Annotated in this window: 55 protein-coding genes and 2 pseudogenes (1 of these 57 running past the window's edge); 35 read left to right on the top strand and 22 right to left on the bottom strand. The window is 48.0% G+C overall.

The annotated features are described in order from the left end of the window. Nucleotides 1-2,722 carry the 3' portion of a HEAT repeat domain-containing protein gene (locus NC997_RS18860; RefSeq protein ID WP_190526122.1) on the top strand. The gene continues 251 nt to the left of window position 1, outside the view, so the window shows 2,722 of its 2,973 coding nt (coding positions 252-2,973); its start codon lies off the left edge, out of view; it ends in the stop codon at nt 2,720-2,722. A 128-nt stretch (nt 2,723-2,850) separates the two neighbouring features. Next, nucleotides 2,851-3,330 carry a Crp/Fnr family transcriptional regulator gene (locus tag NC997_RS18855; RefSeq protein WP_190429295.1) on the top strand — a complete coding sequence of 160 codons (480 nt, stop codon included), beginning with the start codon at nt 2,851-2,853 and terminating at the stop codon, nt 3,328-3,330. A gap of 68 nt (nt 3,331-3,398) precedes the next feature. Here the strand turns inward: NC997_RS18855 and NC997_RS18850 are convergent, their stop codons facing one another. The 6 genes from NC997_RS18850 to fbp form a co-directional block, all read right to left on the bottom strand. After that, on the bottom strand, nt 3,399-4,814 hold the full coding sequence (locus tag NC997_RS18850) for a dynamin family protein (protein ID WP_190526120.1): 1,416 nt from the start codon (nt 4,812-4,814) through the stop codon (nt 3,399-3,401). Between the two features lie 213 nt (nt 4,815-5,027). Continuing rightward, the gene (locus NC997_RS18845) at nt 5,028-6,473 is read right to left on the bottom strand and encodes a cobyrinate a,c-diamide synthase (protein WP_190526118.1); all 1,446 of its coding nucleotides are present in this window, start codon (nt 6,471-6,473) and stop codon (nt 5,028-5,030) included. A 76-nt stretch (nt 6,474-6,549) separates the two neighbouring features. Then, entirely contained in the window at nt 6,550-7,926 is a 1,377-nt protein-coding gene (gene opcA / locus NC997_RS18840) for a glucose-6-phosphate dehydrogenase assembly protein OpcA (RefSeq protein ID WP_190410350.1), read from the bottom strand. 189 nt (nt 7,927-8,115) lie between these two features. After that, complete coding sequence (gene zwf, locus NC997_RS18835) at nt 8,116-9,645, bottom strand: glucose-6-phosphate dehydrogenase (RefSeq protein WP_190526116.1); 1,530 nt, start codon at nt 9,643-9,645, stop codon at nt 8,116-8,118. 145 nt (nt 9,646-9,790) lie between these two features. Continuing rightward, complete coding sequence (gene tal / locus NC997_RS18830) at nt 9,791-10,936, bottom strand: transaldolase (protein WP_190526177.1); 1,146 nt, start codon at nt 10,934-10,936, stop codon at nt 9,791-9,793. Nucleotides 10,937-11,045: 109 nt separating this feature from the next. Further along, nucleotides 11,046-12,125 (bottom strand): class 1 fructose-bisphosphatase, encoded by a 1,080-nt coding sequence (gene fbp, locus NC997_RS18825; protein WP_190410352.1) that lies wholly within the window; start codon nt 12,123-12,125, stop codon nt 11,046-11,048. A gap of 233 nt (nt 12,126-12,358) precedes the next feature. Here fbp and NC997_RS18820 point away from each other — a divergent pair, with 233 nt between their 5' ends. Further along, entirely contained in the window at nt 12,359-13,441 is a 1,083-nt protein-coding gene (locus NC997_RS18820; RefSeq protein WP_190429299.1) for an ATP-dependent 6-phosphofructokinase, read from the top strand. A gap of 281 nt (nt 13,442-13,722) precedes the next feature. On the opposite strand, the gene NC997_RS18815 is transcribed toward NC997_RS18820, so the two are convergent. The 5 genes and pseudogenes from NC997_RS18815 to nrdJ (NC997_RS18795) all read right to left on the bottom strand — a co-directional run. Next, nucleotides 13,723-14,001 (bottom strand): RNA-binding protein, encoded by a 279-nt coding sequence (locus NC997_RS18815; RefSeq protein ID WP_190410354.1) that lies wholly within the window; start codon nt 13,999-14,001, stop codon nt 13,723-13,725. Nucleotides 14,002-14,248: 247 nt separating this feature from the next. Continuing rightward, nucleotides 14,249-14,386, bottom strand: coding sequence for a hypothetical protein (locus tag NC997_RS18810; protein WP_348257816.1), 138 nt, complete (start codon nt 14,384-14,386; stop codon nt 14,249-14,251). 18 nt (nt 14,387-14,404) lie between these two features. Further along, a complete protein-coding gene (locus NC997_RS18805) occupies nt 14,405-14,626 on the bottom strand; it encodes a hypothetical protein (protein WP_190410355.1) in 222 nt (73 codons plus the stop codon). A gap of 122 nt (nt 14,627-14,748) precedes the next feature. Then, nucleotides 14,749-15,819, bottom strand: a pseudogene (gene nrdJ, locus NC997_RS18800) (ribonucleoside-triphosphate reductase, adenosylcobalamin-dependent); the annotation flags it as partial. Between the two features lie 244 nt (nt 15,820-16,063). Then, nucleotides 16,064-17,293: pseudogene (nrdJ, locus tag NC997_RS18795) on the bottom strand (ribonucleoside-triphosphate reductase, adenosylcobalamin-dependent); the annotation flags it as partial. Nucleotides 17,294-17,822: 529 nt separating this feature from the next. On the opposite strand from nrdJ (NC997_RS18795), the gene NC997_RS18790 reads away from it, so the two are divergent. After that, nucleotides 17,823-18,404: an Npun_F5749 family FMN-dependent PPOX-type flavoprotein gene (locus NC997_RS18790; RefSeq protein ID WP_190526112.1), complete on the top strand. Its 582-nt coding sequence runs from the start codon at nt 17,823-17,825 to the stop codon at nt 18,402-18,404. Nucleotides 18,405-18,466: 62 nt separating this feature from the next. Here NC997_RS18790 and cysE read toward each other — a convergent pair whose 3' ends face one another. Next, nucleotides 18,467-19,228 (bottom strand): serine O-acetyltransferase, encoded by a 762-nt coding sequence (gene cysE, locus NC997_RS18785; RefSeq protein WP_190410358.1) that lies wholly within the window; start codon nt 19,226-19,228, stop codon nt 18,467-18,469. A 163-nt stretch (nt 19,229-19,391) separates the two neighbouring features. Then, nucleotides 19,392-19,853 carry a hypothetical protein gene (locus NC997_RS18780; RefSeq protein ID WP_190410359.1) on the bottom strand — a complete coding sequence of 154 codons (462 nt, stop codon included), beginning with the start codon at nt 19,851-19,853 and terminating at the stop codon, nt 19,392-19,394. Nucleotides 19,854-20,045: 192 nt separating this feature from the next. On the opposite strand from NC997_RS18780, the gene NC997_RS18775 reads away from it, so the two are divergent. After that, a complete protein-coding gene (locus tag NC997_RS18775; protein WP_190429304.1) occupies nt 20,046-20,207 on the top strand; it encodes a hypothetical protein in 162 nt (53 codons plus the stop codon). Between the two features lie 174 nt (nt 20,208-20,381). On the opposite strand, the gene NC997_RS18770 is transcribed toward NC997_RS18775, so the two are convergent. The 4 genes from NC997_RS18770 to NC997_RS18755 form a co-directional block, all read right to left on the bottom strand. After that, nucleotides 20,382-21,104: an alternative oxidase gene (locus tag NC997_RS18770; protein ID WP_190526110.1), complete on the bottom strand. Its 723-nt coding sequence runs from the start codon at nt 21,102-21,104 to the stop codon at nt 20,382-20,384. Nucleotides 21,105-21,383: 279 nt separating this feature from the next. Then, a complete protein-coding gene (gene sbcC, locus NC997_RS18765; protein ID WP_190526108.1) occupies nt 21,384-24,410 on the bottom strand; it encodes an exonuclease subunit SbcC in 3,027 nt (1,008 codons plus the stop codon). A 202-nt stretch (nt 24,411-24,612) separates the two neighbouring features. Next, entirely contained in the window at nt 24,613-24,792 is a 180-nt protein-coding gene (locus NC997_RS18760; protein ID WP_190526106.1) for a hypothetical protein, read from the bottom strand. A gap of 73 nt (nt 24,793-24,865) precedes the next feature. Further along, complete coding sequence (locus NC997_RS18755) at nt 24,866-25,018, bottom strand: hypothetical protein (RefSeq protein WP_190526104.1); 153 nt, start codon at nt 25,016-25,018, stop codon at nt 24,866-24,868. Nucleotides 25,019-25,181: 163 nt separating this feature from the next. On the opposite strand from NC997_RS18755, the gene NC997_RS18750 reads away from it, so the two are divergent. From NC997_RS18750 to NC997_RS18740, 3 genes are all read left to right on the top strand, one after another. Beyond that, the gene (locus NC997_RS18750; RefSeq protein ID WP_190526102.1) at nt 25,182-27,560 is read left to right on the top strand and encodes an NACHT domain-containing NTPase; all 2,379 of its coding nucleotides are present in this window, start codon (nt 25,182-25,184) and stop codon (nt 27,558-27,560) included. Nucleotides 27,561-27,828: 268 nt separating this feature from the next. Beyond that, nucleotides 27,829-28,497, top strand: coding sequence for a hypothetical protein (locus NC997_RS18745; protein ID WP_190526100.1), 669 nt, complete (start codon nt 27,829-27,831; stop codon nt 28,495-28,497). 245 nt (nt 28,498-28,742) lie between these two features. Then, a complete protein-coding gene (locus NC997_RS18740; protein WP_190526098.1) occupies nt 28,743-29,402 on the top strand; it encodes a hypothetical protein in 660 nt (219 codons plus the stop codon). Between the two features lie 158 nt (nt 29,403-29,560). Here NC997_RS18740 and NC997_RS18735 read toward each other — a convergent pair whose 3' ends face one another. Both NC997_RS18735 and NC997_RS18730 read right to left on the bottom strand, forming a co-directional pair. Beyond that, nucleotides 29,561-29,776 (bottom strand): hypothetical protein, encoded by a 216-nt coding sequence (locus NC997_RS18735; RefSeq protein WP_190410367.1) that lies wholly within the window; start codon nt 29,774-29,776, stop codon nt 29,561-29,563. A 133-nt stretch (nt 29,777-29,909) separates the two neighbouring features. After that, nucleotides 29,910-32,522: a PBP1A family penicillin-binding protein gene (locus NC997_RS18730; protein ID WP_190526096.1), complete on the bottom strand. Its 2,613-nt coding sequence runs from the start codon at nt 32,520-32,522 to the stop codon at nt 29,910-29,912. Between the two features lie 636 nt (nt 32,523-33,158). On the opposite strand from NC997_RS18730, the gene NC997_RS18725 reads away from it, so the two are divergent. The 8 genes from NC997_RS18725 (at nt 33,159) to NC997_RS18690 (ending at nt 38,730) form a co-directional block, all read left to right on the top strand. Then, entirely contained in the window at nt 33,159-33,848 is a 690-nt protein-coding gene (locus NC997_RS18725; RefSeq protein ID WP_199302536.1) for a site-2 protease family protein, read from the top strand. 355 nt (nt 33,849-34,203) lie between these two features. Then, nucleotides 34,204-34,458, top strand: a complete 255-nt coding sequence (locus tag NC997_RS18720) for a SemiSWEET transporter (RefSeq protein WP_190410369.1) — start codon at nt 34,204-34,206, stop codon at nt 34,456-34,458. 27 nt (nt 34,459-34,485) lie between these two features. Then, complete coding sequence (locus NC997_RS18715; protein WP_190526093.1) at nt 34,486-36,120, top strand: radical SAM protein; 1,635 nt, start codon at nt 34,486-34,488, stop codon at nt 36,118-36,120. 140 nt (nt 36,121-36,260) lie between these two features. Further along, nucleotides 36,261-36,728: a hypothetical protein gene (locus NC997_RS18710; RefSeq protein ID WP_190526087.1), complete on the top strand. Its 468-nt coding sequence runs from the start codon at nt 36,261-36,263 to the stop codon at nt 36,726-36,728. A gap of 94 nt (nt 36,729-36,822) precedes the next feature. Next, nucleotides 36,823-37,278 carry a hypothetical protein gene (locus NC997_RS18705; RefSeq protein WP_190526086.1) on the top strand — a complete coding sequence of 152 codons (456 nt, stop codon included), beginning with the start codon at nt 36,823-36,825 and terminating at the stop codon, nt 37,276-37,278. A gap of 23 nt (nt 37,279-37,301) precedes the next feature. Then, a complete protein-coding gene (locus NC997_RS18700; RefSeq protein ID WP_190410373.1) occupies nt 37,302-37,490 on the top strand; it encodes a CPXCG motif-containing cysteine-rich protein in 189 nt (62 codons plus the stop codon). Nucleotides 37,491-37,556: 66 nt separating this feature from the next. Further along, nucleotides 37,557-38,132, top strand: a complete 576-nt coding sequence (locus tag NC997_RS18695) for a hypothetical protein (protein ID WP_190526084.1) — start codon at nt 37,557-37,559, stop codon at nt 38,130-38,132. Nucleotides 38,133-38,292: 160 nt separating this feature from the next. Further along, complete coding sequence (locus NC997_RS18690) at nt 38,293-38,730, top strand: hypothetical protein (protein ID WP_190526082.1); 438 nt, start codon at nt 38,293-38,295, stop codon at nt 38,728-38,730. Between the two features lie 83 nt (nt 38,731-38,813). On the opposite strand, the gene NC997_RS18685 is transcribed toward NC997_RS18690, so the two are convergent. Next, nucleotides 38,814-39,488, bottom strand: a complete 675-nt coding sequence (locus tag NC997_RS18685) for a GIY-YIG nuclease family protein (RefSeq protein WP_190526079.1) — start codon at nt 39,486-39,488, stop codon at nt 38,814-38,816. On the opposite strand from NC997_RS18685, the gene xisF reads away from it, so the two are divergent. After that, on the top strand, nt 39,478-40,884 hold the full coding sequence (gene xisF / locus NC997_RS18680) for a fdxN element excision recombinase XisF (RefSeq protein ID WP_348257815.1): 1,407 nt from the start codon (nt 39,478-39,480) through the stop codon (nt 40,882-40,884). The two genes, NC997_RS18685 and xisF, sit on opposite strands and share 11 nt — an antisense overlap. Before the next feature lie 34 nt (nt 40,885-40,918). Here the strand turns inward: xisF and NC997_RS18675 are convergent, their stop codons facing one another. Together NC997_RS18675 and NC997_RS18670 are read right to left on the bottom strand one after the other, a co-directional pair. Further along, nucleotides 40,919-41,167, bottom strand: coding sequence for a hypothetical protein (locus NC997_RS18675; RefSeq protein ID WP_190526075.1), 249 nt, complete (start codon nt 41,165-41,167; stop codon nt 40,919-40,921). A gap of 40 nt (nt 41,168-41,207) precedes the next feature. Next, nucleotides 41,208-41,552, bottom strand: coding sequence for a hypothetical protein (locus tag NC997_RS18670; protein WP_190526072.1), 345 nt, complete (start codon nt 41,550-41,552; stop codon nt 41,208-41,210). A 103-nt stretch (nt 41,553-41,655) separates the two neighbouring features. On the opposite strand from NC997_RS18670, the gene NC997_RS18665 reads away from it, so the two are divergent. The 18 genes from NC997_RS18665 to NC997_RS18580 form a co-directional block, all read left to right on the top strand. After that, nucleotides 41,656-41,931, top strand: a complete 276-nt coding sequence (locus NC997_RS18665) for a hypothetical protein (RefSeq protein WP_190526070.1) — start codon at nt 41,656-41,658, stop codon at nt 41,929-41,931. A gap of 130 nt (nt 41,932-42,061) precedes the next feature. After that, nucleotides 42,062-43,135 carry a hypothetical protein gene (locus NC997_RS18660; protein ID WP_190526068.1) on the top strand — a complete coding sequence of 358 codons (1,074 nt, stop codon included), beginning with the start codon at nt 42,062-42,064 and terminating at the stop codon, nt 43,133-43,135. Further along, entirely contained in the window at nt 43,128-43,436 is a 309-nt protein-coding gene (locus NC997_RS18655; RefSeq protein WP_190526066.1) for a hypothetical protein, read from the top strand. Before NC997_RS18660 ends, NC997_RS18655 begins: the two co-directional genes overlap by 8 nt. Beyond that, complete coding sequence (locus NC997_RS18650; RefSeq protein ID WP_190526064.1) at nt 43,433-43,621, top strand: hypothetical protein; 189 nt, start codon at nt 43,433-43,435, stop codon at nt 43,619-43,621. Before NC997_RS18655 ends, NC997_RS18650 begins: the two co-directional genes overlap by 4 nt. Nucleotides 43,622-43,657: 36 nt before the next feature. Continuing rightward, nucleotides 43,658-43,963 carry a hypothetical protein gene (locus NC997_RS18645; protein WP_190526062.1) on the top strand — a complete coding sequence of 102 codons (306 nt, stop codon included), beginning with the start codon at nt 43,658-43,660 and terminating at the stop codon, nt 43,961-43,963. Beyond that, nucleotides 43,963-44,220, top strand: a complete 258-nt coding sequence (locus NC997_RS18640) for a hypothetical protein (protein WP_190526060.1) — start codon at nt 43,963-43,965, stop codon at nt 44,218-44,220. Before NC997_RS18645 ends, NC997_RS18640 begins: the two co-directional genes overlap by 1 nt. Beyond that, on the top strand, nt 44,220-44,513 hold the full coding sequence (locus tag NC997_RS18635; RefSeq protein WP_190526058.1) for a hypothetical protein: 294 nt from the start codon (nt 44,220-44,222) through the stop codon (nt 44,511-44,513). The genes NC997_RS18640 and NC997_RS18635 overlap by 1 nt, the downstream gene beginning before the upstream one ends. After that, nucleotides 44,510-46,375: a DNA translocase FtsK gene (locus NC997_RS18630; protein WP_190526056.1), complete on the top strand. Its 1,866-nt coding sequence runs from the start codon at nt 44,510-44,512 to the stop codon at nt 46,373-46,375. Before NC997_RS18635 ends, NC997_RS18630 begins: the two co-directional genes overlap by 4 nt. Before the next feature lie 107 nt (nt 46,376-46,482). Then, nucleotides 46,483-47,295: a hypothetical protein gene (locus NC997_RS18625; protein ID WP_190526055.1), complete on the top strand. Its 813-nt coding sequence runs from the start codon at nt 46,483-46,485 to the stop codon at nt 47,293-47,295. Nucleotides 47,296-47,631: 336 nt separating this feature from the next. Continuing rightward, nucleotides 47,632-47,973, top strand: a complete 342-nt coding sequence (locus NC997_RS18620) for a hypothetical protein (RefSeq protein ID WP_190526053.1) — start codon at nt 47,632-47,634, stop codon at nt 47,971-47,973. Between the two features lie 63 nt (nt 47,974-48,036). Continuing rightward, nucleotides 48,037-48,180 carry a hypothetical protein gene (locus NC997_RS18615; protein ID WP_190526052.1) on the top strand — a complete coding sequence of 48 codons (144 nt, stop codon included), beginning with the start codon at nt 48,037-48,039 and terminating at the stop codon, nt 48,178-48,180. A 484-nt stretch (nt 48,181-48,664) separates the two neighbouring features. Further along, entirely contained in the window at nt 48,665-48,889 is a 225-nt protein-coding gene (locus tag NC997_RS18610; RefSeq protein ID WP_190526051.1) for a hypothetical protein, read from the top strand. A 107-nt stretch (nt 48,890-48,996) separates the two neighbouring features. Beyond that, complete coding sequence (locus NC997_RS18605; RefSeq protein WP_190526050.1) at nt 48,997-49,278, top strand: hypothetical protein; 282 nt, start codon at nt 48,997-48,999, stop codon at nt 49,276-49,278. 114 nt (nt 49,279-49,392) lie between these two features. After that, on the top strand, nt 49,393-49,794 hold the full coding sequence (locus NC997_RS18600; RefSeq protein WP_190526049.1) for a hypothetical protein: 402 nt from the start codon (nt 49,393-49,395) through the stop codon (nt 49,792-49,794). A 4-nt stretch (nt 49,795-49,798) separates the two neighbouring features. Beyond that, nucleotides 49,799-50,299 (top strand): hypothetical protein, encoded by a 501-nt coding sequence (locus tag NC997_RS18595; RefSeq protein ID WP_190526048.1) that lies wholly within the window; start codon nt 49,799-49,801, stop codon nt 50,297-50,299. Beyond that, complete coding sequence (locus NC997_RS18590; RefSeq protein WP_190526047.1) at nt 50,296-56,835, top strand: tape measure protein; 6,540 nt, start codon at nt 50,296-50,298, stop codon at nt 56,833-56,835. The genes NC997_RS18595 and NC997_RS18590 overlap by 4 nt, the downstream gene beginning before the upstream one ends. Before the next feature lie 224 nt (nt 56,836-57,059). Next, nucleotides 57,060-57,275, top strand: coding sequence for a hypothetical protein (locus NC997_RS18585; protein WP_190526045.1), 216 nt, complete (start codon nt 57,060-57,062; stop codon nt 57,273-57,275). An 18-nt stretch (nt 57,276-57,293) separates the two neighbouring features. Then, the coding region (locus NC997_RS18580) for an HD domain-containing protein (RefSeq protein WP_190526043.1) at nt 57,294-57,671 on the top strand (378 nt) is incomplete at its 3' end.

The following is a 57,671-nucleotide window of genomic DNA, read 5'->3' as shown; positions in this document are numbered from 1 at the left end:
TTGGATGCAAAAGATTTTGCCTTTGCGCTGGGTAGTTGTCCTAGTAGCCTCCCTTGCAGTCATCCCCCTTGTCCTATTCCGCCTGGGATTAGATATTGTCTATTTGGCTGGCGTCACAGTCTTTCTGATGCGGCTGTGGGTGGAAGCGATTAACGTCCTCAATGACCTCAACACTTCCATTACGGCTAATCAACTCTTCAATATCCGGGAAATTAAGCGCACCTACCCCCTCATTAGTAGTGGCATCCTCGTTGCAGATGTTGTCAGTGGTTTTTCCCTCCCCCTAATCCTCGCCACCGTTGGGCTGAATAACGTTTCCCTAGTTGCTGTCGTGATGATGGGGTTGGGAGCTTGTAGCCTTTTTTATCTCACCCAGCAGTATAAGCAAGCCTTTCCGGATTCTCCCGTCAGAGCCAGCTTAAATCAAGAAAGCGACTTCACATCCAGGCGTCTGAGAGGCCCCTTGCAGCGCTACGTCATCCCCTTATTTGGCTTCTTCATCGTCGGGCAGATTCTGTTTTTGTTAATTGATTTTCAGTATCTGAGTCAATTAGAGCTGAACTTTGATAGCAAGGAAATTGCCAGCTTCCTCGGTTTGTTTAGCGGCATCGTGGGTTTATGCGAACTAGCAACCCAGTGGTTTATCTCCAGTCGAGCCATCGAACGGCTGGGAGTATTTGTTGCCGCTATGTTGTTGCCTGTGGCAATTATTATTCTTAGCTTGGTTGCTCTCACCGGGATTACAGGCTTTTTTCTAGGTCTGATCTTCCTCAAATTTATAGACGAACTGCTGCGCTATACCCTCATGGCTGCCCTTGGGCCGGTTCTATTCCAACCGCTCCCCGACAACATTCGCAGCTCAATCATGGCCCAGGTGCGGGGCATTGCCGAATCCCTCTCCACAGGATTTACTGGAGCGGGGATTTTAGGCATCATCAGCTTGTTAGCCTTTGCCTTTCACAACCTGTCGGAGAACTCGCTGCGATCGCTCCAAAGTTGGGTGTTTGTCGCCGTTATTATTATTTTTGCCCTCCTCTGGCTGTTAATTGTTTTCCTGCTCCGATCGAGCTATGTCGGCTTGCTGGTTCAGAGCGCTCAAGGAGAACGGCTGAGCGTTTCAGATGTCGATTTGCGAGTCCTCAAGCGTGCTGTCGTCGAAACACTGGAGAAACCAGGTACGGAAGCAGATAAACGCTCTTGCATCGAACTCCTGTGCCAAATCGACTTGGAGGATGTGGGTGAAATCCTTGCTCCGCTGCTCACTCACCTCACTCCAGCCTTGCAGCGCCAGAGCCTAGAAGCAATGCTGCTGACGCCGAATCCCACTTATTTAGACCAAGTTCAGGGGCTGATTGCTCAAAAACTCAATCCAGAAGTTCTTGCTGTCGCTCTACGCTATATCTGGCTAACTCAGGAAACCCCTGATATTAGCCAGTTACAGCCCTACCTCCGCCCAAACGTAGACCCGGTGGTACGGGGAACCGCCGCCGCCTTAATATTGCGCCGGGGCACCCCGACGGAGAAAGCCGAAGCGACCAATACCTTGCGCCGGATGCTGACTCATCAACGGGAACGGGAACGAGTCATGGGTTGTCGAGCGCTGGGAGAGGCAGATTATTTGCAGGCACTGCGACTTTATATTCCTAGTTTGTTACAAGATGAGTCTTTGCGCGTGCGCTGCGCCTTGCTAGAGGTAATTTCCTCAACCCGTTTACACGAATACTATCCGGCTCTGGTGCGAGGGCTTTACTACAAATCTACCCGCGAAGCCGCTCTAGGTGCGATTGTGCGTTTAGGAGATGAAGCGATTCCGATGCTGGTCGAGTTAGCACAAGATATCCACAAACCAGATTTGGTAAGGCTACAGGCTTGGAGTGCGATGGGTCAAATTGGCACGCCGGAAGCCCTCAATCAGTTGGTGGCTCATCTAAAAACCGGCTGGGGGACTACGCGACGCAACATCCTGCGGATTCTGCTCAAAATGCCCCACGAAACCGGAATCGAGGGGGTTCTCGACCGCTTAGGTCGCAGCGGTGTTGAAATGTTAATTGAGCAGGAAATGCTGTTTGTCGGACACTTGTATGCTGCTTTAGTAGATTTGTCAGCGGATGAACCAATTGAATCTTTTTTCGCCTCAACACGAGAAGCAAACCAGTCAGCGCTCTCATTGCTACAACGGGCACTTCTGGAAGAGCAGTCGGATGTGATTGAGCGGTGTTTTTTGCTGATGAAGTTTCTTTATCCGGCTAGCTCGATTCAAGCAGCAGCGTTTAATCTCCAATCTGATTCGCCGTCGAATATCGCGCTGGGGTTGGAAATTTTGGATAATACTCTAGATATTGCTAAGAAGCGATCGCTCGTGGGAATTCTCGACCGGCGACCGGAGAAAGAAAAACTGCAAAACTTGGCAGAGATGTTTCCTTATCAACCGATGATTCAGAGCGATCGCCTGCGTCGGTTGCTGGATTTACGTCATTTTCTGTCAGACTGGCCTTTAGCATGTTGTTTTCATGCAGCACGTCAGGCGAAATGGAGTTTGACGCCGGAACAGACGCTGGTGTGTCTGCGCCATCCCACCGGCTTTGTGCGGGAAGCGGTTTTGGCTTATTTGAGAGCCGCTGCACCCCGCGCTTTGCAGGAAATGTTGCCCGTCCTGAAAAATGACCGCGATCGCCTTGTCGCCGCCCAAGTTCAGCAGATGATGGCAGAACTGGGACAATAGAGGGACTAGAGACTCTGGACTCTGGATGATTACCCTAATGACGATGGGCTGTTCTCAAGTCTAAAGTCTAAAGTCCAAGGTCTAAAAGTCTAAAGTCTAAAAGTCCAAAGTCTAGAGTCTAGATTCCGATGTTAACCAGCGTTGAGCGCCTATTATTTGTCAGAGGCGTCCCGATTTTCCAGGAACTGCGGGATGATTTTCTGGTGCGGCTGGCTTCTGTGATGGATGAGCTATCCTTTCCAGCGCATCATACGATTTTTACCGAAGGACAAGAGGGGCGATCGCTCTACATTGTCGTTTCCGGCAGGGTACGGGTTCATTTTGGCGGTCGAGATTTGGCGCACTTAGAGCAGGGAGCCACCTTTGGGGAGATGTCGTTGTTTGATGCTGAGCCGCGTTCGGCTTCGATTACGACTTTGGAATCTTGCGAGTGTCTGATGCTGACGCAGTTGCAACTGTATGATGCGATTGATGAGACGCCAGGAATTGCGGTGAACATCATTCGTTTGCTGTCCCGCCGCATCCGCGAACTGAACAACAAAATCAACGTTTATAAGGCGGAAAGTCAGGAAGCAGATTTAAGTAAGGCGGGGAATTTGGGAGGATGAACTGCGAAGCAAGGAGAAAAAGCCAGGAAGAGACGCGATCGCATCCATTAGCCAAATTCTTTATTAGCTTAGTTAATTATCTGTACTGGCTTCCAACTATCCAACGACTTCCGAATCAAAGTTAATTCATCCATATATTCATTCAGTTGAGCTTTCCGTTCCTTTAAACTTGTCACAATTCGAGGGGGTATTACTTCCTTTTTTCGGGGTTCGGTTGCCAAATGCTCCAGCTCATTCCCTAATGATTGAATTAGCTTATTAGTTAGCGTCTCTGTATTTTGCGAAGCTGCCTTTTCTTGAATATTTTCAGTTTCTACTTCCCCGCTTACAAGACGGGTATTCAGGGAATCTTCTATTGCTTTAGCAGCTTTATTGAGTTCTGCCAAAACTCCACTCAGAAGATTCCAACCTAAATTTTCAATAATTGTTTGAAGCACTATTTCTTGAATAACAGGAATTCCGCTATCTCTTAGAACTTTTGGCGCAATTTCCATAGGCTGGGGAACTCTAAATTCACCTTCCTCAGTTTCTTCTATATAGTTCCCTAAAAATACTTGGACGAACTCTTTTGTATGACTGCTAGTTGCTGTGCTGTTTTGAATCAGTTTTGCTAAAAGTCCTTTTCTAGAATTTGCCGAATAGATAATCGGACTTAAAAAACCTAAGCCGATTAACGTTTGTTTGCAGATTTCAATAACTTCAGAAACGTCTATATGTGTGTTTTTCGGCTCAACCTCATTAATAATAAAGAAAACCTTACCTTGATTAATTGCTAAAGTTTGGCGATATTTCTCTATTATATTTTTTAAGAAAACGGATACAGAATCATTTTTAAAATTATTCTCATTTAAAATAAATAAGATTACATCGGTATTTTCTAAAGTTTCTAAGATTATCTGTTCTTGCTCTGTTGTCGGGGTGAATTTTATAGATGCTTGCTCATTTTCAACAGACAGATCGCTTAGAGTAAAGCCAGCTAGAGATGAAAGCGTGCTAATTGCTTCAATCGGATGTTCTATTTCAAAGCGGATAGTCCGAGCGGGATTATGTTGATTCCGAATAGATTGAGTATGCTCTAGGAATTTTTGGGCAATTCCGACCGCATCACCAGAAGCGATCGCAACAGGTTGCCAATGTCCTTCTCGATACTCCAGAAATCTATGCACTTGTCCAGAATCAATATGTCGGATATCGGTACGGCAGACAGTAATCGCTTCAGCTTCACTCGGTAAAATATCTGCACCTATTAAAGCATTTAGGAAAGTGTTTTTGCCTGTATTCAGAGGAGCAATAACCGCAACTTGATACTTCTGCTCTTTTAAAGCATATAACGCTTTAGTAATGTCATTTTCGATGCGTTGTAACGCCTTGGTATCGTCTCTCTCCCCTTCGCGTGTTGCTCGAATTTCTTGAAGGGACTGTAAGAGTAGCCTACCTGTGATGTAAATGCTGTCGTGTGCTGCTTGAAACTGTTCAGAAGACATAGCAATCGTCCGCCGAAAGGGGCTAGCGTAAGTTAGCTAAAGCTTACATCAGCTGAACGCAGAAGAAACAAACAAGAGTGACAGTTGCGATCGCAGGCTACTACACGCTCAAGCATTGCAGACACAAGTCGCGATCGCGTACAGCCCTTTGGGCATGAAAACAGCGAAGTGAGGCGTCAGCCTAGCGCCAACCTGTCGGTTCCATCCGTCAATTTACGTTTCGCTTGACTCCTTCCCCGCTAGGGAAAAACGAAGACAATGCTTTAGAAATCGAGCCGGAATCTCCGGACAGCCGCCAAAATGAAGATGGACGTAGGAAGCATGAACGTGATGCACTGCCCATCCCTCACTGGTAACAGGACTCTTGGGATCGTACCCCCGAATTTGAAATAGCGGCGCTTCCGGTTCCTCAGTTAAGTGAGAACGGTGAAACTCATGCCCCCAAACGCTTCCCCCAGCCGGGAGGAGGGGACTTTCTTGCAGCGCGATCGCTTGCCGATACCCTAAACTCAGGCGCGAACTCATGGCGGCTATGGTTGGTAAAACTCCTACCATTGGGTAAGAATTTTCCTCAAAATCTACAATTTTTTCAGACAAATACATTAAACCGCCACACTCGGCATAAGTGGGCATTCCCGCCAAAATAGCCTTCCGCACTGCATCACGAGTCGCGGTATTTTCAGCCAAGTTTTGGGCAAAAACTTCCGGGAAACCACCCCCAAAATATAATCCTTGGATGCCTTCTGGTAAGCTTTTGTCCGTCAGCGGACTCCAAAACACCAATTCTGCTCCCAGGGATGCAAGTATATCTAGATTGTCTTGGTAATAGAAGCTAAAAGCGCGATCGCGGGCAACAGCAATTCTTAAGGGATCGAGGATATCCCGTGAAGGCTGGGATGAAGGATGAATTAATTCTATTTGTTGCCTTTGTTCTACCTTGAGAAGCGGCAAGAGGTGTTCCCACTCAAAGCAACTGTCTCCCAAATCGGCAAGCCGATCGATTAAAGCGTCCATCTGAGACAGCTCTGCGGTGGGCACCAAGCCCAGATGCCGGTCGGGAATGCTGATATTCTCTTGCCGCCGCAAAATTCCTAGAATGGGCAACTGCAAAGGTTCTAGAGCTTCTTTGAGAAGTTGCAGGTGGCGATCGCTTCCCACCCGATTTAACACTACTCCAGCAATCTTGATTCTAAAGTCAAAAGAACGATAGCCATGAGCGATCGCTGCCACCGAACCAGATAACCGGCTGCAATCTAACACCAACAGCACGGGTAAATCCAAAAGCCGCGCAATATGAGCCGTACTTCCAAAGTCAGTGCTGAGTGCAAAATTTTCCGTTTCTCGCTCAAGATTTAACTTTTCATTCTGAATTCTCTTGACTCCGTCAAATAGCCCCATGACCCCTTCCACGAGGGCATAGTCGCTTCCGTAACGATGAGCAAGAAAAGACTGCTGCACGTAAGTTTCAGAGGTCAGTACCGGGTCTAAATTCCGGCAAGCACGACCAGTCACGTACGTGTGAAACATCGGGTCGATGTAATCTGGCCCTACTTTAAAAGATTGAATCTGGTAACTCCGACGACATAAAGACGACAGCAGGGCGAGCGTAACTGTCGTTTTGCCCACCCCGCTGCGTTCTCCGGCGATCGCTAAAGCCATATTTACTCATTGCTTGTTGTTCATCGTTCATCTATGTTGCGATGAACAGTTGCTATGAACAATGAACAATTCGCGATTAACCATTCGCGCTCGCTAATTTGAGAATTGCCGCCGTGATCGCCATACTTTCTACGTAAAGCATATCCCGGCTCCAACGCCGCAACTGCTGACTTAACAAGAACTCAGCTTTTTGGTCAGACATCGGCGTTACCTGTTGAATCCGGCAAGCTTGGGCACCACCACCTGCCTCCATCCGCATACAACCCGTCGTTTCGGAACACAAAACCGTACAACAGTCTGCATCCAGGTTCGTCGAACTCAGACGTAGCGCAATCAAGTCACCCGGTATATCGCCCCAGTCAGCAGTAGGAATCCCTGCCAACTCCGCTTCTATTGTCCGCTGATCGGGAGCAACAAATTCAATCCGCTTGATGTCATAATCACCGCCTTCTTTGGTATATGAAACGGGGTGCCACTGCAACCGGCTCGCCAGCCAACCAATAAACATCAATGCTTGGTCAGGATTGCCCTTTTCATAATTAATCGTCACCTTATCCACTTCCTTAAGAGCCTCGCGGCGCTCTGGTGGATCAAAAGCTTCGGCGGTTAATTCTTGCCACGGAGCCAGCCGACGCCAATTGAGGTCGGCAACCGGAATGCCTTGTTCCAGAAGGGTTTGTACCCGCAGTAAATCATCCTGTGGTTCGTTGAAAACACAGGAGTCAACGATCACAGAATTGCAGACTGCTGCCAGCCGCTTAAACAGAGCATCATTGGGATCGGGCGTACCCTTCCACCAGAGAAACTTAGGCAGACCGCCGATTAGCAACCCACTCACAATCCCACCGATACGTTCCAAAGCTTCGGCGGTGCCTTGCAGAGTAATGTATTCGCAGCAGATCAGGGTATTATGACTTTGCTTTTGGATGGGGCAATAGGCTGAGACTTGGGCAGTCACGCCTTCATCTTCCCCAGAGACGGGACACAGGGCAATGATGCGACAGGGGTTCGCGGCAGCGATCGCATCCGCAATTCTAAAGCTATCTGAGGAAGACTGCTGACCATTACTGGCATCTGCCTCTTTTGTATTCCCATCGGAGCGCTTCTTTGCTTGCTCTACTCGCAGTCGGTCGAGGATTCCGGCATCCGTCTTGCCCGTTACTGGCAGTCCATAAGCTTTCTGAGCCGTCTTGATCGCCGCCTCTGTCAGCGGGCCATCAATTCCATCGATCGGGCCTTTGTAAAATCCTAAAGCTGCCAACAGCTGCTGAGTTTCCTCCGGTTCGTAAACCACAAAAGTAAATGTGGTTGCCCGCGTAGCCATCGGAGACTCGCCATTATCATTGTCGCTATTGTAGCTTTGCCAAATTTGATGCAGTTCTGCCTCAATTTCTGTCATTGAGACATCTTTGGGCGGTTGTATTGAAACAATCGGAAGAGATTGTGTTGCCATATTCAGTGATTGAAGAAAAGGTAATTGGTAAAAAGGTAATTGGTAATTGGTAAAAAGGTAATTGGTAAAAAGTTTTAAGTTGTAGAGACGCGATTTATTGCGTCTGAGTTTTGAATGGAAGAGTTTCTTCTAACTTCAAACTCAATACTTACAACTCTGATTACCCATTACCGATTACCCATAAACCAACTACAATCTGCGCCAGCGGCGTCCATCTTGATTAATCAAGAATTCTGCTTCCTCTGGCTCCCAGGTTCCCGCTTCATACTGGGGAACCGATGCTGGGTCAGTGCTTGCTTCCCAAGCGTTTAATGCCGGTGTTACGACACGCCACGCTTCTTCCACTTCATCAGCTCTCGTGAACAAAGTTTGGTCGCCTAACATACAGTCGATTAACAGCCGGTCATAAGCATCGGACGTTGCCATCCCAAACGAGGAACCATAGCTAAAGTCCATATCTACCGAGCGCGTCCGCAGTTCTGTTCCCGGCATTTTGGCTTCAAAACGCAGAGAAATTCCTTCATTCGGCTGAATCCGCATCGTCAGCACATTCGGACTTGCTTGCTGGGCGGCAGATTGAAAGATTAAGAAAGGAACTTCGCGGAAGTGGATGGAAATCTCGCTGACCTTCTTGGGTAGACGCTTGCCGGTTCGCATATAGAAAGGAACTCCTTGCCAGCGCCAGTTATCAATTAGCAGCTTCATTGCTACATAAGTTGGCGTCGTGGAGTTGGGATTGACCCCCGGTTCTTCTCGATATCCAGGCACCGGCTTACCCTTCATCCATCCAGCAGAGTATTGACCCCTAACCGCTGATAATTCCAGGTTATGCACGTCTGCCAGGTGAGTTGCTTGCAGAACCTTCATTTTTTCGGTGCGGATACTATCGGCATCTAGGGAATTGGGCGGTTCCATTGCCGTGAGGCAGAAAGTCTGCATCAGGTGGTTCTGCATCATATCCCGCAAGGCTCCGGAGCTTTCGTAGTACCCGGCACGGTCTTCGACGCCTACAGTTTCTGCCACCGTAATTTGAACGTGATCGACAAACTGTCGGTTCCAAATCGGCTCAAAAATTGCGTTAGCGAAACGGAAAACCAGGAGATTCTGAACCGTTTCTTTACCCAGATAGTGGTCGATGCGGTAAACCTGTTTTTCTTGGCAAACCTGCTGCACTACGCGGTTTAGGGCTTGGGCGGAGTTGAGATCCCGTCCAAAAGGTTTTTCAATCACCAGACGGGTTTTCAGGGGGTCATCGAGCATGCCCGCCGTACCCAATTGGCGAAGCGCTTCTGGGAAGAAATTTGGAGAAACGGAGAGGTAAAATACGCGGTTTCCTCGCGTTCCGCGCTGACCATCCAATTCTGCTAAGAAGGCTTTCAGTTTCTGGTAACTTTCGGGCTTGTCAATATCACCAGGGCAGTAGTATAGACCTTGGGCGAAGTCGTGCCAGAGTTCTTCTGAGCCAATCCCATCGCTAAATTCTTCGATCCCCTCGCGCATCTGCTCCCGGAAGTAGTCGTGGCTCCACTCCCGACGCGCCACGCCGACAATGGTCATTTCCGCTGGCAGGCGTCGTTGCAGCTTCATCTGATAGAGAGCTGGCACGAGCTTCCGTTGCGTCAAGTCTCCGGATGCCCCGAAGATTACCAATATCTGCGGCTCTGGTATCCGTTCCTGCCGCAACCCAACACGTAAAGGATTTTCTAGCAGTGTGACCATAGAAGGATAGTTTTGAATTTTGAATCTTGAATTTTGAATTTTGAGTTTTGAGCTTTGAGTTTTAAATTCCTAGCTGAATTGATAACTTTGAATTATCAGACCCCTTTCTTAACTTAAAACTCAGCACTCAAAACTCAAAACTTTCTTACACGGGTTGCAGATGTTTGATTTTCTCTTCCAAGGATGCGGTTAGAGATTCAAAGGGCTTCACAAATTTCTCAATTCCTTCGACTAGCAATTCGTCCATCACTTCGTCTAGATTGATGTCGATGTCGGGGTCTTTGAGACTTTCAATCAGCTGATAGGCTTCTTCCACCCCAGTTTCAATGCGAGAAGCAACGTCGCAGTGGTCGGCGCAGGCTTCGATGGTATTCGGTGGCAAGGTGTTTACTGTGTCTGGACCAACCAGCTCATCCACATACATGACATCGCTGTAGCTGGGGTCTTTGGTGCTGGTACTTGCCCACAACAACCGCTGGACATTTGCACCTTTTGCTGATAGGGCTTTCCAGCGATCGCTCTTAACGATCTCTTTGTACTTCTGGTAGGCAATTTTGGCGTTAGCGATCGCGATTTTGCCCTTAATTGCCATCAGTTCTGCCTTTTTCTCGATTCTATCAACGCCTGCTTTCAGCTTGGCATCAATGCGAGCATCAATATTAATATCGATGCGGCTGAGGAAGAAACTCGCTACCGAGGAGATTTTGCTGATGTCTTTGCCTTCCGCTGCCCGCTTTTCTAAGCCGCGAATGTAAGCCCAAGCGGTCTCAACATAGCTCTCAACGGAGAATAGCAGCGTCACGTTGACGTTGATCCCCTCTGAGATAACTTGCTCGACGGCTGGCAAACCTGCCGTGGTGCCGGGAATCTTGATCATGACGTTATCTTTACCGATTTCTTGGTAATAACGCCGAGCTTCCTCAATCGTGCCTTGGGTGTTGTGGGCGATGTTTGGCGGGACTTCAATGCTGACGTACCCATCCAAACCTTCAGAGGAGTCGTAGACAGGGCGGAGGATGTCGCAGGCATTGCGGATATCCTCAAACACCAAGGATTCGTAAATCTTTTCAACGGGCAATCCAGCTTTGATCCCGGCTTCAATATCGGCGTCGTAGATCGCATTTCCAGCGATCGCTTTTTCAAAGATGGCTGGATTAGAGGTGATCCCGCAGATCCCTTTATTCTCAACCATATCTTTGAGTTCGCCGCTTTGAATCAAATCACGGGTCAAGTTATCCATCCAGATACTCTGACCGTATTGTTTGATCTCTAATAGATGATTGTTTGGCATATCTGTCATTTTTTGGCTCCTAACAATTGTCTTTGTAACGCTAGATCGAGAATGTTCCCGTTGAGCAGCTTGAAAGGTCAATGCGGGAATTTTTCAAGAAAGCAAAACCTTATTGAGGCACGCGCGATCGCGCGATCGCGTTTTTATCCTCATCCCATGCCCGTTTCTGAATAAAAGATTCCACCAAGGTGACATCTTCTTTGCTACCGATCAGCAATGGCGATCGCGCATGAAGGGCATTTGGCACTACGTCCAAAATCTCTTGCGTACCCGTACTTGCTCGACCCCCGGCTTGCTCTATTAAAAAGGCTAAGGGAGCCGATTCATACAGCAACCGCAATTTTCCTTCTGGTTTTTTCACAGTACCGGGGTAAAGGAAAACACCTCCTTGGAAGAGAATCCGGTGAATATCGCCCACCAGCGCCCCTCCGTATCGAGCCGTATAGCCTTCCTGTCGATGAACATAGCGGATATAGTCTCGCAAGGGTTCTTCCCACTGCCAGAAATTTCCCTCATTGACACTATAAATAGAGCCGTGATTGGGAATCTGAATGTTTTCACTTGAAAGGATAAACTCGCCTAAGCTGGGATCGAGGGTGAAAGCATGAACCCCAGTACCAATCGAATAAACCAGCATCGTGCTAGGCCCGTATAGCACATAACCTGCGGCGATTTGTTTGCGCCCGTTTTGCAATAAATCACCGCCGGTTTGATTTTCATCCGTTCCTTCTTGTTGGCGAATTGCGAAGATGGAACCCACGTTGATATTGATATCTACATTCGAGGAGCCATCAATCGGGTCATAGAGCAGGGTATAGCGCCCGATGGGGCAATTTTCGGGAATATAGTAAGGCTTCTCCATTTCCTCGGATGCCAAACGGCAGACTAAACCGCTTTGCTTAAATACCGAGATAAATACGTCATTGGCATAGACATCCATCTTTTTGACGGATTCCCCTTGCACATTCACATCACCCGTAAATCCCAGCACGCCTTCGAGTAATCCTGCCCTGCTGAGTCGTCGCGCAATCAACTTTGCCGCGAGGGCAATGCGATTCATAATCGCGCTCAAGTCCTGGGCATCTGCCGAAAAGCTGTGGAGTTGCTGCAAAACGTGACGAGATAGCGTTGTGCAGTCGCGATCTAGGGCTTGTTCCTGAACGACGAAAGGCTGTTCCACGTTGGACATAGTTTTCGTCCTCCCTTTCAATAAATGCTTTGTTAACAGGGCAGCTCTCATTGAGCTACTGCCCCAACATATCAAGACCTGGTCGCTCTACCTTCTATCTTAGGGAGCCATTTCTCAGGATGGTGTTTAACTTTATATCAACTAAAGAAATAAAATCTTTAGACGCGCTTTATTGTCTAAAAGGCAACAAGGCTGAAATTAGATAATTACCGCTCGCAATCCAAAAAAACAAGATGGGAGAATACAAACGGATCGGAATCCTGACCAGTGGGGGTGACTGTGCGGGGCTAAATGCTGTGATTCGGGCAGTTGTCCGCTGTGCAAATGGTAAGTACGGCTGGGAAGTGTGGGGGATTTGCCGGTCTACGCTGGGCTTAATGAGCAGTCCGCCAGAAGCAATCAAGCTGGAGTTTGATAAGGTAGACCACTTGCTCACGATGGGCGGTACAGTGCTGGGAACGACGAACAAAGGAAATCCCTTTGCGTTTCCAATGGCGGATGGAAGTTTGCGCGATCGCTCAGAAGACATTATTGCGGGCTACCATCAACTAGGCTTGTCAGCTTTAATTGGAGTTGGCGGGGACGGCAGTTTAGCGATTCTCCGAAAACTCGCGCAACAAGGCGGGATCAACTTAGTCGGGATTCCCAAAACCATTGATAACGATGTTGGTAGCACTGAGCGTTCTATCGGATTTGATACCGCCGTCAACATCGCCACCGAAGCCCTCGACCGATTGCACTTTACTGCGGCTAGCCACAATCGAGTCATGATCCTGGAAGTGATGGGGCGCGATGCCGGTCATATTGCCCTGAATGCGGGGATCGCCGGTGGAGCTAATGTGATCTTGATCCCGGAAATTCCTTACACCATTGAAAATGTCTGTCGCAAAATTCGGAATCGTCAAGCGATGGGAAAGAATTTCTCGATTGTCATTGTCTCAGAGGCGGTTTGCACGGCTGAAGGCAATCCAGTTAAGAGTATGGATCGATTCGGGGAATGTCGATTAGGCGGAATCGGACAGTATTTGGCAGAGGAAATTTCGATTGCTAGTGGTGCAGAAACCCGCGTGACTGTTTTAGGTCACGTTCAGCGAGGGGGACTGCCTTCGCCTCTGGATCGGTTACTGGCAACTGCCTTTGGGGTGGCGGCGGTCGATCTGATTGCTGAGGAAAAGTACGATCGCGTTGTTACCTGGCAAAACCGCGAGATTGTCAGCGTGCCAATTGCTGAAGCGATTGGACAATACAGAGCCGTCGATCCCGACGATACTTTGGTCAAGACTGCCAGAGGTTTGGGGATTTGCCTTGGAGATTAAAAGACTAAAGACTAAAGTTCTGCGATCGCGGTGTAGAAATATTTAACAGAGCAATCTGCGATCGCGAAGCTTTCTGTTTCGCTCTACCAGCTTAGAGACTTAACTTAGGAACTTAACGAGCCGCCGGATTCTCCACCGCCACGACTCGTCTCTTGTGTAAGCCATCAGCATCAATTCTGCTCGGTGTTGAGAACCGGTGGCAATGCGCGACAAAACCAGCACAGTTGTCCTTTTTTAGGAGTGTTTTTCAAACAACCGTGCTGATTTCGCCCTATCTTTCCTTAAAATCTGCTTCGCCTCGCGCCGCCGCGATCGTCCTCCTTGGGTCGTGCTTTATTCACTCTAAGCTGACGGCCCATCCATTCAGCCCCATCTAATTCGGTGATGGCTGCGTCTTCTTGGGCATCATCTGTCATTTCAACAAAAGCAAATCCGCGCATACGTCCCGTTTCGCGGTCTGTCGGTAAGACAACTCGCTTCACCGCGCCGTACTCTGCAAAGACTGCTGTCAAATCTTCTTCGGTCGCTTGGTAAGACAGGTTTCCAACGTAAATGGTCATGTGGATCGATAAAGCTGAACGAGGAACTAAAGTTCAGAACCCCTAGATGGCTAGATGTGACCCCTAATGCCAGGTCAAGACTTATTTACCAATGGTGAATTTTCATCAACCCAGCCCACAAATGTGGCTGCACGAGTCCCAAATCCGACCATTAATAGGACTGAACTTTTAGGTTTCGTCCTATCATAGCCTACTAATTTCATTGTGGGAGAGGATCTAGGGTACACGCTGAGCGGTTCTCTAATTATTAAAATTCCCTGACTTTTAGCAGTGGCTCAGAAGACATTGCCCAAGGGAGAATTTCAAAGATTAGGGAGGCTAAATTTCTCAGAAAAATCGACCGAGCCGCTGCCAACTTTCCAGCCGTCTTTATCTTTAGCCTCATTCAGCTTTCGATGCCAAGTTAGTCAATAGAAATTGACTGTGGGCCACTACCTTTGCCGTTACCACTGCCGTTGGAAGAAGCTGTAGGGGAAGGAGCTACACCTGCCTGTCCGTCAAGCCAGGTTTTCACGGGGTCATCATTCAGGTTGATGCGGAGTAAACCAGAAACCAATCCGCCTAAGAAAGCGCCTGGGTGCTGAGTGAATTCTTTAAAGAGCGGGGTTAGTTCATCGAGAAACATTGAGAGTCTCCTGTTGCTGCCTGATAGTAACTGATGTCTATCCGTCGATCGTAGCGTGTCCGATTGCGGGTAGTGGTATGGGAAGATGCGATCGCATCTTCCCAAAAACAAGGTTTACGCCTCTAGCCAGACTTTTGGTCGGAGAATAAGCACTTATCCGAGTCGCACCCAGCGGGACCGACTTCCATCAAATAGCCTGAATCGTAGCGACTTAAGGCAGCATGAAAATTTTCGGTCTGGCGTCGCTTTTCGACTTCCTGGACTATCTGCTCATACTGCTCTTTGGCGATTGGCTCAAACGGCAAGCGCGGAAACGTCTGATGATCGTCGAAGCGAGCTAGAAGCGCTGCTGAGATGTAACCCTGATCGTCTCGGATTGCTTCGTAAATCCGAGTGCCTAACGCTTCGATCTCGCTCTCGCGCAACTCGATGGTCGCGGAGGTGTTGTGACGGACAAAGAATTTTTGAACTTGCATATAAAAATCCATTTGCGCGATCGCGTTAAACTTGCCAATCTCGATTTGATCGGCTCCCGGTAAATCCGCCCAAGCGACAGCAACGGGGATTTCTACCAGCCATTCCGAGCATCTGGGATCGAAGGGATCGTTCAGGAGATTGCCGTTTTCATCTTTATCAGACTGAGACGGAATCACGTTGTACCCGTAGTCAATACACGCCAGAGCAACTGGGTCATTCTTTCTGAAGGTGATCCGGCGCAGAAAACGTTGAGCTTTTGGCGGATGCCAGCCCGGTGAAGCGCCTGTCAGCAAGGATTTTGTCCCGGAAGGCTGAACCGTGGTGCAGCGGTTGGGGCGTTTGATGCCGTGGCGATCGCAATAATCCCATACCACTTGATGCACCGTTTCCCGCCAGCGCGTCAGATATTCCTGCTCCTGTTTCTTAAAGCTTAGTCCTGCCTCTGTTTCCGGTCTCCCTGCTTCCCACCAGCGCAACCAATCTACACCAAAGGCATTCACAAAGAAATCAAATAATCCTGTGAAAGAAACTCCCACAATTGGATCGAGTTCCCGTGACTTTCGATAGCGTTCTTCGACAAATTCGTGATTGAGCAGCGAGGCGACTGATAATGCTCCAGCCGTGAAAGCTTCCTCTTGTTCTTTATAGTTATGTGGGTCAATTTGATTGAGATGAACCTCCGAAAGGTTGCAGTGGAAGTTTGAGCCGATGATTTCCAGTTTTGTTATCCACTATTTCTAGTGGTCTCGGACTATATCTTCACCTGGTCTAGGTGGAGGGCGCTATCTGACCATTATTGGTTTCCCGCAGGTCTAGTCTCTGAACCTTCTCCAGCTCTGGGGCTACCTGCCTTACATCTGGAGCTTGGCTGCTGATTACCTTGCACCTTTTTGGGTGTTTAGGCTTCCAGCAATTCACCCTCTGACTATCTAACCTGTTCCCAGGTTAGGCGGCAAAATCTAAGCTACCGCAAGGATTCAAACCAACACGAGCTAATCGATGCTCTATCTCATCAGGAGATAGGTGGGGGTAGTGTTCTCCTAACCACTGTTCAGCGCTACCTTGACTATAAGCTTGCAGAAAATCAGTTTTCAGCTCAGGGGTTTCTAATAGATCGCAGTTGGCTCTTGCTACTGCTTCTCCTGCCCATTGAATTGCGCCTTCCCCGGAATAATGCTGCTGACGAACAGAGGCAAGGCATTCTTCTAGAGTGGGTTTGTGGTGAAAAACTCTAGTGTGATTTGCCATGCGAAGCGCATCCCGTTCTGGATCGATGCGCCAGTTGCCGTTTTCATCTTGCTGCCAAAGATTGCCTTTCGCGTCGGCAAATTTTTCATCATCGCTAGAACCTTGCCTCATTCCAGCTGAGCGCCTGACGTTGCCAGCAACCACGACAACGGCGGCTTCATCTATTAATAAACAGCACTCAACCGAATTCAGACGCCTTCCTAGAGCTTTATTTAAAATTGACGCGCAACGTTCGTAAAGACCTGACAACTTCACCGGATTGGCAACGCCACCAAAGCCTTTGAGGGGTTCTCCAGCTGCTCGGACATCGCTGAGGTCGATGGATACCTGTACTTCTGCTGTGAAGCGCTCATCGCTCGATAATTCCAGCAAAGTTTGATAAGACTTAACCCAGCCTTGGCGACTGTCTCCGACGTAAATTTTGACTTTTTCGCCCTCTACTTTCACTTCTGTCAGTTCGCGGCGCTGCAACGCAGGAGTAGAGCCAATCTCACCTTGTACCGTCACCACAAGGCGATTGCGAATTTGTGGCAGTTGATTAATGTATTTTGGTTCGAGAACGGCTCCAGTGCCACACCCCATCATTGCCAAATCCATCATCAGACCGAAGGCACGCCAGTCTACTACATTGGTGCTGGTGCAGTTGTAGGCTCCTGAGAAGTTTTCGGGTCTTTCAATCCACTCGCTGCCGCCCACCCAGAGCCAACGTCCAGAGGCAAGAGCTTTCATCTGGCGCTGCATGCGATCGATCGTGTCAGCTTCTTTAGGGGTGAGCTTGCCAAGCTTCGTCAACGCCCTAATCGTGCGATCGCACACTTCATCCCAAGTCTCGCGCCCCGATTGGGTGCGACGGCTGTACGTCCTAAAAAATACAGGATTCGCAGCCGGTGCCGTTTCAGGAAACCGGCTCGTCTGGATTACTCGCTCAAGCTCTCGAACCATAGGTCAAGTCTGATTGGTTTTGGGAAAATTCACAGATCACTTACTATACGCGATCGCAGATATGGGGTCAAAGCTTGAAAAATCGAGGAAATTGCGCTATCCGTGTGGCTTTCTAGATAAAATTGGTACAGTAAAATATCCCATTGAGCGGCTCAATTGGTCACAGTCGTAATAGTTACAAGAGCGTCAAAAGGCAAAAATTAAGGGCGATTGTCAGCCGCCCTTTCCCATCGTTTGAGATTACTGTCTTGCTTTCAATTGCCTTTTTGAGAGGCGGTGCAAACGTTCAACAGCAAACTTATTTCACGAGCGCAACAGACAGGATCTTCCCAGTTACAAATACTCCCTGTCGCAGTCATTTGGCTCATCAAATTCGGAGGGCAGCAAGTCGCAAAGTTACCAGATTGCGATCGCGTTAATTTTCCCAGATCCGTTAAAGGAGCGCTAGGAAACGGCAATTAAACAACTCAAGATACTAAACTGATATTTTGGAAAATGGGTAATTGGTAATGGGGATGAACTCTTGACGATGATGCTTGCTCCCTGGCGATCGCTTCTTTCGGGTGCCCTACACCGTAACCGTAGCGAACCCCATTCTCGCTACTTACAGCTAGCCACCATCCAGGCTGATGGGCGTCCTGCTAACCGCACGCTCGTCTTTCGGGGATTTTTAGACAATACCAACCAATTAAAATTTGTCACCGATTCTCGCAGCCAGAAAGCCGATCAAATCGAGCATCACCCTTGGGCAGAAGCTTGCTGGTACTTTACCACCACTCGCGAACAATTTCGCCTCGCTGGGACGCTGACGCTGGTAGGAGCCAATTATCCTGATTCTCTGCTCCAGCAAGCGCGTCAGGTGTCTTGGCAAGACCTTTCCGACGCCGCTCGCCTGCAATTTGGTTGGCCCCATCCCAGAGAAAGGAGAGCCGATGTCAGCACTTTTTCTCCGCCGCCACCCGACCCCCAAAAGCCGCTAGAGAGTTTTTGTCTCCTACTACTAGAACCCGTACAGGTCGATCATTTGGAGTTGCGAGGCGATCCCCAAAACCGATGTCTTTATCGCCTCGATAGTTCTCAAGCTTGGTCTATTCAAGCCGTAAATCCGTAAGAATTAAAAACGCAAAATTCCAAATTGAGAAATTCCATTTTTAATTCCTAATTTTTAATTATTCAAATCCCAGAACCATCTAAGAATTGCCGGATCAATCCATCTTGCACACGACAACTGGGTGCGGCGGCGGCTGGGATATCCGATACATGATGTCCGGCTCCTAAGGGAACAGGCATTGAGGCATGAGCCGGTTGTTGTAACTCTTGTACCTGTTGTTCTAGTGCTTCCAGACGGTCAACCAAAGCCCGAATTACCGCAGCCTCAGAATCGGGAAGGCTTCCATGTTCTAAGGGATTCACGCGGACGCCGGAACGATAAAGAATCCGACCCGGAACGCCTACTACCGTACAATCCGAAGGAACATCGCGCAATACAACCGAGCCAGCACCAATGCGGACATTATTGCCGATTTGAAGATTGCCGAGAACTTTGGCACCAGCACCGACTACGACATTTTCCCCCAAGGTAGGGTGACGCTTGCCACTTTCTTTCCCAGTACCGCCTAGCGTAACGCCCTGATAGATCAGAGCATAATCTCCCACAATGGCGGTTTCACCAATTACCACACCCATGCCGTGGTCAATAAAAACGCCCCGCCCGATTACGGCACCAGGGTGGATTTCAATGCCGGTAAAAAAGCGAGCTAAGTGGGAAATCAACCGGGGGATGAAGGGGATTCCCAGTAGTCTTAGCCAGTGTGCAAGGCGATGAAATAGCAGCGCTTGCAAACCGGGATAGCAAAATAAAACCTCCAGCCAGTTACGGGCTGCTGGATCGCGCTCGAAGATGATGCGAAAGTCAGCTAGAAGCGTAGATAGCACGAGTGGATATCCATTTTGGCACTACAGACCACTCACTATCATATCGTTCCGAGTGAGTTTCTAAGGTAGGGGAACCGCACCGAAGTTTTAAATTTTGGATGGCGGTGTGAGAATGATGACAGGTCAAGACTTAGACTCTAAATCATCTAAAAAATCTGGGGTTCTATTCTGGTTGCACAGAAAGCGTATAATCCCATCTTTGCCGCTCTTTGATGGAACCTACCCAAATACTATAGTTGCCTGATTTCCAGTCTGAGTCTGTGATACTCGCATCTTTGTTGGAACCCGTGTCATCGCCACAGCGAATGGTACCATCAGGCCCCTTGATGACTAGAGTGCTGTCCTTGCCTCCAGTATTTACTTTTACTGTCAGATTGGGGAAACCTTTCTTCACCACCATGATATGGTCGGGAGTTTCGTCGCCCCCATAACCAATACAGGGGTTGTTCTGGCGATCGCGATTCGCGATCGCTGACAGGGAGAATGCTCCGCTGGTATAACCAGTCACAGATGCCTTGCCACTTCCATCAACAATCAAACGGTCAAAATTTGCTTCTTTTGCTAAAACGGCTGTAGCGCTGAAAACGGTCAGTAAAGCTAGAATTCCAAAACGCCTAAATTGCATGGCAAGTACCTCTTCTCAACTACGGTATTTATTTTCTCTCCGTAGATGAGTACGGAATATAGATAAGCCTACTTATAGTTGTAATCAAAACGGTTCTCTCTATGGGCAGTATAGGTGCCAGATGTATGTCTGCCACATGAATCACCAATTTTTTGTTGCAGTATTTTGTTGCCCTATTTTGTAGGAGGTTGTGTGCCCCTCGTTATCTTGATGATGCTGCTGTTTGTCACCAGCTGGTTCTTCTCGGAAGTTTTAGTGTTATTTCCTTTGAGCATTTTGAATTTAGTATCAATCCCCCACTGGTTGATGATGGTAGGGATCTTGATCTTTTTTGCCTGGTGTTTTGGGGAATAATGCTCAACTGTGTGCGTGTTAGCTCAAAAAATCGAGAGCATCTTCAGCCTTTTAAAAAATGCAAATTAAAGAACTCCACCCCAGCGGGAAGGTTTGGGGCGGGGTTCTTTAAAATTCCGCTACTAATGCTCTAGCAGCGCCTAGCAAGCAAGAGAATAGCCAATTAACTACTACTTAAAAGGGAGAATCAGCTAACTCGCGCTCAAGCTCAGCGTCTGTCACTAGAGGCAGTACAACCTGCTGTTCCGAATAAGGGAGAGAGTGGGGACTCTTAAAGGTTTTCTGAGCATCCGCTTTTTGACACGCCATCATGGTTTTGACGTGTTCGCCTTCGTCATCCCGGATGTTGACGAAAACGTCATAGAGGTTATCAACCGCAGGGCGGCGAGATTCGGGGACTACGCCGGTTTGAAATTCATCAAATAGGTAGAGATCGCCGTTCCGGTAGTAGTTGATCGCAACTTGGGGCGCGGGTTTGGTTTTCAATTCGGCTTCATGCTCGCGCAAGAAGGCGTCGTAGGTATGATGGGCGTGTTCTTCCACCATTTCCATGAAGTTATAGGCGGTGCGGGGCGACGCGATGTAAAGTCCTACGACTACCCAGTAGTAGAAGAGGGCTGTGGTTTGGGCAAGGAAGCGATCGCTCCAATGTTGGTTTCCCCCTAACGATTCCATAATCAGCAGGTGGTGCATTTCATTCCAAGATTCAGCGAAGTGAACCTTGAGCCAGTCCGCTTTTCGCCACCAACCGAGGGTTTCGTAAAGGTGTAAAACTGATAGGAAGGAAAAATAGGGGACGCGAGCCACTGTTTCTAGCACGTAGAAGCGCTGATAAGGGCGATCGCGATAAAGCGTGTCGATCACGAACACAAGCACGCTAACCAGAAATCGAATCATTAAGTCCTCCCTTAGGAGTGAGAAGAATGGCTGAAAATTCAGCCTGGAGGAAGATGCTGTTGGGTTTTTCTTTCCTCTTACTTCGATCGTAGCGTTCCCCGGAGCGATGGGTATCGCCTGAGTGGGTGAACTAGGGTGAGAAGTCCGAACATTAGGGTTCGGGTTGCACTTACCTAACCCTCCAGCCATCTTCAAAGCTTCGCTCTGCTTCGGAGAGGGGTTTGGGGAGAGTTCTGCCAACTTCTACACTGTAGGGAACGCGATTAGAGGGCTAAGTTCCTACAGCACCAAGCTCAAGTGAGAACCGCTGGGGGTTTTATAAACTTCAATCCGAGTTTGGAAGGCTTCTTTGAACTGCGGCATATGAGTGACGGTGAGGATGCAGGCGAAGTCAGGCGCGATCGCATTAATTGCGGCAATCAAGCGATCGCATCCTTCCGCATCTTGGGTGCCAAATCCCTCATCGATAATCAGCATTTGCAATGCCGTTCCCGCACGCTGCGCCAACAATTTCGCTAAAGCTAGACGAATCGCAAAGTTAATCCGAAACGCTTCCCCGCCAGAATAAGTTTCATAAGGGCGGGTGCCGCGAGCATCGGCAATTAAAATATCTAAAGTGTCAATCATTTTGCTAGCTTTTTTTGCAGAGCGTCCACTCCGCCCTGCTTTCTGAGTAACAAACTGTACGTGTAACTGGTTCCCACTAAGCCGAGAGAGGAGAGTATTCGTTTCTGCTTCCAATTGAGGCAGAATATTCTCAATCATCAGAGTCTGGATGCCATTTTTGCCAAAAGCTTGCCCTAATTCCTGGTAAACGCGATATTGCTGTCGCACCTTTGCGTGTTGAGCGGTGAGTGCGTCATGCTGAGTTTGAAGCGTTTCTAGATAATGTTGTTGTTGTTGCAAGCTTCCTAACTGGCGTTGCTTCTCGTCGAGTTGCAGACGCCGCCGCTGTATCTGCTGTTCAATCGTTGTAATTTCGGCTTTCGTATCGGGTGTTTGTTGCAACTGGCGAACGATGGTATCTATCTGAGTCGTCATCTGTTGCAAATCTTGCGATCGCATTTGCAACGATTGCTCCAAATCTTGCGATCGTTTTAATAAAGAAGGATATTGCTGTTGCGCGGAAGCAAGTTCCTGATAGCGGACTTGCCACGACTGAGACTTGCGTAAAGCGGTTCTGAGAGCGTCGTGCTGCGATCGCTCGTAACCAATTTCCGCCATTTCTCGATCGAGTGCTTCAATCTGCCGCGATAATTCCGAATTCACTTGCAGTTGTTGCATTTGCGATTGCAGATTCGCAATTTTCGCCACCAATTCTGGCATCTGAGCGTCTATCTGAGCCTGACGCCGCTGCGCTTGTTTAACTTCTGCTTGCTTAATTTCTGCCCAGCGCCAGCGCTCTACCTCACCTCTGGCGAGGGCATGATCTTGCTCATTGTAGTTAAGTTGTTGCAACTGTTGCTCAAGGTGGCGCAGTTCTTCTTGTCGATCGGGTGCATAGTTACCGGAGGAAAGCGATCGCTCAATTTGTTGCTTTTCTACCTCAATTTGTTGCAGGCGCGTCTGGATTTCAGCCATAGCGGAACTTTCTGCGGCTAACTGTCCCCGTTGTTCGCGCAAGGAATCGTAGTTTGCCAATGCTTGGGCAATTTCAGTAATTTCCTTCCGCAACCCCTGTAGCTGGTACTCACAGACCGCGAGTAGCCCCTCTACATCCCAGAATTGATCTTGAATTCCTTGTTGCTGATCGTGGGTTTTTTGCACCACTAGCTGCCAGTGGTGTTCGTCAAGAGGGCGATCGCATAAAGGACAACTGGCATTTGGCGTCTGGATCAGTTGCAGTTTTTGGTCGATTTCTGCCAGTTTAGTTTCGCATTCTTTTTGAGCCGCCTGAAGGCGATCGCGAGAACTCCGCTGTTGCAGTTCCTTCTCCTGCACCCGTTCCTGATAGACGCGCTTTTTGTCAAGTTGCTGAATTTGACTTTGAACTTGTTGTAATTGTTGTTGCAATTGAGGTAAGCGTTTTTGCCTGTCTTGCAACTGGGCGGCAGATTTGCGAAGTTCTTCTAATCTGGCAGATAATCGCGCTTGAGAGCGATCGAGTTCCATCTGCACTTGTCCGCGACGTTGCACCAAGGGGGCGACTTGTAACTGCAACCGATCGAGATAACTGACATAACCCCGCGCTTCTTGGAGTTGTTTTAATCCGGCTTCTACTTCTTCGGTGCGGCTGAGGATTTGCTGAATATCTGCCCTAGATTGCCGTACCGCTTCTAGCTGTCCTTGCGCTTGTCGGAGTTGCAGGTTAAGTTCGTTAATTTGCTGCTCAAGCCGTCGTTGGAGTTGTTGCCGTTGCTGTTGGGCATCTTGGTAAGCTTGTGACTGAGCGGTGAGCGTTTCTTCCTGGGTTTGCAAATCTTGGTAGTGAGCATACCCAGCGGTAATTTGGTCTTTTTGATTCAGTAAAGCTTCTAATTGTTGCTGTTGCAGTTGAGTTGTGGCAATTTCTTGGCGATAGCGATCGCAATCTTTTGTGAGATTTTGATATTGCTGGCGAACAAAGCTCAGTTGTTGTTCCCAAGTTTGTCGCTGATGCTGGATTGCTAGCAAACTTTGGACTTTTTCATTGTCAACAGCTTGGGTTTGCTGTAATTCTGCTAGTTGAGTTTCCAGTATCGGTTGTTGTTGAGCGATCGCATCTTTTTGTTGCAGTTGTTGCTTGATCGTCTGCAAGTTCTGATCCAATTGCTCCGCCTGTCCTTTTAATTGGCGGGATAAATCCTTTGCCTGTTCTGCCAATTCTTCATATTGAGACAGTTTCAGTAAATCCGCGAGAATTTCTTTCCGTTCGCTGGGACGCTTGAGCATAAACTCATCCGCCCGTCCTTGACGCAGATAAGCCGAATTCACGAACGTGTCGTAATCCAGCTTCAGGTGATGAACGATCGCTTCCTGCGTCGCCCGGATTCCGCGCCCGGTTAAAGAGCGAAAATCGCCGGATGATTGGACTTGAAATTCCAGCGATCCACCTTGTCCGCGGATGCGAGTGCGAATGATGCGATAGGTTTGGCGATCGCATTGGAAGGTGAAATCAACGCGAACTTCTTTAGCACCGGCGTGGATAACATCATCTTCTGTTGCAGCGCGGCTTTCACCCCAAATCGTCCAGGTGATCGCTTCCAAGAGGGAAGATTTACCCGCACCATTAGAACCGCAAATACAGGCGGTATGTAGACCGCTAAACTCTAAGGTAGCCTCGCGGTAGCTGAGGAAATTTTTGAGAACCAGTTGCTGTGGGATCATTCAGGCTATAGCGCCATACCTTTTATGAGAAGTAGCAGTACATCTGCACTATTGTTTAGTTTAACGGTTGAAAAATCAGGTTTTTGGCAATTAAGACCGAATTTGATGTAAAAATTTCTGCCGAATCAAAATATTCGTGGCGAATGAAATTCGCGGCTATACAAACGAAACCCGCCTGCGCGGGTTTTAGAAATGCTGTTAGCTATTGCTCTATCTTGGCTTTGCGCCTATCCTTCTGTTCTATTTCTTCCCGCATCATCCGAGAAGCCACTGCAATGATTTCCAAGCCTTCTTCATATGTAGGGTAGATGCGATCGCAAAGTGCTAACTTATCAATTCGCGCTTTCAAGGCTAGGTTACGCGATCGCATCACACCCATCATCCTAAAAAACTCAAACCCGCGCCGCGCAGGCGGGTTTCGTCTGTGTAGCCGCGAATTCCATTCGCCCGGTTGATTATTTGCGCGATCGCCATTTGATGTAGAGACAAAACCACAACACCGAAATCCGGCGTCTGACAGCCTGACTTTTTTTAAGCTTCCGGAAGCCTGCCTTAGCAGACTCTTCAATTAGCATTACAAGTAAGACATTAAGTATAAATGCTGTCATAAATCAACCTTCCAGCTCGTTTCTTACATCATCTCGACACGATGGCTGCGATCCAGTGTGTGTATGAGCTAGAGAAGTGATGACTTTGTGTATGAGTTGTATGACTTTGACAATTGGTACCAATTGAGGTGAGTAAAATAGACGAAATATTTGCAGTGGCAATATGACAGGGCGATCGCTCCAGGCATCATCAGAAGGTATTGAGAAAGCAAGAAGAGCTTTGAGACAGAAGTCCTTAACTCAAGAGGCTTTAGCAAAAGATTTAGGAATGAGTCGCCAACCCCCTTACAAATTCTTTAAGGGTGAGCGAATTGACCGCCACTATTTTGAGCAGATTTGCGAAAAGCTGGGTTTTGAGTGGGAAGAAATAGTCGCCCAGCCGCCAAGCGAACCTGAACTAGAGCAACAGAATCAGGACACGAGCATTGATATTGATGCGCTAGTGCAGGAGGTACGCAAAAAGATAGAAACCACCATTCAAGAACGCTGCGGGACAATGCGCGTGCTGGATATGGCTCACCCCATTGGGTTGAATGATATCTACACCAACGTCAACATTCTGGAGAAAATTACTGGGCGCAGGCGCAAAGAGATTACTGAATTACTGAAAGAGTGCAACTTTGAGGATGTTGAGCGCTTTGGACTGGGCAAAATTAGTGAAAAACGAGTGCCAGGACTGGATGCGGTCAAACAACATCCCAAGCTGATGATCTTGGGGAAGCCCGGAGCAGGTAAAACCACATTTTTGAAATATTTAGCGATTCAGTGCAATCAGGGTGAGTTTCAGGCTGATCGCGTACCGATTTTTGTCACTCTCAAAGACTTTGCTGAAGCCGCCAACAAACCGAGCTTATTGGAATATATCAGTCAGCAATTCGTGGGCTGCGGGGTTGGAGAGACAAGGGTTATCGCGTCTCTACAAGATGTAATTGAACGCAGCAGGGCATTGATTTTACTTGATGGGCTGGATGAAGTTAGAGAGGAAGACAATCAGCGCGTCTTAAAGGAGATTCGGGATTTCTCCGATCAGTATCGTGAAAACTACTTTGTGATAACCTGCCGAATTGCAGCGCGAGAATATACCTTTGAGAAATTTACAGAGGTAGAAGTTGCCGATTTTGATGATGAACAAATTGCTACCTTTGCAAACAACTGGTTTAAGAATAAAGCTGTAAAACCAGAAACTTTTATTAAACGCCTCGAAGACAATAACCGAATCAAACAACTAGCCGCCAGTCCGCTACTGCTAACGTTGCTATGTTTGGCATTTGAAGAGTCAGGGGATTTTCCGGCGAATCGTTCTGAACTATACAAAGAAGGACTGGATGCGCTGCTGAAAAAATGGGATGCTAAGCGCGGGATTCAACGCGATCAGGTTTACAAAAAGCTATCGGTTCAGCGTAAGGAAGATATGCTGAGCAAAATTGCCCTAACTACCTTTGAGCAAAGTGACTATTTCTTCAAGCAGAAAGTTGCAGAGCAATACATCACAGATTACATCCGTAATTTACCCAATGCCAATGCTGACCCGGAAGCATTGCAACTGGACAGTGAGGTAGTTTTGCGCTCAATTGAATATCAACACGGGCTATTAGTGGAACGAGCTAAATCAATTTACTCGTTTTCCCATCTGACATTTCACGAGTATTTCACAGCTAGAGAAATTGTTGTTGTAAAACAGTCATCAGAGGAAGCGTTGCAAGGTCTGGTTAATCACATTACCGAAAAACGCTGGCGAGAAGTTTTCTTTCTAGCGGTTGGGATGTCGCCCAGTGCAGATCGTTTACTACAGTTAATGAAACATCAAGTTGATAGGATTGTAGCTGCTGATGAGAAGTTGCAGCAGTTCCTAATGTGGGTAAGTAAGAAATCTCTGTCAGTCCAAATTCCATATAAGTATAAGTCAGCAGCAGTCCGCGCTTTTTACTCCGCCGACCGCGACCTCAACCGCGACCTCGCCCGCGCCCTTGACCGCGACCTCAACCGCGACCTCGACTGCGCCCTCGCCCGCGTCTTCGACCTCGACCACGCCCGCGCCCTCACCCGCGCCCTCGACCACGCCCTCGACCACGCCCTCAACCTCGCCCTCGCCCTCGACCTGGTCCTCGACAGCGCCCACGCCCTCGACCTCGTCGTCGCCCTCGACCTCAAACGCGCCCGCGCCCACGACTGCGATCACACCCTCGACTGTGCCCTCGACCTCGTCCTAGACAGCGAGTCAGAACTAAAGAACTCGCTGCAACAGCTTAGAGATCAATTACCTAAATCGAAAGAATGGAAACAAAATAAGCCATGGTGGAAAGCTAAGGGTCAAGCTTGGACTGAGCAATTAAGAGCCGTGATGATTAAGTATTGTAATATTGGTTACGATTGGCAATTCAGCAAACAACAAAAGGAATTATTGAAGCAGTATTACGATGCTAATAAGTTGCTAGTGCAGTGCCTGAATAGTGATTGTTATGTAAGTCGTGAGGTACGACAGGAGATAGAGGATACCTTGTTGTTACCCATCGCAGAGATTGAGCAACGAAAAAGAGGATAATTGTAGCGCGTCAGCGAAGCAGCTGTGTCAGCAGCATCGCATTCTTTATCCGCCTCGCTCCAAAGCGCGATCGCATTTTTTACAATTCTTCCCGAATAGCGCGATCGCACATTGAAGATAGATTGTTTTACCTGTTTCAGTAATTGATACAGCTAAATAAGGTTTAATCTTTCACAAAAAAAAGTTTTAATTTACAGAAACTTTTTAAACCCACGAGCTTCTAAGAAGGTATCAGTGAAAATACACAAAGTTCGTGAGTTCCCTATTTATGACTTCCTTAAACAACTTAAAGGCTGGCGTTTTGGTATTGATGGCTATGGGCACATTTGCCGGTTCTGCTGTTGCTGTACCCATCAATGTTCCCGTCCCTACAACTAAGCCCAGCGCCCCATCTCAGACCAAAACCGTAATCTCTTCTGGAGCTTCTATTCCTGTTAGATATGACGGGACGGCTGAAAAAATATTACTAGCTCGAACCGAAAAAGTGCCTTTAACTTTAACAGTTTCATCAACCGTTAAAAGCAGTTACGGAACAACTTTGATTCCCGCAGGAACCAAGATTTTGGGTCAATTGGAACCCGCAGGTCAAGGCTCTCGATTTGTTGCTACACAAATTGTTCTCCCCTTGGATGGCACTCGGACAATCAATGCCACTTCTCAAATTGTGACGAGAACTGAACAAATCAAAAAAGGTTCTAGAACCAACACAATCTTGAAAGGTGCCGCCTTGGGTGGAGCCGCTGCATCCGCGATCGCAGCACTGGTTGGTGACAAAGCGATCGCGACTGAAGAAGTCTTGGGTGGCTCAGGCTTGGGCGCTTTAGCTGGGCTATTTTGGGGACGCAAATCTGTTGATGTCATCTCCGTGAATCCCAGCCTGGATTTGAGGACTATTACCCTGGCTTCTCAGCTGCCAGTTACCGTCGCTCTACGCTAAACAGGGAATTCCTAATTTCCCTTGGTGATGCTACACATCAGAATCCGTCTGTTACAGACCTAAAGTGAAATGGTATAAGAACGCTCCGACTCCCTCCCCGAATCGGGGAGGGTTGGGGAGAGGTTCTTTCCCCATCGCCCTCTATTTTTCCTTCGCAATGCACTAAATCAGTGCAATTGTCAAGAAACAAATTCAGCCGCGAAGCGTCTTCACCCTTATCCGTATAATTGCTGAGAGTGTTCCCTATGTCTCGCTTCAATCGCTGGAAATCAGGAACCGCTGCACTCATGGCATTGACAATGACCGCCGGTGCAGCTGCCCCCTTCGTCGTGCCTGCACCTGCTGCTGCCCAATATTACGAATTTCCGCCTCCACCCGTCTCCCAAGTCAGCATTCCTTCAGGCACAACCCTCCCCTTGCGCTATAACAAGGCAAATAAAATCGTTGTGTCTCCTAAGGAAACGATGCCTTTAACGCTGACGGTGGCAACAAATGTCAGAAATACTCGCGGAACTATCTTAATTCCGGCAGGAACTCAGGTGATTGGTCAACTGCAACCCTCAACTAGAGGCGGTTCCCAGTTTGTTGCCAGAGAATTAGTTTTCAACAACGGGAAACGGCAGTATATCAATGCCTCTTCCAGAGTGATTACTCGCACCGAACAAGTTAGTCGGGGAACGAATACCAGTTCCATTTTGAAAGGAGCCGCCGTTGGTGGAGCCGCCGCAGCCGCAATCGGTGCTTTGACTGGAGACAGAGCGATCGCAACTGAAGAAATTTTGGGAGGTGCTGGTTTGGGTGCCTTAGGCGGACTGCTGTTAGGCAAAAAACGAGTTGATGTTGTTGTTGTTAACCCCAACACCGATTTAAATGTCACCCTGCGCTCGGCTCTAGCACTGCGCTAGCCTTTTTTCGAGCCAAGGTGTTTTATCGTCGTTGTCTCCAAAAATAACGCTGTAGGGCAGGGTATACCCCTGCCCTACGTTTGTATAAGCGGTAAAGACGTTGAACGCAATGTCTCTACAATCTTTATAGGTTTTCTAAAAATTTTCCTGTTAGAGAGTTACGCGCTAGGCTTGCCTACACCGGGATTTGCCTCTTTCTTAACTTCAGGCACAATATCCGGGCGCTCTTTATCTTCCCAACCCACAGGGCGCTTAGAATTATACCACGCAACGGAACCGATACTTACAGCGGCAATAAAACCTACCGCGTACACAGCAGTAGCAGAGACTGGAAAATGGGGCGTATTCGTAGCAACTTCCATCAATAAATGCATTCTTTGTAACCCTCTTATCGATTTTTGGTTATCGTACCAAAACTCAGGGGATCGTCTATCACCCCTGAGTTTGATCCCCATTGTTTTTGCGATCGCGCCTGAGAGTTAGGAAGTGGATTCTGACCGTGCCTAATTATTCCTTCCGCGCTGCTGGCGGAGCAGGAGGTGGGGCGGCATCCGCTGTTCTCCTCGGTGCCCGTGGAGCGGTTGGCGCAGAATTGTAAGTTCGTCTTCTCCTTGGCTGTGCAGTGCTAGAAGTAGAATCTGATGATGCCCTTCTGCGAACAGAACGCCGAACGGGTGCCGACTCCTGAGAGCTTGTGCTTGCTTGGCGACGAGAACGGCGGTAGCGACGGCTGCTATTGCTTGAACTCTCTTGGCTTTGAGAATTGGTACTTACTTGGCGGCGAGAACGACGGTAGCGAGGTCTAGATTCTTCTTGAGGCTGGACTTCTTGGCTGCGACGCCGTCTCCGCCGAGGCGCGCTCTCGGAGCTTTGGACGCTGCTAGTACGGTAGCGTCTACGCCGGGGAGTTTCTTCGCTAGAGCTATCATCGCTATCCGTAGCCCGACGAGATCGGCTACGCCGGGGTGTGTCATCGTCGTCACTGTTTTTGGAGATGATGCTTCCAGAGAAGATGCTTTTAGGCTTGATAGGCTTGATCGTGAGCTGGGCTTTACGTCCTTCCAGATCGGTGGGTCGATCTGGAAACTTCTCGACCGGGATATCTTTTACTACTTCCACCATGAATTTATTCCAGGTGTAAGCGGCTGTACTACTCGCGCCCCAAGTCGGTTTGTTGTCATCGTTGCCCAGCCAGACACCTGCAACTATTTGGGGGATGTAGCCAATAAACCACAGGTCACGCGCCTCGTCCGAGGTGCCCGTCTTCCCAGCAACAGGTCGATCGTCTAGAGCGGCGGCGCGACCCGTCCCCTCATTCACGACACCCCGCAGCAACCAGGTCATAATCGCAGACGTATCTTCTTGGAGGACACGGTCGGGCTTAAACTTCGCTTCGTAGATAACGTTCCCGCGTCGGTCAAGAACGCGACGAATGCCGTAATTTTTGGTATGCATCCCTTTTGTCGCAAAGGTGCCATACGCACTGGTGAGTTCCAGCAGATTCACTTCAGAAGCACCGAGGGCGGTGGAATAGGTCGGCTTCAGTTCTGATTCAATGCCCATTTTGTGGGCAACATCGATCACCGTATCCCATCCCACATCGACCAAAACTTTGACAGCAACAGTATTGATTGAGCCAATCAGGGCATCACGCATGGAGATCCAGCCCCGGTACTCTTCGCTGTAGTTTTTGGGGGTATAGCCGTCTACTTTGTAGGGAGCGTCCAGGTAGCCGCGATAGGGCGTGAAACCGGCAGCCATTGCTGTCGTGTATACAAACGCTTTAAATGTCGAACCGGGCTGGCGCTGTGCCTGAGTAACGCGATTAAACTGTTGCTTATAAAAATCTTTTCCCCCGACCATTGCCCGAATCTCGCCGGTACGCGGATCGAGCGCCACAAGGGCGGCTTGCTCGAAGTTTTGACCGCGACCGCGGTTTTCAACGGTTTCGATAACGGCCTTTTCCGCCGCTTCCTGCCATTCTGGCTTCAGGGTGGTTTCTACTGTTAATCCTCCAGCCTTAATCGCTGCTGGCGAGACGTGCTTGGGCAGTTCTTGTTGGATGTATTCGGTGAAATAAGGGGCAAACCTTTCGAGCCGCTTAGGACGGCTGGGTTTTGTTATCAGGGTGTCAGCGATCGCTTTCTCGGCTTCGGCGGCTGTAATGAACCCTGCCTGCTGCATCTGTTGTAATACCAGATTGCGGCGCTCTTTAATCACTTGTGGATTTTTAATGGGCGAATATTGATTGGGTGCTGGTGGGATGGCGGCAAGTGTCGCCATTTCCGATAAGGTTAGTTCGTACACCGGCTTAGAAAAGTAAACCCAAGCCGCATCTGCCACGCCATAAGCACCTTCTCCCAAATAGACCAAATTTAAGTAACGTTCTAGAATTTGATCTTTGGTATTTTCGTTTTCGATTTTTTGAGCGGTTCGGACTTCCTTCAGCTTGCGCCAGACGCTACGCTCCTGATCGAGAAAAACCATCCTCGCCAGCTGTTGGGTGATGGTGCTACCGCCTTCTACAACATCTCTTGCTATCAAGTTAGAAAAGGCTGCCCTTAAAACTCCCTGGTAATCAACTCCCTGGTGTTTGTAAAAGCGTCTGTCTTCTATCGCAATGAAAGCTTGAATTAGCTGCTTGGGAATTTTGTCAATTTTGAGGGTTTCGCGAGTCGCTGGGCCGATTTGTTGAAGTATTTTGTTGTTTGAGGCTTTGATCGTCAAAGTCTCTGGTCGCATCAAGGTTAAGGCATCGCTGGTATCGGGTAAGCTACTCTCCAGCGACCACGCAGCAGTCAAAAGCGCGATCGCTCCTCCTCCCACACCTAAACCAATCCAAAATCGACGCTGATGATGGAGTGGGTTTTCTCCAGTGAATGGCTTCTTGACAATTTTAGGAAGCTCCTGAGTGGAGAAGCGCTTCAGCCGCAAGAGATTTCGCTTCAATTCCCGACGATGTCGTGATGCGTCTGCGTGTCCTTCGTCTTGTTCCTTGCCATCAATCGGAGTATCGACTGGTTCTTCTTTATTACCTACAGGAGTCTCGACTGGTTCATTTGACACCCCCGCATTGAACTTGCCTGATAAATCCTTCAGTCTTGAGATGAACTTGGTCACGTCAACTCCTCAATCACCAAAAACTTCTGGCGCAAAATTCCCTGCTTATTGTTGCCTATTTTATGGCTTGAATCCGGGATCTGTGCCTACACAATGTGAACTTATTCGCTTTTTGTCAAATTGTTATTTTTTTATTCCGTCAAAGAATACACCTAAAGTCATCCAGTTCCAAGCTTTGTTCTAGACCTTGTTGGTTGATAGCTTAAGTAACTTCAAGAAATGGGGCAAATCTCAAGGCATTTTCTACCAAACTCCTAATTATCAGCTTCTTGCTCTCTGGCTGAGCTTATTAGAGGAGCGGACGTGGTATTTGATAAAAATCTAGCTTTGAGAGGAGCGGGTTAGCGCTGAAGTCGGCGATCCCCCCTGAAAAATGTTTGCCAAGAACATTTCTCAGGGGGATCGCTTTTTGGGAACTTATCTGGAAAACAGTAACTTCGGTTTGTAGCTCAAAATATCCTTCCTAAGACAGATGCACCTGCTGGGATTAGTATAAGCGATCGCCCTTCTGGTGCCAATCCATCATGGACAATTTGCTTAACGTTTGTGCGTAATCTTCAGCCACCAAGCAGATAAATACATAAGTTATGAAGATTGCGATCAAAACTACTGGGTGCAGTAAGTTCTGTCAGTCAATTGATTGTTGATTTTATTTCGTTTTGGGTTGCTGTATTACCGCCTTATCGAGGTCAAGCGATGTTAATTGAAACAATTCTGACCGATACTATACTCTTTCTAAGAATTATCATCCTTGTTGTGGCTTCAGTGACGCTACACGAACTCGCTCATGGTATAGCTGCTTTAAGTCAAGGTGATGACACCCCCAAAAAAAGCGGACACATGACCTTGAATCCAGTGATTCACATGGGATGGGAGTCAATTATTTTTCTTTGCATTGCTGGTATGGCGTGGGGACAAATGCCTATCAATCCCGCACGCTTTCGCCATAAGAAAATTAGCAATATTTTGGTTTCTATCGCTGGCCCTTTATTAAATCTAGGCTTGGGCATTCTGTTTCTTTTAATTCTAAAATTGGATTTCAGTTTGTTCTCGACAAAAATTCTGAGTTCTGAATTTCTCTACCTGGGTGCGTCTATCAATTTGAGCTTGTTTCTCTTTAATATGCTGCCTATTCCTCCTCTGGATGGGTTTCATGTATTCAGTGAATTTTTCCCGTCATTAAAACCTTTAGAAAGTAGCCCTTTTGGATTATTAGCTTTAACAATCCTCTTGGTTAGTGGTTTTTCTTTAGGTCTGGGTTTTATCGCGAATGCAGTCATCTGTGCGGTTGTTCCCTCAATGCAGGGATGCCAAGTTGTATTTTAGATGGATGCACTGCTTCCATCAGACTTTAGTCTGCGTCTATACAGAATAAGCCTGCGGACGCAGGCTTATTGTTTTCTAGTCAATTCCGGATTTGAGATTCATTGAACACAATCTCTATTAACGAACCGCATTGGCGGAGCCTGCGCGTTAGCGCTTAGACGCCTTAGCGTTCGCGAAGCGGCGCGGATGCGCGTTAGCGCTATAGGACGCGAAGAAAGAGAAAGAAGAGAGATTACAAATCACTTCAGAACCCCGACTTCTTAAAGAAGTCGGGGTTCTCGCATTCACGAATCATATAGGACTGCTATAGTTAAATCTTATCTATAATTTTTTTTGCAAATCAATTGGCAGTAGCATGGATTTTGTGACGGGTTTGGGATTTTTGGCGGCAACTTTGACCACTGTAGCTTTTTTGCCTCAATTGTTTAAAGTATGGCAAACAAAATCAGCCAAAGATGTTTCCCTGGAAATGTTGATTATTTTCTGTTCGGGAGTGTTTTTGTGGTTGGTGTACGGTTTTTACATTCAATCTTTTCCGGTTATTGCTGCCAACTTGTTAACCTTAATTTTTAATCTGATAATTTTATCGCTTAAAATTAAATATGAATAGGATAATCTTTTAAGGTTTTACTTGCCTGTGATGTCTGGAGTTTTTGCCGCAGAACGTCTTTTATTTACACCCGCGACGCCTGACACCGACGCCATCCGAACTATATTTGCCTTCCCGAATGAGTACAGCGTTGGCATCACTAGCCTAGGCTATCAAGTGGTGTGGGCGTCTTTGGCAATGCGCTCCGATCTTGAAGTCAGCCGCCTATTTACAGATACTCATGAGCCGCGGCTGCGATCGCCTGAATTAGTCGGATTTTCCCTTTCTTGGGAATTGGATTATGTCAATATCCTCAATTTGTTGGAATTGCTAGAGATTCCGAATCGAGCATCTGCGCGTGATGACAATCATCCCCTCGTATTTGGAGGAGGACCCGTATTAACTGCCAATCCAGAACCTTTTGCTGACTTTTTTGATGTCATTTTGCTGGGAGATGGTGAAAATCTACTCGGCAATTTTATTGATACGTATAAAGAAGTTAGAAACGCTACCCGACAAGCTCAACTAAGGCGTTTGGCGCAAGTACCAGGAATCTATATTCCTAGTTTGTATCAAGTTGAATATCACTCGCCGGATGGCTCGATCCAGTCAATTTTGCCCGTAGATGCGGAGATTCCCGCCGTCATTGAAAAGCAAACCTATCGGGGAAATACGCTTTCCGCTTCCACTGTGGTGACAGAGAAGGCGGCGTGGGAAAATATTTATATGGTGGAAGTGGTACGGAGTTGCCCGGAAATGTGCCGCTTCTGTTTGGCGAGTTATCTAACATTGCCGTTTCGGACAGCGAGTTTGGAAACTTCGCTGATTCCAGCCATCGATCGGGGATTGGCGGTGACGAATCGGCTGGGATTATTGGGGGCGTCTGTTACGCAACACCCAGAGTTTGAAACCCTACTGGATTATTTGAGCCAGCCAAAGTACGACGATGTCCGCCTCAGCATTGCTTCGGTGCGGACGAATACGGTGACGGTACAGCTAGCTCAAACTTTAGCAAAACGAGACACGCGATCGCTCACCATTGCCGTAGAAAGCGGTTCGGAACGATTGCGGCAGATTATCAATAAAAAGCTGACGAATGAAGAAATCATCCAAGCTGCAATCAATGCCAAAGCAGGTGGATTAAGCAACCTCAAACTCTATGGAATGGTGGGAGTTCCGGGGGAGGAACCCGAAGATTTAGAAGCAACTGTGGCGATGATGCGATCGCTCAAAAAAGCCGCACCTGGGTTACGCTTGACACTCGGATGCAGCACTTTTGTCCCTAAAGCTCATACACCGTTTCAGTGGTTTGGAGTGAATCGGGACGCCGAAAAGCGGCTGAAAAGTTTAGAGAAGCAATTGCGCCGCGAAGGCATTGAGTTTCGACCGGAAAGCTATAATTGGTCAGCAATCCAAGCTTTAATATCGAGAGGCGATCGCCGACTTTCCCATCTTCTAGAACTGACACGACACTACGGCGACTCTCTAGGCAGCTACCGCCGTGCCTTTAAAGAACTGCGAGGACAACTGCCGGATCTCGATTCCTACATCCACGCCAGTTGGTCGTTAGATCAAGTTTTGCCTTGGAACCACTTGCAAGGGCCATTACCAGTCGCAACCCTCCAGAAGCATCTAGCCGACGCTAAGGCTCATTTTCGGGAGGCTTCACCCTGCTTAACCTAGCCTACGGGGTGATTACGACCGTAAAAACACGGATAAGCCGATTCTGGCATTTTATGAAAACAGCGATCGCACAGATGTAGTTGTTAGAAAGTCCAGTGAGACTCTAAGAAGAGTTTTATTCTCCCAAGGCAGGCTAACAGATGGTATTCGTAAAACCTCAATTTAATCGTAAATTTGCTTTTAAACTCACTCTAGTAGGTGCAGGAGCGCTTTTGTGCTTGATTCCCTCTGTAGAAGCGATCGCCAAAACCGTAACTTCCACAGGTGCTGCGGCAGTTGAACCAACTGTTTTGGCAGCTCAACCGCAAGGTCGCACCCAGCGGGTTCGATTTGCAAAAGGGAAAAGCTCAGCAGTTGTAGAATACTCGGTCGTGCGAGGAACGAGAGATATTTATCTGCTGGGTGCCAAGGTACGCCAGAAAATGACGATCGGCATTACCTCCCTTGAAGAGAACGCTGTTTTTGATATCGTAGCTCCGAATGGGCGAATTATTGCACGAGAGGCAACTAGTTGGAGCGGCACATTGCCTAGAACCGGGGACTATAAGATCGTTGTTGGCGGGACTAGAGGAAACGCCAGTTACAGAATGCAAGTGGGAATTAAATAATCGTTCAATTTATCAGATTTTCCCCCGCCGGACGCTGTACTGGTGGGGATCTTTTTTTATAAATTGAATAGAGCAAGCAACCAAGGATAAGCAGATGTTAAAACAAGCTTTGGCGGGCGTAGGAGCATTTTTATTCCTGACCTCTTCGGTGTACGCTGGAGAACAGAGTGCCGAGAGCGATCGCTTTGAATTTTCCCTGCAAAACTCAGCAGAAATTCTCCAGGTTCAACCCTTATCAACTTCCAATTCGATTGAACTTGCTCAACTTCTGAACACCCGCTGCCCACCGAATACATCTTTATACCGTGCTGCTGAAACTAGAAATTATTTCGCCCATATCTGTATGGCTAAGGGAGGTACTTTAGTCTATGTTGGGGGTGCCAAAAATGGAACCCAAAACACTGTTAATGCAACGGTTCCCAGTAACAGTAGCGAACAGTTTGTAGCTGTTCAAGGCAATACCCGTCACATTCTTACCCAAAGCCAGCTACGCATTATTCAAGGGAATCAAACCATCGTTAATGAAAGAGTGTTGCGATGGACTCAATAACGATGATTAGAGGAATAAATTAAATGCAATCAACATCTGAGTATTTTTGTGCCTATTGCGGCGAACCAAATGTTACATTTGTTGACCTGAGTGCTGGGGGTCAGCAGTCGTATATTGAAGATTGCCAAGTTTGCTGTCGCCCAAATATTCTCTACATCCGATTTGATGAAGAAACCCTTGACATTGAAATCGATAGCGAATACGAAGGCTAAAAATAAAGTTTTATTACTTCCTGCCTAGTTTACTCGCAAAAGATTTCTAGGATTTCTGGAAATGCCTTGCGCCCTTCTGAAGATGAAACTATCGACAAACAGATAGTTCCCAAAAAAACAACCGTAATCTTACGGTTATTATCTTACAAAGAAGGTCAAATCATGGTATTTACTAAACCTGAATTCAATTGCAAACAGGCTTTGAAATTAGCTTTAGCGGGCACAGGAGCATTATTATTCTTAGCACCTTCAGTAGGTGCTGTACAACTAACTGAAAAAAGTGCCGAGAAGGTTGCTTTCACTTCTCAGCAACCTGCATCTCAAACTTTATCGACTTCCCACTCTATGGAACTAGCTCAAACAGAGGTGGGTTGTCATAGGGATGAAAGTACTTTCGTTGCTGCTGAAACGAAAAACTACTTAGTGTATATTTGCGGCGGAGATAATCCCCACACTTATGTCGGTTATGCCAAGAATGGGCGTGGTGGTATAACTGTTCCTCTTACTTCTTACAACCGTAATGTATTTACGGCTAAAAACGGTCCGTACACTTACACGGTGGACATGAGTAAGAGTCAGCTCGTTATTAAGCTCCCAAATGGCAGACGTTCTATTGAAAAGTTAATTAATAGTTTGGAGTAATACTATAGCAGCAACTCTCACTATTTAGTTGTTAGTTTTGTTTCAGGCATAATAGTGGGTGTTCAGCTTTTAGTTCTAGTACAAAAATTCATTTTTTCAGCTAATCCTTAAACAAAACAATTAGTCACTTGATTACGCTCTGTCAAAGGAAGAAAATGAAATGGCATCTGTGAAACTTGGATTGAATGGCAAACAAGCATTGAAACTCGCTTTAGCAAGCGCGGGAGCATTATTATTCTTAGCACCAACAGTACAAGCAGCAGAACTTACAAAAAGTGCTTCCGGTGTAAGCGATCGCCCAATCCAAGTAGCTGCTTCTAACGATTGCATCAACGACATCGCAGAAGGTTTCTCTGTCGAAACAACCAATCATTATGTAGGGATTTGTTACACTCGCAAAGGCACCTTCTACGTGGGTCGTGCGAAGAATGGCAAAGGTAGCATTCTTCTCCCTGTTTCTTCTCCAAAGAGGAATGTTTATGTCGCCAAAAACGGTCGGTACACTTATACTCTAAATTTGAATACGAATCAGTTAATTATTACCTTGCCTAATGGCAGACGTTCTATCGAAAGGGTAGTCAAAATTATCGATTCCTAATTTTTTACCTGATGGCTTTTTAATTTTGATTGAATCCCTGCCTTTTCACACCCAAATGAAGACATTTGGGTGTTTTTTCACAATTACGAATGAGTTTCCCGCGTCTGTCCCTCGATGACAGCACTCCAGTCGTCGTTATTCACTGCCGCTTCTAGCTTTTGCTGCCTCTCGGCATCACTTTCCTCGGCATCTGCAAGATCCTTAGTGAGCGTGCTATCTGCCATCGCCTTGCGAAGTTTGAGCTTTTTCTCCTCATAGGCGTTGCGCTCTTCGGGCGACATGGCTGCTTTTGCAACTTCGCCCACCGTGCTAGCCCACATCTCACTGACCTCAGCGTTACCAGGCGGAACGCTGCCGAGTTCGGAAATCCACGCCTCTCGCAAATTTTCCATGTCCGTGCGTTTCGGGAACTTGAACGCCTGCACCCGCACAAACGCGCAAGTTTCTCTCCCATTTTGAGCGACATGACCATTCAGGGAAAGCAGTACATTCCGCGAGTAGCCGATATATTGCGTCTGGTATTGGGTATCTAACACAGCGTACACCCCAGCAATTTTCGCATTCTGGACGCGATCGCACCAACTCTGAAGCGGTAGCACTTCAGTTCCATCGTTTTCGAGATCGACAGGAGTCGCTATCTCAGGGGCAGCGTGTTCGTCGTCGGAGCTATACAAAAAGTCGTGCAGCCCCCGGTGCCCTTCGGGTACATTTTGGTGTTCAACGGGCACATTCTGGTTTGACTGTACAATGTCGGACATGAGAAAAATTGGTTATGCAAGGGTTAGTTCTAGAGAACAAGCGGAGACGCACGCCCTAGAGCAGCAAATCTCTCGATTGAAGCTTGCCGGGGCGACGGAGATTTTCAGCGACATAGAATCAGGCTCTCGTGATAGTCGCCCCAGTTTTCAAGCAGTCATGAACCTGGTACGAGATCGCGTACCAGACGAAGTAATTGTCACACGTATTGATCGCTTGGGGCGCAGTCTCTTATCCTGTCGCAAAGCTTTGGATGAATTTCGCGCTTCTGGTGTCCCGCTTCGCGTCCTGGATGGCTCGGTTGACCTCTCCACTGCTAGCGGTAGAGCGTTCGCTTCTCAAATGGCAATCTGGGCAGAGTTTGAAGCGGATATGCTCTCGGAACGCACTCGACACGGATGGCAGCACCTCAAAAACCAAAAACGGGCGGTGAATGCACCCTTTGGATACGAAGCGGTAAAAGAAGGCGGGCACCGGCTCTCGGCGGCTGTGTATCGAGACACGGGCAAAACGAACGCCCAGATTGCCAGAGAAATTATTGAAGCGTTTTTGAGAATTGGAACCTTGACCGGAACGCTACGAGAACTCAACCGAAAATATGGCGATCGTGTTCGTGAGGGCTGCGGAAAAGAATATCCTCGCAGCGTTCGTGGATTGGCTGACTGGCTTCGCTCCCCGGTTCTGCAAGGGCACCTCGTCTACTACAAGCGCCAACCCGGAGAAAAAGCAAGCGCCACCAATCGCCTCATCATCTACAATGCCCATCCCCAAGAGCGCCTGTTGTCCGACGAGGAGGCGAGAGTTATCGAAGAAATTATCGCTACAGCTCGTGCGGTTCGAGGGTGGGGCACGACCATGCCCCACCACCCGCTGAGCGGGCTGATTCGGTGCGCCCAATGCGGCAAGGGATTCTATATTAACGGCGGCGACCGCTGCCGCAGCTACTACCAGTGCCAAGGCTACTCGCTCGGAATTTGCTCGTCCAAGAAGATGATTAAAGAAACCGTTGTTGAGGCAGAGGTTGTCCAAAGATTGATCCAAAGAAGTGCGGAAATTGCTGCGTATTCCAGCAGCACTATTCAGCCCGCCGAATCGGAAGAATTGAAAAGTTTGCGCGATCGCTTATTTGGGCTAGAGCAAGTTGTCGAGCGATTTGGTAGTGAAAAAACGATTGAGACGGCGATTGAAAGCATTCGCTCCCAGATAGATAATCTGGTCTACCAAGCCGACAACACTGCTCGTTCTGGCGACGCCGACCGCCATCTGTTAGAAAATTTCTCCGATCCCGATTTCTGGCTAACGCTTCTCCTTGCAGAAAAGCGCTCCATCTATCGAGCGCTGGTAGATAGGGTAACGATTCGAGATGGAGCGGTGGTTAAAGTGCTATTGAAAGTTTGAAGTTAACGCGAAATTTTCGTAGTGGATGCGGCGGTCAATTGGGTTCGTATTGTTCGTACAAAGCTGTCACAAAATAATAACGCTCGTAAAAATTGAGCTTGAGCAATTCTTGAGCAAGCCGAACGCCCAGTTCATCATTCTCTCTAGAGGCTTGCCTTAGACAAAGCTCTACATCCTCTTGAGTACAATTTCCATCGTCCAAGACAACGTGTAAATTACCGCCCGCACGATGAATTTTGTAATACTCTTTGGCGAGCGGCAAGGCTTTTTCAAACGGATTCATGCGGTTTTCCAGCCCAATCTTAGGGATGTTTTCTGCGATTCTACTTTACCCAATCCAGCCCAGGCACATCACCAGACTCGTCAATTAACCCTTCCTTTCTAATTGCCGCCAACTCTTCTGGTGTTATCGGGTTCGCTTTTCCTTCTTGGATGTTAAGCCACATTTGGGCGGGTGTAATGCCGCGCTTCCACGCCAGATAGTTGACACGTCTAATTATTTTTTCTTCGCGTTCTTGCAGTTTCGCACCCAGCAAACTTTCCGCTTGCTGAGTCGGGCTGTTGCCGCGCAAAAAACCGTCAGTTACCAGCAAATCCTTATAATATTCACCCAATTTAAACCTTATATCTCGATCGTCCTTTGCCATGTGTCCCGTTTTCGTCCCCATTTAGTCCCGCGCTGGTGCTATCATAGCCTCAAACACGCAAAGCGATCGCCTATCCCCGCAAAGTTCAAAGCGATCGCTGCCCCCAGATAGAGGCAATTTAATCATGACAGAAAACGACATCCTAGGCTTCGTACAAAGTACCGAGTTATTGCATCCATTGGCTTTGGAAGCTTTTGGGTTAGGGGTCGCTGACATCGCAGATGCGGTGTTAGTAGAACCAAGCACCATTTACCAGTATCGTGCTAGCAAAGGGGCACAGCGCCGCCGCAACCCCAGTCGCTCGGTAATGAGGCTGGCGGCGCTCAAAGGAAAAGAGTTGGTTGCAGACATCGCCAACCTCAAAAATCCCGGACTGCTGCATCAATACATCGCGCAGTAATGCCAATTAATTTCCATTTAATACCTGAAGTTTTAACTGATTAGTACAAAGTACAGTTCGCCGTACATTTACCCGCCTAGTGCGGGTTTTTTATTGTGGATTCATCGCACAGATAACCACAAACAACCACATGAATCCCACCAATCCAATTTCAATAAAAGCCAAAGACATTGGCTACAGATTCGCTAAAGACTACAACGGTAGCGGGGTGCCCACCCTAATCGAATCCCTTTACTGCGACTTGCACGACCCGCGTAGCTGCCCAGCACTGGACGCCAACTCCTGCCGCCTTGTCTACGAAAAAGCGAATAACGTCGCCAACGAGCGCTTTGAAAGGAGAAACTGGCTCATTGGTTCTGCTGCCAAAAAGAACCCGCGCGGTTACAAGCGAGTTTTTAATGCGATCTCAAAAGCAGATCCGTCTGTTTCCCTCCGCATGGCACTGGCGGGATTCGTGCCGATGAAAGATTCGGGGGAAGAATCAATCAACGTCGATCACCTGTATGTCTCGCTGCCTGAAACCGAGAACGGCGCGGAGCTGCTTTCTAATACACTTACCGGACACCACCGCTTCCGCTACTTCGGAAAAAGGAAAAATGTTCTGGTAGACCTCAACATCAACAACGTAGTTGCACTCAGAGAAGAGGTCGGGTCTTTTTGGTATGCACGGGCGAAAGGCTTGACGGTTGAGGGTTCTTGGACGGCGATTGTTGGGATTGGCGGCAAGACCTGCAACTTATTAGTAGTCGATGAAAACGGCGACCCCCTTCCCGACGCCTGCCACGTTTTTGGAACGGGCGGCACCTACGACTTGGCGTTGCAGACGAGCCAGGACTGGAGACTCCGGGAAAACGTCCGAGGGGCGATTAGCTTGGACGACTTAATGGATGCGATCGCTGCTGGCTCTTATTACTACGGCGTCAATGGCTTTGGCGCAAACTTCCAAGAATGGTTTGACGATCATCGTTTCCCCTGGTTTGACGCCATCGTGGGAGAACTCGAAACTCGCATCGAACCCTATCGCAATCGGATTGGGCGCATCTTATTTGTTGGCGGAAGTGCCAACCTAATTGCAGATATCGTCGCTGGGGATGACTTCTTGGTGGTAGTGCCAGAAGCTCAAACTGCGAATGTGGTCGGGATGTGGTTGAAGGCTAAAAACGACTTGACTCAAAGCATCAAGACCGCGATCGCCAATGCCTGACGACACTCCGATTATCCGCTTCCGCCTTCGGAAGCGGTTGCTGCCACTCTACAGGCAGATACAAGAAGCAAAGCCAGGGGCGCTGTGCGGAGAAATATTCTCGGACCTACTAATCCTCTACGGCAATCATTACCTGAATCACCTCAAGCCGCTAGGAAGGATAGCTGAAGAAATCACCGAGACAGCGCCCCTGACGGCAACCGCGACTCCTTCAATCCCCACGGTTCCCCCGCCTCAACCTCAATCCAAACAGCACGACGCCGCAACCTCGCTATCCAAACTTAGGAGCAAACTTCAATGAACGACGCGCTTTTAATCCCCGGAGCCATCTTGCTCGTACTTGGCGGAATTAGTTACCACACGCTATCCGGTTCCTCTCCCAAGCCGGAAGACATCCTAATTCACCAACAAATCACGATTCAACAGCAACAACAGCGCATCCAGCAGCTGGAGGCAGAACAGCGCGGAATGTTGATGAATCGCTAACCCACCCAATACACAAGCAATCAACCAAGAGCCGCAATGATTAACATCAATTTTCTCGCCTCTCGCCCCAAGCTCAATCTCAAGCAACGCTTCCAAGAGTGGCGCTATAAAGAGCCAAAAATCAATTTCTTTTCAGTGTTTGGGGGATTCGGTTTAATTAGAACCCTAGCAATGGGAGCGATCGCACCTGTGGCGATGCCCTTGCCAGTTGTTGGAATTATCTGCCTGCTGATTCTATTTACGGGAGTGGTCGCAGCTGGCGTGGAACCGGCTGGCGCTTGGGACCACTTGAAGCTTGTCGCGACTATCTGCGGCGGCATCGTCTGTGGAGGGATTGTGTAATGCCAGGACTCGTCAGCGGTTGGTACGAACGAGAGCAAGAGCGCGGCAGGTTAAACGCTGAGAAAGCCGCCAAGATGGAAGCCTATAAGAAGTCTCAAGAAGTTAGTCCGACTCAATCGGGTGCCGAACTTGGCTCCTTGGCAGCTGCATTGTATGGGGCAGCGATCGCAGGTCCCGCTGGATTTATCGCCGGGGCGCTACTCGGTGGCTTTTACGGTGCGGTGGGCGGAAACATTTTTGAAGAGGGTCCAGATTAATGTTTGGATCTGACTTCAATAATTTGGTCCGTAAATTATCCAACAGCAAAGATAGCCCCCCAGTCGATAAGCGCAAGCTGCTTTTAATTTGTGTCGCCGGTCAGTTTGGCTTGGGCCTAGTTCTTTCAATTGGTTGGAGTATTACCCGCGATTACATTTTGGGTGCCTATGGATGGGCGGGAATCATGCTCGTTGCGATGTTTCTGGGGTTGTTCTTCTACTGGGAAAAGCGTTCGGTTTTTCTCTCGGCTTTATTACTTTTGGTCGTCATTTCTATCCCCTTAGCGCTATGACCTTCAACCAGCAATTTCCTGAATGGCTCGAATCTAAACTGTTATCTTGCGCTGGATATTGGGCGGGCTTGGGATTAGCCGGATGCTTTGGCGTTCTGGGTTTATCTCAATATGGAAACCCCAATTTTAAAGTCGTCACAAATTTAGGCGGTTTGAGCTGTACGGGGTTTGCTGCCTATTGTTACTACAAGGAGAAAATCGCCGATGAAAACCTGGGCATTCTTCAAGTGGCACGCCGGGAAGGGAAGCAAAAACAGGCGATCCAAGAATACGCCTGCATCGCGGTCGAGCAATTGGTAGGAGCGACGCCGCAAATTCTTCCCACCGGGAGCGACGCGATTTCTCGAATCGGTGTCAGCCTGATTCAAACACTCAATTCCTACAAACTGCCTTGCGATTGGGCGGGAGTCGCAACAGCACCTAGCTTTTTTCGCGCTAAATTGCGCCCTCACCCTGGCATCAAGCTGAATTCCATCCAGTCGTTGGATGAAGACTTGAAAGTTGCTTTGGGGCTTTCCCACGCCCCCTTAATTCTTCCAGAAGCTGGGTTTATTGCAGTGGACATTGCCCGACCGGATCGCCAGATTGCAAAGTTTGAAGATTACGTGGGGCGTCAGTCAAATAAAGATTTGGGCAGGGTGACGGTTGCGATTGGGGTTAACCTCGACGGCAAGCTGGTTGAAGCCGATCTTTCAGACCCAAACACCTGTCACCTGCTCATCAGCGGCACCACTGGCAGTGGCAAGACGGAATGGGAGCTAAGCGCGATCGCTTTCCTAATTTGTCGATACTCCCCAGAAGAAGTGTTAATTGCCGCTGTCGATCCCAAGCGCGTCAGTTTCCTGATGCTAGAAAATAGCCCCTATCTCTACGGCGGCTCCATCGTTAAAGACAGCGACGATGCGATCGCGCTGTTTGAGAAGTTGGTAAGAGAGATGGAGGTACGCTACAAATTATTTGAAGCCGAGCGGGTGAGCGATATCGTTGCCTACAACGCCGCTGGTAAAAAACTGCCTCGAATTGTGGTCATGGTGGATGAATTCGCCGACCTGATGGCAGATAAATTAACCAAAGAGAGGCTTGAAGAAAGCATCAAGCGGCTGGGCGCTAAGGCAAGAGCAGCCGGAATCCACTTATTAATGGCAACTCAGCGCCCGGAAGTAAAAGTGGTTAGCGGTATTATCAAAGCCAACTTACCCGGTCGCGTCTGCTTGCGCGTTGCTTCTATCGTCGATGGAGAAATTGCCCTAGGTTCACCAGCTCCAGCTCATAATTTACTCGGAAAAGGCGACTTGCTTTTTCAGGTAGGTAGCGATAGACAACGCCTGCAAAGTCTTTTGGTAACAAATTGGAAGGGTCTAACCGATGGGAATCATTACGGGTCCCGATTCGCCTCGCAAGGTCAACTAGAGTCAGATCCTGACCCATTCGCCCACACATTAGAGGGCATTCCCGTGTGCGAGGTGCGAGAAGAGGATTTCCTTCCGTCCCTTCCGTCCGTCCCGGTGCGGGAGGAAATCGATTCGGATTGGGAGATTTTCTGCCGCATCAAGGACGGAAGGACCCAAGGACGGAAGCGCACGCCCCTGATCCAAGAAATTTTCGGGGTATCCGATGGCGGCAACAGTTTCAAGCGTGCCCTCACCCGTTACATCGCCATTGTGGATAAATACGCCCTCGACTGGGTGCTGGAACTTCACCAGGATGGGTTGGCTCCAGGGCAGATTATCGAAATGATTTGGGGCGTCACTCGCGATAAAAACCGCGACGCCTACCGCGATGCCAGAGAAAAACTGCAAGGCATCGCCCAAGTATTAGCCGAGCGCGATTATTCAGCGCTCTTAAAAGATTTAGAAGCTTGATTGGATGGCTGGATAGTGCCGCAATTTTTTGCAACGCACAGACCGGCGTACCGAGAAAGAAAACCTCATGGGGCGGTCGAACCCACACTAACAGAGGAGAAAGAAAGATGAGCAGATATGACAAGATTGCGGATTGGATCGTGACTCGCACATTTGCCCTCGGTTTAATTTGTACGGTAGCAACGACAACCTCTTTCCTAACGCCTTCGCTTAAAGAGTACAAGTCGGGATGGGAAAAAGCCGCATGGACTTTCCTTGTCCTAGCAGGAGTAGTAGAGCCAGCGATCGCAGTTGGATGCCGCCGAAAGTTTCGCGATGCTTCTATCCCAGAGTGCATTGAAGTTGCCCAAGAGCAGCAGGCGCAAAGTGAGGAACTGCTTAGTGCTAATACCAATGCCGACGAAGACGATCTCCGTCGCATTGCTCGAATTGACGCTCTTGAAGCAAACATGGCTCCTTTAGGGGCTAGATTGCAAGCATTAAGAGTACGGGCAGATCGGGTGCTGGATGAACCAAGCGAAAGTGAATCCGAGTGCAATAGCCAATGCGCGAACTGCGATTTTCACGACGACAATCCCTATCTACCATGTGCTGTTCATCCGTCCGGTCCCGACCCAATCGGATGCCGAGACTATACGCCAAAATTGCAAACTTGGCACTTCATTCAAATTCGAGGTGGCAAGGCTGCGGGAACTTATTTCTACAAAGAGCCTCTTGGACTGTCCGCCGCATCTATGTCGCGCGTTCACGCTTGGTTGTGGATGGGGAAAACGGGCTGGATAGACCCGAATCACTACGGTCAGCGAAAGAAGTTACTGGAGAAGTTTGGCGCGAAAAACCTCAATCAATTGGTAGGCAAAAGTTTTAGGTCTTCCAAACAAGATCCTGATGAAGCTCTTGAAGAGTTTCTATCAACCTAACTTCGCCCCACCATGAGGTTTCCCATTAAAAAAAATTGCAAGGGGCGCGCCACAACCCCCGCGCATCAAAGCTTAGCCGGAAGGCTGGATAGTACCGCTACTTCTTGCACTCGTACAGACCAGCGCACCAGCTAGGAACCCGCTCCAGGGCAATGCAGACTCATCACTACCTTTACCCCCTGGAGAATCACCATGACATCTATCTACACCGCGCACCAATCCCCGCTGTTTGCTATTTTTCTGTTCTGCCTTTACTTCTGTTTTTTCTGTTCTTTATTGCCTAAGCGCCCTAAATCAGCGCCAATTTCCAGAACTCCAAAAGTAGAGACCGCACTCGTGAAGCAACAGTTACCAGAGGAATCCTCGCCACAAGCTGAGGAACCCCCTGACAAAGAATTAGAAATAATTCTGGAGAAAGATGTCGCACCTGTGGAATCCGAAAAGGAACCGCTTGAGGATGTCTGGGAGGAAACCCCAGAGGAATCGGAAGTTGTATCGGAAAGGGAAATTTCGTCTATTGGAGCCACTTTTAAGCAACTCGTCAACTACTGCCAAATTAAAAAATTTCCGGGTAGGAGTCGCAAGGAAGTGAAGCAAAACAGAGAAAGCCTAATTCGATTTATCGCCCAGCAACGCATTACGCGAAGTCAGCTTGAACAACTGCGATCGCTTGCTTAGTTCAAAAGCTCTGCATTGCCCTCGTGGCGCGTGGTTTTTAAACCTTTACCCCACCTAAAATAAATGATTCACCGCCTCGGTATCGCAGCGGCACTTCTTGTGCTGATTGCTGCCCAGTTTCCAGATAAAAACATTCCCCCAGGATCGCCACATCCCGGTAGCGGGAGACGGGAAATGACAGCATTGCTTTTTAAAGCGATCGCTTAATTCCAAACTGTGCCGCCCCAAAGCTAGGGTGTTTAGATAATTTAAATGAATCTCAATCTTGCGAAAATTTCAATATGTCTAAGCGATTATTACTACTTGATTGTGATGGAACAATTAGAGAACCGATTTCACAAAACACATTCATTCAACACCCACAAGACCAGCGAATCATCGAAGGAGCAGAGGCGGCGATAGCGAAGCGCTGACTTGTCAGTTCGCTCACTTCAGTACCAGAGGATACCTTTGCCTAGGGATATCCAATCAAGCGGGTGTCGCAGCCAGACACAAACTACTAGAAGACGCTATCCGTGAAGCCAGCTATACCCTAAAGCTTTTACCAGAACTAAGAGGAATATTTTTCTGCCCTGATTTTGAGGGGAGGCATTGCTGGTTTGTCGGACAGCAGAATCCAGAGGGCAATCCGCTCCACGTTGTTGAATGGGCGCAACCCTTTGTCGGTCAGCTTCGCAAACCAAAACCCGGAATGATATTCACGGCTAACCGCCTATTTGGAGGCGAACCCATTGACCCGGAATGTTGGATGATTGGCGATACACCAGAAGACGAGCAAGCCGCTGCCGTCGATGGAATAAATTTTATGCAGGCGCAGGTGTGGCGCGATTGGTTTCGCCCCGGCGCTCCAGAGCATTCGGTTACACCGCGTCAGCTTGAGTTCCTAGAAGGAACTGACCTGTTCGGAAGGAATTAGGCAAAGGCTGAAATATCCATTTTTGGGTAGAGTTAAGTCGCTTTTTTGCTTGCTGGAATCACAATTTTGCCGCAAGAACAGTAAATTTTAAGTTTGAGGAAATCATAATGCTCAATAATTCCAGCAACTTTCTACATCCTGCAAACGCCAGTAGTACGCATAGCACTAAAGCTCAAGACTTGCCCTTCGAGATTCTCCAATGGAGACTTTCAGAAGACTGTACAGTTCGCATTCAATTTAATGGTTCTGTAACTCAAGAAGCAATTAAGAAACTTATAGCTATTTTGGAGCTGAATACAGATGTTTACCCAACCAAGCAATTGCTGAAGGAGCATGACAAAGGGCGATCGGAATTTGACAGGAATCATAATATTGCCGATGTCAAGTAGAAAGATAACCTTGCCACAATGGCAGGCTTATAGGCAAAGCCTTCGGCTCCCCGCCTATCATCCATACGACCCTAACCTAATAGGGTTTGGTCGCAGTACCCCGGAGAAAGGCTAATGGAAGCGCGGGAACTGCGAACGCAAATCGAGCAAGGACTTGGCAAGTTAATTGGAGTTTACACGCTACCCAACAATCGGAAGGTGAAGGCGATCGCCGTCCTGAAATCTTACGAAACCTACCCGCCAGACGGCACCCAAATAGAGGGATTAGAAATCGTAATTTTTTACCCGGTTCCACTCGCTATAGCCATGCTCTGTGACTATCGAATTGAGAACGAATGGACGATTCATCTTAAGCAATGGGATAAGACAAAGCACCTACATGAAGCTTCTCGCCAAACCTTAAAAGCGTTGGGCGATGAAGTAGTGGTTAAGCAAACTTTATTCACGCCGCCTATGGAATCAATGGGGCTACCAGAAATGCTACAAATCAAACTATCTACTTTTGAACAAGGATAAATCCATGCCACTCAATTACGAAATTCAGCCTCAAGAACCGAAAACCGAATTAGTCGGAAATGAAGAAGTGGGAGGAATAAAAATTCCCTGCTTTGGAATGCTACTGGAACCAGAAAGAAACTTTATCGAAGAAAACTCGGAGGGTCTACCGGATCTGCGTCAAGAGTGCGTTCGGTTAGCCAACGCTATCGCTAAAGAGACGGGCAAATCGATGCAGGAAGTTTACGACGCCTTGACAAATTCAGACGCGCAAGCTTTGTCTAGTCACCTGGAAACGCTAGTTGAATTTACCAACTTAATGCAAAAAGTTGGGAGCAAGCGCCAGTTAATTAAGGCGACAGCGATTATTCGGTTTCGTCTAGAACCCGAATGGACGATAGAAGACACGGCAAATCCTAAACTTATTCATCCAGGGTTAGTCCGGCTTATTTCTAATTTCGCTCAGCGCGAAACAGAAGGCGGAACCTCATTACTATTAGAATCCGAAGCAAGTAGCAAGCCATGACATCTATCGGCTCCCTTAGCGTAGATTTAGAATTAGATCGCAGTAAGTTTGATAGCGATTTAACCAATCTTGAACGAACCAAGGTTGAGCCGATTCCTGTTGAATTAAAAATCGATAGCGCGTCCCTTAAAAAACAAGTTCAAAGCCTGAACTTAAGTTCTGTCTTGAATTTATCGGGAAGCTTTGGGGCAGAAGACGCGCTGAAAGATTTGAATAAGAAGATGCAAGGGCAGATTGATTCTGCTCTCAAATCTTCCCTAAAAAATTTGACTGATGTTGTCACCGCTCCTTTTAAGAAAATTTTCACTGGAGCGTTTGAAGGAATCGGGACAAGTATTACCAATTCTTTTGCCAATAAAGCTGTCGCCTCTTTTGAGAACCAAATGGGGGCATCCCTTAGCAATTTAGGGGATACGTTTGGCAAATTTTTGGGAAGTAAATTTCAAAAAATTAATACTGGTTCAAGCCCAACTGTTTCCGCTCCACCCGCACCCACACCTGCACCTGAAAAGACCAAGCTTAAGCTGCTCACTCAGGGCGGAATCCTTAGAACCGAGTCGGGCGGTATAGACGCCCTAGAAGCCAAAAGTCAAATCAGTTCTGCTCGGTTAAAAATTGAGCAGCGATTGACGGCACTTCAGCAATCCGGCAAAGCAACCTCAAAAGAATTTAACGATTTATTAAAAAAGACGGCGGAAATCAGAGAAAGAATTGCCAAGGATATTGCCAACGAATCGCTGCCTGACGAGGTAAAGCGAAGTCTTGTCTCCCTGAATAACACGAAAAGTAAGCTAGCAAATTTAGAGCTAAAACTCAAAGGAGAATTATTTAAAACTCAAAGAACCACTCAAAAAGCCGGTTTTGAATCCCTAAGCATTCCTCTATCTAGAGTTGGAACAGGGCAGGCAGGTTTGGCAACCAGTCAAGCGGAACTGGCTCAAACTAATTTTGCGCGAATCTTTAGCGAAATCGCTAGACTATCCGGGGTATCCAAAGCCGTTCTGCCGCAGCTTAAATTCGATCGCCAGATGGCAGCGGGCGATGGACTCTATAACAGAAAAGATAACTCCGTCACCTTGTCGGGCACCGCCCAAAGAGAGCTGCAAGCCGGGAAATTATCCGAAGAAGTATTCAAGGCGATCGCTCACGAGTTACGCCATGCCTTGCAACTCAGATCCGGGAAGCTTTCAGAGTTTGATATCGCCAAAGGGGCGAAAGCTGGTGTTTCCTTGTCAAGTGGCAAGCCCGACGATATGCGGGCAGTCGTCGCTTCGGTCAGCGAATTTCGCAAGAAGTATGAAGAGGTTTTCGGCAAAAAACTCCCCAAAGATATCGAAAAAGCGATTAAAAGCTTAGAGAAGGACGCGAAAGCCTTTGAGGAAATTGCTTTTAAGAAGTTAGCGCCCCGCCTTTCTGAAATACTCGGCAGCAATCCCAAAGTCAAGATTAAGCCCATCAACGACCCTTCTGCCCCGTCGAAAGTATCGCCAATCTTTTCGGAATCGGAGCTGGGGAATTCCGAGCGGTTTTGGCGCGGTTTGGAGGCGAAATTTTATCGGCGCTTTGCCCGTCTTACGCCACAGATGGACGGGAAAGAAAGGCGCTCGATGGTTTCGGAGGCAACCGGCTTTTTCGCCTCTGGGGCGATTCTTGCCAACCCAGCAGCTTCAGCAGCGGCACTGCTACCCATGCTCACGCCGCTGATTCCGATGATTGCAGCAGGAGGGATGGCAGCAAACTTCCTCGCCCCGATTGTATCGACCATTTCGCAGACCCTACAGCGCTTAGAGCCAATTCAGAAGCGGTTTGAAGTGTCGGCAGGGTCAAAGGAAGGCGCAACTTCTGAAATGAAGTTTGTTCGCGGTATTTCTGATAATTTAAATGTCCCTTTGGTTGCCTCCTTAGAGCAATTTTCAAAGCTTAGTATTGCCGCTGAAAAAACGACGCTAGAAGGGGAAAAAATAAAAGAGCTTTTTGAAGCGATCGCAATCACTTCTAAGTCCTTAAAATTCAACCAACAAGATATCAACGGGGTAATGTTCGCATTTACCCAAATGTTGAGTAAGGGCAAAATAAGCGCCGAGGAAGTGCGCCTTCAGCTTGCGGAAAAATTACCCGGAGCCATTGGACTATTTGCAAGAGCTTTAAAAGTTTCCGTTCCCGAATTCAACGCCATGCTAGAAAGTGGCGCTCTTATGTCCGAGGAGGTGCTGCCAAAACTCGCCAAACAAATGAAAGAAGAGTTTGGAGGCGCGGCTCAAGAAGCGGGAATTAGCTTTACCAGTTCGCTGGTTAAAGTCGAAAATGCAATCTTTGGAATCCAAGAAGGATTCGCCAATGCTTACGGGCCAGCAATGGCAATGTTTACCAATTTATTTGCCGATATTCTTCAGATGGCAGCGGTAAATAGTAAAGCCTTGGTGACTGTTTTTGGCACCTTCACGATTGGTCTGGTAGCGACGGTGATGACGGGCTTGAACGTCATCTTGACCGGATCTGGCGTTACCCAAAAGCTCACTGCGTTTTTAATTCCCGTCTTGGGGCGTGTTTTCGCCACACTTACGCCCTTTGCAGCCGGAATATTTTCTGACTTTCTAGATGAAATATTTGGCGCTCAAGCCTCGGTCATGGAAAACATGATGCAGGGTTCGTTCAATATTGTCTATGGAATGATTCGCTTAATTGAAGACTTAACCGGGTCAACAACCAAGGTGATTGATACGGGAATCAAAGCTTCCGGGTTGCCTGGATTTGTCGATATATTGCTTGGCATCAGGAAGATGATTCCGAGCGTTCTAGTTGAATATGCCGCGCTATTTTTGATGCTGGCTCAAACGGCGGCGCTCGTAAAGCTAGCCCTCGCCCCAATGTTTATTCATCTATGGGCAACGATTCAGGCGGTCGGAGCAAGCTTTCTCGCCTCAGCTCGTAGCGGCGGGGTATTTAATTCAGCCATGGGAACGCTGAAGGCTGGATTGAGCAACACAGGTCTGATGATAAACGCACTACTTGCTGCGCTTATCCTGCTGTACGCCAAAGCTGATTTCAAGAATGAACTAGAAGCAGACTTTAACGATTTTTCCAGCAGGGCTGTTGAAAATTTAAACAAAATTAGAGAGGCGGCGAAAAATGCGGGCGATGAAGTTAAAAATATTCCCGGCAAAAAAGGCGATAGGGATAGCGACAATGCAACTGGGTATGGAAACTTCAAGTCTAAAGGTTTTGACTTGACCCTAGGACTGGGAGAGCAGTTTGGAGAAGGTGCATTCCGGACGGATGACGTAATTAAAATGATTAGGGGGACAAGTATTGGAAAAAATGCCCAGATAATAACACTCGCTGAGAAGCAGTTTTATGACAATCAGGTGAGAACTTCAAATATTGCTGATGCCATCAATACTTCTATTGATGAGTCAAAAATACTTTCTCCAGACTTCAATCAATCAAAAACGGGTCAATCGCTGCAAAATATTAGAAATATAGATGAGCAAATAAAGCAACTTCAATTGAGTCGGGTAGACTTGCTGGAATCAGGGGACGGCAGTGCAGGTACTACTAAAAAGGCAGTGGAGATAGACGCGCAAATAAAGAAACTCCTGTCTCAAAGAGAAACTGAAGGCAAGCCCATCACCAGTTTCCGCGACGCGACACTTGAGAATGTAGCGATTTCAGAAAATGTCAAAGAATCAATCTTAAAAAGTGATTATAATCAAGCGGCAAAAGATGCAATGATTGCCCTGATTGAGCCTACTCTTAAGAAAGCACAAGAAGCGAAGGCAAAACTGCAAGAATTAAATGCTTTAGATTTATCTCCTCTAGGCAAACAGTTCTCCCAGGTTAAAACGGAAATAGAGAAGAGCAACACCGCTTTAGAATCTACATTTGAAAAACTACAGCTTGACAGTATCAAAGGTCAAACCGACATCAAAAAGAGAATTGCGGATGGCTCTTTAACGAAAGACCAGGCACCCATCCTCGTCAACGCTCAAGAGGAAAGATTGCTCAAGCGCAGACAAGAGGCGCTAGAAGACTTTGTAGAAGTTCGCAAAAAACAGCTTAGAGAATTACTGGCGATTCCTAATCCGAACAAAGAACAAACAGAACTCATTAAAGAAACCCGAAAAACGGTTGCCCAAAAAAGCGTAGAACTCGCTCAAACAGAAGGACAGGTTGCCGACAATCAAGTTCAAGGGATGGAGTTGAGCGGGGCAGCTTTTGAAAAAAATACACAGAGGCAAATCGCCTATCAAGATGCTTTAAACAAGCAAAAAGAAGCCCGCGAGATAATCCTGATTCGTCGCCAACAGCAAGCGCGGCTGCTAACAGAACAACAGGCATCTGAAGAAATCAGTAAAATTTCTATTCTGAATACCGATAGACAAATTGCCAGCATCTGGAACCAGCGCAAGGCTTACCACGATGCATTCCTGCAAGGAAAAATTAGCGCGACTCAGTTCCATGATAAAGAGCGGGAATTGACGGTACAGCTCTCCGACCTTAAAAAGCAAAAAGTAGAGCAGGAATTACAGCTTCGAGATCAAGTTAATCAGCGCATCTTGGCGGATCTGGAATTTGCCAACTCTCAAGCGGCGGGAGTCCTTCAGCGCATCGGGCAGAACCGCTCCATCGCCGTCAAGGAGAGACAGCTCGGCGGCAAGCTCAACGAAACCCAGGCGGCATCACAGTTAGACACCGTCCAAGAGGACAGTGCTTACCGGGAGATCGACCTAAATAAGCAGAAACTCGCCCAGTTAGACGCGCTGGAGCGACAGGGGGTAAAAACCGCCAGGGAAGTTGCCACCGAAAAATTACAAATTCAGCAGCAAATCGCGGGTCAATACCTGCAAATCCTCGACCAACAGCTGGCGCGAGAAAAGCGACTGAGAGACGAAGCGAATGCCGAAGCTGAGTCGCGGGTTGCTATGGATAATCAGCAAGCAATTCGCGCGGCTAAAGAAACTCAGCTCGGAGGTGGAAAAAGCGAACGCGAGACAGCTACGGCACTGGAAGCGATCGCCCAACGCACGCTCTCCCAGGAGATCGCCCTCACCAGGGAGAAGCTTCAGCAAAACATCTCCACGGCTGAGCGCAGGCAACTGGAAGGACAACTCGAAACCCAGCTCACTCAAGCAGTCGAGCAGCGTCTTGCCACTCAAAAGCGAATTAGAGAAGAAGCAGCAGATGCATTAGACGATCAAATTCGTCAGCAACAACGCATCACCGAGGAACAGCAAAACCACCTGGATCTGCAAGGTCGCGAGTATGACTACTGGCTCAAGGTTGACGACCAACTCAAGAGCATCCTTGAAAGCCGTCGCAACTTATCCAAGGCAATGTCCGACGCCAAAGTTGCTTCTGGTGAAACAGCACTGGAGCCAATCAAAAGGGCGGAGGAACTATTTGGGCGGCTGCTGAGCGAAGATGGGCTGCTCAATAAGGCTGGCTCATCCCTCGCCAGTAAAGCCACAGCTAACCTCAAAGATGTGATTGTCAGTCAAATTCGCGCCGCTGGTGTTGCTGTCGATCCCGAACAACTGCGATCGCTTGTGGCTCAATCTAAAGAATCGGGCAGCGCTGGTGAAGCGGCAAAAGCCAAGCTGGCTGAATTTGAATTAGCGATTCTAGATAGGCGTCAAGCGCTGGAAAGTCAAATCGCAGCGGCTAAGGCTGAAGCAATTAAAGCCGAACAGCAACACGCTCGAATGATGCTAGAAATTGACCTGCGGCGCACAGATATGCAAGCGCGGCAAGCTTACTTTGCCGCTAAGAAAGCCGACTTGGAGGCTCGTGCCGCAGTCCAAGCAGCTGAGGGCGAAAGGAAGAAAGCAGAGCGAATTGAAGACCCCAGACAGAAGGATAGAGCTTTGGCAGACGCCGATTCCAAGCTTAAAATCGCTCAAGAAGGGTTGGGATTATCCAGGGATAATCTTGCCCTACAAGAGGGCAGTCTTAACCAGCAAGCGGAACTCTTTGACAATGCCCGAAAAACGCTCAGCGTTCAGCAGCAGATGGAGCGATCGCAGTTTGGCGCATCGGAAGCTGCCCGTCAAAATGCGGCTCAACTGGAACGTGCCGAAAGAGCCTCGAAACGGCTGGCGGAAAATGCAGCGGCTCAGGCGGGATACACCGTCAGAGTCGGCAGCCAGGAGTGGGAGCAGCAACGGCAAGCCCGCAATGATTTCTCTAATTCCATCAACGCTCCTGGCGATCAGAAATCAAATCTCATCCAAGCAGCCATGTCCATGAAGGACAACCCCTTCTTCTCGATGATGTTGCAGCAAAACGGGATGGGGGACATCGCCCAGCTAGCGGGTCAGCTTAGAGATGTTAACCCAATGCGAGTACAAGCGACGATGGCTTCTGCCAAGATTGGCAATAAAGACGTGGTGGAAGAGCTTAGGAAGCTCAACGAGAACATCTCTGGCATGGCGAGTCGCCCCACCAACCTAAACGTCTCAACGGCAAGCCCCGTAAGAGATGCGGCGAGTATTTATGGGGATTTGTCGAAACAGTCGGTGAGGGGGGCGAATTTGTAAGGGCGAAATTTTCGCGGTAGAAGAGCGATGAGCGTTGCACCGAAGAAGTCGGTCTATCGAGCACAGCACAACTGTCTATTTTTAGTTCGGTTATCTGTATGAACTTTCTTAAAGAATTTACGTTTTCTAATATACAAGCGGAATACTGAGTGAATTCACTTACAATACAAATCAATCCGTAAAGAGATGTCAACCGTGATTTATAATACTCAGTCAAAGTGCGTATGTTAGCAATAGATTCCGATTTAAAGAAAGCTGAAGCTATTCTGCTTAAAAAGCTTCAATCTGACGAGTGTTCCATGAGCTTGTATGATGTAATTGACTTGTTGCAGTCGAACGAAATTCCTGATCCAAAACGAATTGCTAAGGAAGCAATCTGGAAGATGGTTGAAGAAGGTAAAGCTCGCTTTACTAACGATTGGTCAATTGAAGCTAGTTAGTTAGTTTTAAAAAGAAATATGCAGGCTTCTTCCAGAAATTCTCGTCAGCACGCCGGAAGTAAAGCAGACGATCAAAGAACACCATTTCAAATAGATCGAGATCGTCTGCTTTACTCCACTTATTTCCGTAGGCTATCGCAAGTTACTCAAGTTGCCAGCGCTAGCGAAGGAAGTATTTTCCATAATCGTCTAACCCATTCACTGAAAGCTGCACAAATTGCGAGACGACTTGCTGAAAAACTGATTAAAGATACATCTAATTCAAATCCAGGCTTAATAGATCAGTGTGGTGGCTTAGACCCTGACGTGGTCGAATCTGCCGCGCTAGCACACGATCTGGGGCACCCGCCTTTTGGTCATGTTGCCGAAAAAGAACTTGACAAACTCAGTAAAGAT

The organism is Trichocoleus sp. DQ-A2 (genome assembly GCF_039961915.1).
In the GTDB taxonomy this organism is placed as follows: Bacteria; Cyanobacteriota; Cyanobacteriia; order Cyanobacteriales; family FACHB-T130; genus FACHB-T130.
Note: the sequence above shows the minus strand (reverse complement) of the source record. Positions and strands in the feature narration are given on the sequence as shown.

What these genes read in the sequence shown, in the direction of transcription:
- NC997_RS18855 (WP_190429295.1), top strand. Translation starts at nt 2,851, where the DNA reads ATGTTAACCAGCGTTGAGCGCCTATTATTTGTCAGAGGCGTCCCGATT.
- NC997_RS18850 (WP_190526120.1), bottom strand. Translation starts at nt 4,814, where the DNA reads ATGTCTTCTGAACAGTTTCAAGCAGCACACGACAGCATTTACATCACA.
- NC997_RS18845 (WP_190526118.1), bottom strand. Translation starts at nt 6,473, where the DNA reads ATGGCTTTAGCGATCGCCGGAGAACGCAGCGGGGTGGGCAAAACGACA.
- opcA (WP_190410350.1), bottom strand. Translation starts at nt 7,926, where the DNA reads ATGGCAACACAATCTCTTCCGATTGTTTCAATACAACCGCCCAAAGAT.
- zwf (WP_190526116.1), bottom strand. Translation starts at nt 9,645, where the DNA reads ATGGTCACACTGCTAGAAAATCCTTTACGTGTTGGGTTGCGGCAGGAA.
- tal (WP_190526177.1), bottom strand. Translation starts at nt 10,936, where the DNA reads ATGCCAAACAATCATCTATTAGAGATCAAACAATACGGTCAGAGTATC.
- fbp (WP_190410352.1), bottom strand. Translation starts at nt 12,125, where the DNA reads ATGTCCAACGTGGAACAGCCTTTCGTCGTTCAGGAACAAGCCCTAGAT.
- NC997_RS18820 (WP_190429299.1), top strand. Translation starts at nt 12,359, where the DNA reads ATGGGAGAATACAAACGGATCGGAATCCTGACCAGTGGGGGTGACTGT.
- NC997_RS18815 (WP_190410354.1), bottom strand. Translation starts at nt 14,001, where the DNA reads ATGACCATTTACGTTGGAAACCTGTCTTACCAAGCGACCGAAGAAGAT.
- NC997_RS18810 (WP_348257816.1), bottom strand. Translation starts at nt 14,386, where the DNA reads ATGAGGCTAAAGATAAAGACGGCTGGAAAGTTGGCAGCGGCTCGGTCG.
- NC997_RS18805 (WP_190410355.1), bottom strand. Translation starts at nt 14,626, where the DNA reads ATGTTTCTCGATGAACTAACCCCGCTCTTTAAAGAATTCACTCAGCAC.
- NC997_RS18790 (WP_190526112.1), top strand. Translation starts at nt 17,823, where the DNA reads ATGATGCTTGCTCCCTGGCGATCGCTTCTTTCGGGTGCCCTACACCGT.
- NC997_RS18780 (WP_190410359.1), bottom strand. Translation starts at nt 19,853, where the DNA reads ATGCAATTTAGGCGTTTTGGAATTCTAGCTTTACTGACCGTTTTCAGC.
- NC997_RS18770 (WP_190526110.1), bottom strand. Translation starts at nt 21,104, where the DNA reads ATGATTCGATTTCTGGTTAGCGTGCTTGTGTTCGTGATCGACACGCTT.
- sbcC (WP_190526108.1), bottom strand. Translation starts at nt 24,410, where the DNA reads ATGATCCCACAGCAACTGGTTCTCAAAAATTTCCTCAGCTACCGCGAG.
- NC997_RS18760 (WP_190526106.1), bottom strand. Translation starts at nt 24,792, where the DNA reads ATGATGGGTGTGATGCGATCGCGTAACCTAGCCTTGAAAGCGCGAATT.
- NC997_RS18755 (WP_190526104.1), bottom strand. Translation starts at nt 25,018, where the DNA reads ATGACAGCATTTATACTTAATGTCTTACTTGTAATGCTAATTGAAGAG.
- NC997_RS18750 (WP_190526102.1), top strand. Translation starts at nt 25,182, where the DNA reads ATGACAGGGCGATCGCTCCAGGCATCATCAGAAGGTATTGAGAAAGCA.
- NC997_RS18745 (WP_190526100.1), top strand. Translation starts at nt 27,829, where the DNA reads ATGACTTCCTTAAACAACTTAAAGGCTGGCGTTTTGGTATTGATGGCT.
- NC997_RS18740 (WP_190526098.1), top strand. Translation starts at nt 28,743, where the DNA reads ATGTCTCGCTTCAATCGCTGGAAATCAGGAACCGCTGCACTCATGGCA.
- NC997_RS18735 (WP_190410367.1), bottom strand. Translation starts at nt 29,776, where the DNA reads ATGCATTTATTGATGGAAGTTGCTACGAATACGCCCCATTTTCCAGTC.
- NC997_RS18720 (WP_190410369.1), top strand. Translation starts at nt 34,204, where the DNA reads ATGGATTTTGTGACGGGTTTGGGATTTTTGGCGGCAACTTTGACCACT.
- NC997_RS18710 (WP_190526087.1), top strand. Translation starts at nt 36,261, where the DNA reads ATGGTATTCGTAAAACCTCAATTTAATCGTAAATTTGCTTTTAAACTC.
- NC997_RS18705 (WP_190526086.1), top strand. Translation starts at nt 36,823, where the DNA reads ATGTTAAAACAAGCTTTGGCGGGCGTAGGAGCATTTTTATTCCTGACC.
- NC997_RS18700 (WP_190410373.1), top strand. Translation starts at nt 37,302, where the DNA reads ATGCAATCAACATCTGAGTATTTTTGTGCCTATTGCGGCGAACCAAAT.
- NC997_RS18690 (WP_190526082.1), top strand. Translation starts at nt 38,293, where the DNA reads ATGGCATCTGTGAAACTTGGATTGAATGGCAAACAAGCATTGAAACTC.
- xisF (WP_348257815.1), top strand. Translation starts at nt 39,478, where the DNA reads ATGTCGGACATGAGAAAAATTGGTTATGCAAGGGTTAGTTCTAGAGAA.
- NC997_RS18685 (WP_190526079.1), bottom strand. Translation starts at nt 39,488, where the DNA reads ATGTCCGACATTGTACAGTCAAACCAGAATGTGCCCGTTGAACACCAA.
- NC997_RS18675 (WP_190526075.1), bottom strand. Translation starts at nt 41,167, where the DNA reads ATGAATCCGTTTGAAAAAGCCTTGCCGCTCGCCAAAGAGTATTACAAA.
- NC997_RS18670 (WP_190526072.1), bottom strand. Translation starts at nt 41,552, where the DNA reads ATGGGGACGAAAACGGGACACATGGCAAAGGACGATCGAGATATAAGG.
- NC997_RS18665 (WP_190526070.1), top strand. Translation starts at nt 41,656, where the DNA reads ATGACAGAAAACGACATCCTAGGCTTCGTACAAAGTACCGAGTTATTG.
- NC997_RS18660 (WP_190526068.1), top strand. Translation starts at nt 42,062, where the DNA reads ATGAATCCCACCAATCCAATTTCAATAAAAGCCAAAGACATTGGCTAC.
- NC997_RS18655 (WP_190526066.1), top strand. Translation starts at nt 43,128, where the DNA reads ATGCCTGACGACACTCCGATTATCCGCTTCCGCCTTCGGAAGCGGTTG.
- NC997_RS18650 (WP_190526064.1), top strand. Translation starts at nt 43,433, where the DNA reads ATGAACGACGCGCTTTTAATCCCCGGAGCCATCTTGCTCGTACTTGGC.
- NC997_RS18645 (WP_190526062.1), top strand. Translation starts at nt 43,658, where the DNA reads ATGATTAACATCAATTTTCTCGCCTCTCGCCCCAAGCTCAATCTCAAG.
- NC997_RS18640 (WP_190526060.1), top strand. Translation starts at nt 43,963, where the DNA reads ATGCCAGGACTCGTCAGCGGTTGGTACGAACGAGAGCAAGAGCGCGGC.
- NC997_RS18635 (WP_190526058.1), top strand. Translation starts at nt 44,220, where the DNA reads ATGTTTGGATCTGACTTCAATAATTTGGTCCGTAAATTATCCAACAGC.
- NC997_RS18630 (WP_190526056.1), top strand. Translation starts at nt 44,510, where the DNA reads ATGACCTTCAACCAGCAATTTCCTGAATGGCTCGAATCTAAACTGTTA.
- NC997_RS18625 (WP_190526055.1), top strand. Translation starts at nt 46,483, where the DNA reads ATGAGCAGATATGACAAGATTGCGGATTGGATCGTGACTCGCACATTT.
- NC997_RS18615 (WP_190526052.1), top strand. Translation starts at nt 48,037, where the DNA reads ATGATTCACCGCCTCGGTATCGCAGCGGCACTTCTTGTGCTGATTGCT.
- NC997_RS18610 (WP_190526051.1), top strand. Translation starts at nt 48,665, where the DNA reads ATGATATTCACGGCTAACCGCCTATTTGGAGGCGAACCCATTGACCCG.
- NC997_RS18605 (WP_190526050.1), top strand. Translation starts at nt 48,997, where the DNA reads ATGCTCAATAATTCCAGCAACTTTCTACATCCTGCAAACGCCAGTAGT.
- NC997_RS18600 (WP_190526049.1), top strand. Translation starts at nt 49,393, where the DNA reads ATGGAAGCGCGGGAACTGCGAACGCAAATCGAGCAAGGACTTGGCAAG.
- NC997_RS18595 (WP_190526048.1), top strand. Translation starts at nt 49,799, where the DNA reads ATGCCACTCAATTACGAAATTCAGCCTCAAGAACCGAAAACCGAATTA.
- NC997_RS18590 (WP_190526047.1), top strand. Translation starts at nt 50,296, where the DNA reads ATGACATCTATCGGCTCCCTTAGCGTAGATTTAGAATTAGATCGCAGT.
- NC997_RS18585 (WP_190526045.1), top strand. Translation starts at nt 57,060, where the DNA reads ATGTTAGCAATAGATTCCGATTTAAAGAAAGCTGAAGCTATTCTGCTT.